The organism is Ralstonia mannitolilytica, assembly GCF_000954135.1.
GTDB classification, from domain to species: Bacteria; Pseudomonadota; Gammaproteobacteria; order Burkholderiales; family Burkholderiaceae; genus Ralstonia; species Ralstonia mannitolilytica.
This window is the reverse complement of record NZ_CP010799.1, coordinates 2,431,798-2,487,461: the sequence shown is the minus strand read 5'-3', so window position 1 is coordinate 2,487,461 and position 55,664 is coordinate 2,431,798. Positions and strand designations below refer to the sequence as shown.

Annotated in this window: 54 protein-coding genes and 1 pseudogene (2 of these 55 only partly in view); 29 read left to right on the top strand and 26 right to left on the bottom strand. The window is 66.9% G+C overall.

Annotation, left to right across the window (positions count from 1 at the left end):
- The 6 genes from TK49_RS11825 to TK49_RS11800 form a co-directional block, all read left to right on the top strand.
- Positions 1-148, top strand: partial view of a 3-(methylthio)propionyl-CoA ligase gene (locus TK49_RS11825; protein WP_045786873.1) — the 3' end only. It extends 1,481 nt beyond the left edge of the window; 148 of the gene's 1,629 nt are visible here — the last part of the coding sequence; the start codon falls outside the window, past its left edge; its stop codon occupies positions 146-148.
- Between the two features lie 231 nt (positions 149-379).
- The gene (locus tag TK49_RS11820) at positions 380-1,636 is read left to right on the top strand and encodes a branched-chain amino acid ABC transporter substrate-binding protein (RefSeq protein WP_045786872.1); all 1,257 of its coding nucleotides are present in this window, start codon (positions 380-382) and stop codon (positions 1,634-1,636) included.
- 110 nt (positions 1,637-1,746) lie between these two features.
- The gene (locus TK49_RS11815; RefSeq protein ID WP_045786871.1) at positions 1,747-2,694 is read left to right on the top strand and encodes a branched-chain amino acid ABC transporter permease; all 948 of its coding nucleotides are present in this window, start codon (positions 1,747-1,749) and stop codon (positions 2,692-2,694) included.
- Positions 2,695-4,017: a branched-chain amino acid ABC transporter permease gene (locus TK49_RS11810; RefSeq protein ID WP_045786870.1), complete on the top strand. Its 1,323-nt coding sequence runs from the start codon at positions 2,695-2,697 to the stop codon at positions 4,015-4,017.
- Entirely contained in the window at positions 4,014-4,790 is a 777-nt protein-coding gene (locus tag TK49_RS11805; protein WP_045786869.1) for an ABC transporter ATP-binding protein, read from the top strand. Before TK49_RS11810 ends, TK49_RS11805 begins: the two co-directional genes overlap by 4 nt.
- Positions 4,790-5,509, top strand: a complete 720-nt coding sequence (locus TK49_RS11800; RefSeq protein WP_045786868.1) for an ABC transporter ATP-binding protein — start codon at positions 4,790-4,792, stop codon at positions 5,507-5,509. Before TK49_RS11805 ends, TK49_RS11800 begins: the two co-directional genes overlap by 1 nt.
- A 43-nt stretch (positions 5,510-5,552) precedes the next feature.
- Here the strand turns inward: TK49_RS11800 and TK49_RS11795 are convergent, their stop codons facing one another.
- Entirely contained in the window at positions 5,553-6,059 is a 507-nt protein-coding gene (locus TK49_RS11795; protein WP_045786867.1) for a hypothetical protein, read from the bottom strand.
- A 149-nt stretch (positions 6,060-6,208) separates the two neighbouring features.
- Between TK49_RS11795 and TK49_RS11790 the strand changes: the two genes are divergently transcribed.
- On the top strand, positions 6,209-7,645 hold the full coding sequence (locus TK49_RS11790) for an aldehyde dehydrogenase family protein (protein WP_045786866.1): 1,437 nt from the start codon (positions 6,209-6,211) through the stop codon (positions 7,643-7,645).
- Between the two features lie 46 nt (positions 7,646-7,691).
- Here the strand turns inward: TK49_RS11790 and TK49_RS11785 are convergent, their stop codons facing one another.
- Together TK49_RS11785 and TK49_RS11780 are read right to left on the bottom strand one after the other, a co-directional pair.
- Entirely contained in the window at positions 7,692-7,952 is a 261-nt protein-coding gene (locus TK49_RS11785) for a DUF1289 domain-containing protein (RefSeq protein WP_045786865.1), read from the bottom strand.
- 31 nt (positions 7,953-7,983) lie between these two features.
- On the bottom strand, positions 7,984-9,843 hold the full coding sequence (locus TK49_RS11780; protein ID WP_045786864.1) for a glycoside hydrolase family 15 protein: 1,860 nt from the start codon (positions 9,841-9,843) through the stop codon (positions 7,984-7,986).
- Between the two features lie 38 nt (positions 9,844-9,881).
- On the opposite strand from TK49_RS11780, the gene TK49_RS11775 reads away from it, so the two are divergent.
- The 3 genes from TK49_RS11775 to TK49_RS11765 all read left to right on the top strand — a co-directional run bounded on the left by TK49_RS11775 (position 9,882) and on the right by TK49_RS11765 (position 13,395).
- On the top strand, positions 9,882-11,123 hold the full coding sequence (locus TK49_RS11775; RefSeq protein WP_045787863.1) for a DUF2252 family protein: 1,242 nt from the start codon (positions 9,882-9,884) through the stop codon (positions 11,121-11,123).
- Positions 11,124-11,269: 146 nt separating this feature from the next.
- Complete coding sequence (locus TK49_RS11770; protein WP_045786863.1) at positions 11,270-12,811, top strand: methyl-accepting chemotaxis protein; 1,542 nt, start codon at positions 11,270-11,272, stop codon at positions 12,809-12,811.
- Between the two features lie 116 nt (positions 12,812-12,927).
- Positions 12,928-13,395, top strand: a complete 468-nt coding sequence (locus TK49_RS11765) for a hypothetical protein (protein WP_045786862.1) — start codon at positions 12,928-12,930, stop codon at positions 13,393-13,395.
- Positions 13,396-13,399: 4 nt separating this feature from the next.
- On the opposite strand, the gene TK49_RS11760 is transcribed toward TK49_RS11765, so the two are convergent.
- The 12 genes from TK49_RS11760 to TK49_RS11710 form a co-directional block, all read right to left on the bottom strand.
- Positions 13,400-14,122 carry an MgtC/SapB family protein gene (locus TK49_RS11760; protein ID WP_082062902.1) on the bottom strand — a complete coding sequence of 241 codons (723 nt, stop codon included), beginning with the start codon at positions 14,120-14,122 and terminating at the stop codon, positions 13,400-13,402.
- Positions 14,123-14,226: 104 nt separating this feature from the next.
- Positions 14,227-15,330 carry an SDR family oxidoreductase gene (locus TK49_RS11755; protein WP_045786861.1) on the bottom strand — a complete coding sequence of 368 codons (1,104 nt, stop codon included), beginning with the start codon at positions 15,328-15,330 and terminating at the stop codon, positions 14,227-14,229.
- A 270-nt stretch (positions 15,331-15,600) separates the two neighbouring features.
- Positions 15,601-16,632 carry an XdhC family protein gene (locus TK49_RS11750; RefSeq protein ID WP_045786860.1) on the bottom strand — a complete coding sequence of 344 codons (1,032 nt, stop codon included), beginning with the start codon at positions 16,630-16,632 and terminating at the stop codon, positions 15,601-15,603.
- 58 nt (positions 16,633-16,690) lie between these two features.
- Complete coding sequence (locus TK49_RS11745) at positions 16,691-17,338, bottom strand: SRPBCC family protein (RefSeq protein WP_045786859.1); 648 nt, start codon at positions 17,336-17,338, stop codon at positions 16,691-16,693.
- Entirely contained in the window at positions 17,329-18,561 is a 1,233-nt protein-coding gene (locus TK49_RS11740; protein ID WP_045786858.1) for a vWA domain-containing protein, read from the bottom strand. Before TK49_RS11740 ends, TK49_RS11745 begins: the two co-directional genes overlap by 10 nt.
- 2 nt (positions 18,562-18,563) lie before the next feature.
- Positions 18,564-19,469 (bottom strand): AAA family ATPase, encoded by a 906-nt coding sequence (locus tag TK49_RS11735; RefSeq protein WP_045786857.1) that lies wholly within the window; start codon positions 19,467-19,469, stop codon positions 18,564-18,566.
- Positions 19,470-19,489: 20 nt separating this feature from the next.
- Positions 19,490-20,296: an FAD binding domain-containing protein gene (locus TK49_RS11730; protein ID WP_045786856.1), complete on the bottom strand. Its 807-nt coding sequence runs from the start codon at positions 20,294-20,296 to the stop codon at positions 19,490-19,492.
- Positions 20,297-20,311: 15 nt separating this feature from the next.
- Positions 20,312-22,690, bottom strand: a complete 2,379-nt coding sequence (locus tag TK49_RS11725) for a xanthine dehydrogenase family protein molybdopterin-binding subunit (protein WP_045786855.1) — start codon at positions 22,688-22,690, stop codon at positions 20,312-20,314.
- A gap of 30 nt (positions 22,691-22,720) precedes the next feature.
- Positions 22,721-23,248, bottom strand: a complete 528-nt coding sequence (locus TK49_RS11720; RefSeq protein ID WP_045786854.1) for a (2Fe-2S)-binding protein — start codon at positions 23,246-23,248, stop codon at positions 22,721-22,723.
- A gap of 368 nt (positions 23,249-23,616) precedes the next feature.
- Positions 23,617-23,793, bottom strand: a complete 177-nt coding sequence (locus TK49_RS24775) for a hypothetical protein (RefSeq protein ID WP_164491036.1) — start codon at positions 23,791-23,793, stop codon at positions 23,617-23,619.
- A 159-nt stretch (positions 23,794-23,952) separates the two neighbouring features.
- Positions 23,953-24,432, bottom strand: a complete 480-nt coding sequence (locus tag TK49_RS11715; RefSeq protein ID WP_045786853.1) for a CreA family protein — start codon at positions 24,430-24,432, stop codon at positions 23,953-23,955.
- Positions 24,433-24,462: 30 nt separating this feature from the next.
- Complete coding sequence (locus TK49_RS11710; protein ID WP_045786852.1) at positions 24,463-25,428, bottom strand: LysR family transcriptional regulator; 966 nt, start codon at positions 25,426-25,428, stop codon at positions 24,463-24,465.
- A 64-nt stretch (positions 25,429-25,492) separates the two neighbouring features.
- Here TK49_RS11710 and TK49_RS11705 point away from each other — a divergent pair, with 64 nt between their 5' ends.
- Positions 25,493-27,046, top strand: coding sequence for an MFS transporter (locus TK49_RS11705; RefSeq protein ID WP_045786851.1), 1,554 nt, complete (start codon positions 25,493-25,495; stop codon positions 27,044-27,046).
- A gap of 117 nt (positions 27,047-27,163) precedes the next feature.
- On the opposite strand, the gene TK49_RS11700 is transcribed toward TK49_RS11705, so the two are convergent.
- Together TK49_RS11700 and TK49_RS11695 are read right to left on the bottom strand one after the other, a co-directional pair.
- Positions 27,164-30,136, bottom strand: a complete 2,973-nt coding sequence (locus tag TK49_RS11700) for a transglycosylase domain-containing protein (RefSeq protein ID WP_394372228.1) — start codon at positions 30,134-30,136, stop codon at positions 27,164-27,166.
- A 161-nt stretch (positions 30,137-30,297) separates the two neighbouring features.
- Positions 30,298-31,209: a LysR family transcriptional regulator gene (locus TK49_RS11695; RefSeq protein WP_045786849.1), complete on the bottom strand. Its 912-nt coding sequence runs from the start codon at positions 31,207-31,209 to the stop codon at positions 30,298-30,300.
- Between the two features lie 111 nt (positions 31,210-31,320).
- On the opposite strand from TK49_RS11695, the gene TK49_RS11690 reads away from it, so the two are divergent.
- The 8 genes from TK49_RS11690 to TK49_RS11655 all read left to right on the top strand — a co-directional run bounded on the left by TK49_RS11690 (position 31,321) and on the right by TK49_RS11655 (position 38,858).
- A complete protein-coding gene (locus TK49_RS11690) occupies positions 31,321-32,430 on the top strand; it encodes a muconate/chloromuconate family cycloisomerase (RefSeq protein WP_045786848.1) in 1,110 nt (369 codons plus the stop codon).
- 38 nt (positions 32,431-32,468) lie between these two features.
- A complete protein-coding gene (gene catC, locus TK49_RS11685) occupies positions 32,469-32,759 on the top strand; it encodes a muconolactone Delta-isomerase (RefSeq protein WP_045786847.1) in 291 nt (96 codons plus the stop codon).
- A gap of 35 nt (positions 32,760-32,794) precedes the next feature.
- Positions 32,795-33,730: a catechol 1,2-dioxygenase gene (gene catA / locus TK49_RS11680; RefSeq protein WP_045786846.1), complete on the top strand. Its 936-nt coding sequence runs from the start codon at positions 32,795-32,797 to the stop codon at positions 33,728-33,730.
- 21 nt (positions 33,731-33,751) lie between these two features.
- The gene (locus tag TK49_RS11675; protein WP_045786845.1) at positions 33,752-35,110 is read left to right on the top strand and encodes a Rieske 2Fe-2S domain-containing protein; all 1,359 of its coding nucleotides are present in this window, start codon (positions 33,752-33,754) and stop codon (positions 35,108-35,110) included.
- On the top strand, positions 35,107-35,595 hold the full coding sequence (gene benB / locus TK49_RS11670; protein WP_045786844.1) for a benzoate 1,2-dioxygenase small subunit: 489 nt from the start codon (positions 35,107-35,109) through the stop codon (positions 35,593-35,595). The genes TK49_RS11675 and benB overlap by 4 nt, the downstream gene beginning before the upstream one ends.
- A gap of 38 nt (positions 35,596-35,633) precedes the next feature.
- Positions 35,634-36,674, top strand: a complete 1,041-nt coding sequence (gene benC, locus TK49_RS11665) for a benzoate 1,2-dioxygenase electron transfer component BenC (protein WP_045786843.1) — start codon at positions 35,634-35,636, stop codon at positions 36,672-36,674.
- The gene (locus TK49_RS11660) at positions 36,671-37,453 is read left to right on the top strand and encodes a 1,6-dihydroxycyclohexa-2,4-diene-1-carboxylate dehydrogenase (RefSeq protein WP_045786842.1); all 783 of its coding nucleotides are present in this window, start codon (positions 36,671-36,673) and stop codon (positions 37,451-37,453) included. Before benC ends, TK49_RS11660 begins: the two co-directional genes overlap by 4 nt.
- A gap of 88 nt (positions 37,454-37,541) precedes the next feature.
- Positions 37,542-38,858 (top strand): MFS transporter, encoded by a 1,317-nt coding sequence (locus tag TK49_RS11655; RefSeq protein WP_045786841.1) that lies wholly within the window; start codon positions 37,542-37,544, stop codon positions 38,856-38,858.
- Between the two features lie 87 nt (positions 38,859-38,945).
- Here TK49_RS11655 and TK49_RS24770 read toward each other — a convergent pair whose 3' ends face one another.
- Entirely contained in the window at positions 38,946-39,113 is a 168-nt protein-coding gene (locus TK49_RS24770; RefSeq protein ID WP_164491034.1) for a hypothetical protein, read from the bottom strand.
- 376 nt (positions 39,114-39,489) lie between these two features.
- Here TK49_RS24770 and bioA point away from each other — a divergent pair, with 376 nt between their 5' ends.
- The 5 genes from bioA (at position 39,490) to TK49_RS11630 (ending at position 44,083) form a co-directional block, all read left to right on the top strand.
- Positions 39,490-40,905, top strand: a complete 1,416-nt coding sequence (bioA, locus tag TK49_RS11650) for an adenosylmethionine--8-amino-7-oxononanoate transaminase (protein ID WP_045786840.1) — start codon at positions 39,490-39,492, stop codon at positions 40,903-40,905.
- A complete protein-coding gene (gene bioF / locus TK49_RS11645) occupies positions 40,892-42,139 on the top strand; it encodes an 8-amino-7-oxononanoate synthase (protein WP_045786839.1) in 1,248 nt (415 codons plus the stop codon). The genes bioA and bioF overlap by 14 nt, the downstream gene beginning before the upstream one ends.
- A 1-nt stretch (position 42,140) precedes the next feature.
- Entirely contained in the window at positions 42,141-42,830 is a 690-nt protein-coding gene (gene bioD, locus TK49_RS11640; protein ID WP_045786838.1) for a dethiobiotin synthase, read from the top strand.
- A 59-nt stretch (positions 42,831-42,889) separates the two neighbouring features.
- Complete coding sequence (locus tag TK49_RS11635) at positions 42,890-43,408, top strand: hypothetical protein (RefSeq protein ID WP_045786837.1); 519 nt, start codon at positions 42,890-42,892, stop codon at positions 43,406-43,408.
- Positions 43,409-43,558: 150 nt separating this feature from the next.
- Positions 43,559-44,083 (top strand): hypothetical protein, encoded by a 525-nt coding sequence (locus TK49_RS11630; RefSeq protein ID WP_045786836.1) that lies wholly within the window; start codon positions 43,559-43,561, stop codon positions 44,081-44,083.
- Positions 44,084-44,099: 16 nt separating this feature from the next.
- On the opposite strand, the gene TK49_RS11625 is transcribed toward TK49_RS11630, so the two are convergent.
- The 3 genes from TK49_RS11625 to TK49_RS11615 form a co-directional block, all read right to left on the bottom strand.
- A complete protein-coding gene (locus TK49_RS11625; RefSeq protein ID WP_045786835.1) occupies positions 44,100-44,309 on the bottom strand; it encodes a DUF1653 domain-containing protein in 210 nt (69 codons plus the stop codon).
- Positions 44,310-44,316: 7 nt separating this feature from the next.
- Entirely contained in the window at positions 44,317-44,664 is a 348-nt protein-coding gene (locus TK49_RS11620; protein WP_045786834.1) for a hypothetical protein, read from the bottom strand.
- A 157-nt stretch (positions 44,665-44,821) separates the two neighbouring features.
- Positions 44,822-46,033 carry an MFS transporter gene (locus TK49_RS11615; protein ID WP_045786833.1) on the bottom strand — a complete coding sequence of 404 codons (1,212 nt, stop codon included), beginning with the start codon at positions 46,031-46,033 and terminating at the stop codon, positions 44,822-44,824.
- Positions 46,034-46,112: 79 nt separating this feature from the next.
- On the opposite strand from TK49_RS11615, the gene TK49_RS11610 reads away from it, so the two are divergent.
- Positions 46,113-47,135 (top strand): AraC family transcriptional regulator, encoded by a 1,023-nt coding sequence (locus tag TK49_RS11610; RefSeq protein WP_082076312.1) that lies wholly within the window; start codon positions 46,113-46,115, stop codon positions 47,133-47,135.
- Between the two features lies 1 nt (position 47,136).
- On the opposite strand, the gene TK49_RS11605 is transcribed toward TK49_RS11610, so the two are convergent.
- Positions 47,137-48,054 (bottom strand): LysR family transcriptional regulator, encoded by a 918-nt coding sequence (locus TK49_RS11605; protein ID WP_045786832.1) that lies wholly within the window; start codon positions 48,052-48,054, stop codon positions 47,137-47,139.
- Between the two features lie 185 nt (positions 48,055-48,239).
- On the opposite strand from TK49_RS11605, the gene TK49_RS11600 reads away from it, so the two are divergent.
- The 3 genes from TK49_RS11600 to TK49_RS11590 are packed head-to-tail and all read left to right on the top strand — an operon-like array spanning position 48,240 to position 52,268.
- Entirely contained in the window at positions 48,240-49,544 is a 1,305-nt protein-coding gene (locus tag TK49_RS11600; protein WP_045786831.1) for an MFS transporter, read from the top strand.
- 24 nt (positions 49,545-49,568) lie between these two features.
- Complete coding sequence (locus TK49_RS11595; protein WP_045786830.1) at positions 49,569-50,780, top strand: M20 aminoacylase family protein; 1,212 nt, start codon at positions 49,569-49,571, stop codon at positions 50,778-50,780.
- Positions 50,781-50,795: 15 nt separating this feature from the next.
- A complete protein-coding gene (locus TK49_RS11590) occupies positions 50,796-52,268 on the top strand; it encodes an amidase (protein WP_045787860.1) in 1,473 nt (490 codons plus the stop codon).
- 7 nt (positions 52,269-52,275) lie between these two features.
- Here the strand turns inward: TK49_RS11590 and TK49_RS24955 are convergent.
- A pseudogene (locus TK49_RS24955) lies at positions 52,276-52,864 on the bottom strand (2-oxo acid dehydrogenase subunit E2); the annotation flags it as partial.
- Positions 52,865-52,875: 11 nt separating this feature from the next.
- Complete coding sequence (locus TK49_RS24950) at positions 52,876-53,796, bottom strand: LysR substrate-binding domain-containing protein (protein WP_164491023.1); 921 nt, start codon at positions 53,794-53,796, stop codon at positions 52,876-52,878.
- Between the two features lie 142 nt (positions 53,797-53,938).
- Here TK49_RS24950 and TK49_RS11575 point away from each other — a divergent pair, with 142 nt between their 5' ends.
- Positions 53,939-54,622 (top strand): FMN-dependent NADH-azoreductase, encoded by a 684-nt coding sequence (locus TK49_RS11575; protein ID WP_045786829.1) that lies wholly within the window; start codon positions 53,939-53,941, stop codon positions 54,620-54,622.
- Here the strand turns inward: TK49_RS11575 and TK49_RS11570 are convergent.
- Together TK49_RS11570 and TK49_RS11565 are read right to left on the bottom strand one after the other, a co-directional pair.
- Positions 54,619-55,467 carry a phosphodiesterase gene (locus tag TK49_RS11570; RefSeq protein ID WP_045787858.1) on the bottom strand — a complete coding sequence of 283 codons (849 nt, stop codon included), beginning with the start codon at positions 55,465-55,467 and terminating at the stop codon, positions 54,619-54,621. The genes TK49_RS11575 and TK49_RS11570 overlap by 4 nt on opposite strands.
- 5 nt (positions 55,468-55,472) lie before the next feature.
- Positions 55,473-55,664: the 3' end of an ABC transporter ATP-binding protein gene (locus TK49_RS11565; RefSeq protein ID WP_045786828.1), read on the bottom strand. It continues 870 nt past the right edge of the window; the window shows 192 of its 1,062 coding nt (coding positions 871-1,062); the start codon falls outside the window, past its right edge — the gene reads right to left on this strand; its stop codon occupies positions 55,473-55,475.

Genomic DNA, 55,664 nt, shown 5'->3' with positions numbered 1-55,664 from the left:
GTTCTTCGAGGGCAAGGTCGCGAAGTGGTGGATTCCGGACGACGTGGTGTTCGTCACCGAGATCCCGCTGACGGCCACCGGCAAGATGCAGAAACTCAAGCTGCGCGAGCAGTTCAAGGACTACCAGCTCCCGGCCGCGCAGGCGTAGGACCGACACACAACAAACAGAAACCGCCGCCCGTGCACCGGCACCCTGCCGGGCAACGAGGACGGCGGACGCAAGACAACCGGATCAGGGCCGGCCGCCGCGCGTTCGCGATGACGATGCAGCGGGATGAAGCCCGGACGCGTTGCAACCTGGAGACGCAAGCAGCCGCATGTCAGCTCTGACAGGCGGAGAGTGACTCGCCGGCGCCTCCACCACATGAAGGAGACACGCATGACGAAGTTCCGTCCGTTGGTTGTGGCTGTTGCATGTGTCGCGGCGATCGGTGGGGCGGCTGTGCCCGCTGCAGCGTCTGCCGCCGAAACCGTCAAGATCGCCTGGATCGACCCGTTGTCGGGGCTGATGGGCGCGCTGGGCCAGAACCAGCTGCGCAGCTGGCAGTACATCGCCGATATGGCCACGCAGAAGAACTGGGCCGGCGACGGCACGAAGTTCGAAGTCGTGGGCTTCGACAACAAGCTCTCGCCGCAGGAAAGCCTGACCGTGCTCAAGCAGGTGGCCGATCAGGGCATCCACTACATCGTGCAGGGCAACGGCTCGAGCGTGGGCATGGCGCTGGAAGACGCCGTGGGCAAGTACAACGAGCGCAATCCGGGCAAGGAGATCATCTACCTCAACTACGCGGCGGTGGATCCGGACATGACCAACGGCAAGTGCAACTACTGGCACTTCCGCCTGGACGCCAACTCGGACATGAAGATGGAGGCTCTGACCAGCTACCTGGCCAAGGATCCGAAGGTCAAGAAGATCTATCTGATCAACCAGAACTACTCGTTCGGCCACCAGGTCGCGCGTGCGGCCAAGGAATACCTCAAGCGCAAGCGCCCGGACATCGAGATCGTCGGTGAAGACCTGCATCCGCTGGCCCAGGTGAAGGATTTCTCGCCGTACGTGGCGAAGATCAAGTCGTCGGGGGCGGACACCGTCATCACCGGCAACTGGGGAAGCGATCTTGCGCTGCTCATCAAGGCCGGCAAGGACGCGGGCCTGAACGCCAACTTCTACACCTACTACGCCTCCACCACCGGCGTGCCGACGGCCATGGGCTCGGCCGGCGCCGATCACGTGAAGTACGTCGGCTACTGGAACGTCAACAACAACGGCTTCAAGGGCGCCGACATCGTCGAGGGCTACAAAAAGAAGTACAACGACGACTTCTACCTGATGGCCTCGTACACCGGCATCGCCCTGCTGGCCAAGGCCATCAAGGACACCAAGTCGGCCGAGCCGGCCAAGGTCGCCAAGGCCTTCGAGGGCATGAAGGTCGACAGCCTGAACGGCACGTTCGAGATGCGCGCGTCCGACCATCAGGGCCAGCAGCCGCTCTACATCGCCACCTGGAAGAAGGTCGACGGCAAGGACGTCAAGTTCGACCAGGAAAATACCGGCTATGGCTGGAAGACCGATGCCGTGCTGGATGCCTACGTGGCATCGCAGCCCACTTCCTGCCAGATGAAGCGTCCTCACTGAGCACGGCAGGTGGTGCGCCGAAGGGCCGCCCGATGCTATCGTGCGGCGGTGTTTTAAACGGGACCATGGGCCGGCGCGTCCGGTTCATGCCCCGCTGAAAGGGCTGTAGCGTGGAATTCCTAGTCATCAATCTCTTGAACGGCATCAGCTACGGGCTGCTGCTGTTCATGCTGTCTTCAGGCCTGACGCTGATCTTCAGCATGATGGGCGTTCTCAACTTTGCGCATGCCAGCTTCTACATGCTGGGCGCGTATTTCGCCTACGTCGTCAGCGGCCATCTGGGCTTCTGGGCGGCGCTCATCGTGGCGCCGCTGCTGGTGGGGGCGCTGGGTGCGGTGGTCGAGCGCTTCGGCCTGCGCACGGTGCACCGCTACGGCCACGTCGCCGAACTGCTGTTCACCTTCGGCCTGGCCTATCTGATTGAAGAAGGCGTGAAGCTGGTGTGGGGCCTGCCGGCCGTGCCGTACCGCGTGCCGGAGGCACTGGATGGGCCGCTGTTCACGCTGTTCACCTCGTCGTTTCCGAAGTACCGCGCGTTCATGATGCTGGTGTCGCTGCTGATGCTGGTCGGCATCTTCCTGCTGCTCACCCGCACGCGCATCGGCCTCGTCATCCAGGCTGCGCTCACCCATCCGGACATGGTCGAGGCGCTGGGCCACAACGTGCCGCGCGTGTTCATGCTCGTGTTTGGCGGCGGCTGTGCGCTGGCCGGCCTGGCCGGGGTCATCGGCGGCAATGCCTTCGTGACCGAGCCGTCGATGGCGGCGGCGGTCGGCTCCATCGTGTTCGTGGTGGCGGTGGTGGGCGGCATGGGCTCGCTGGTGGGCGCGTTCATCGCGTCGCTGCTCATCGGCTGCATCCAGACCTTTGCCGTCACGCTGGACATCTCGGTGACGAGCATGCTTCAGAAGATCGGCGTCACGCTCAACCCCGACGTGCCGCTGATCTCGGTCTGGAACCTCACGATTGCGCAGGTTGCACCGGTGTTGCCGTATCTGCTGCTGGTGCTGATGCTGATCTTCCGCCCACGCGGGCTGATGGGTACGCGGGAGAGCTAAATGGAACGCGCCATGCCACAACAACAAACGCTGCCGCCCAACGATCGCGCGCGCACCATGAAGTTCAAGCCGGTCAACCTCGCGCGCTGGCTGATCTGGGGCGCGACCGCACTGGTGATGATCGTGCTGCCCCTGATCTGGCCGCAGGGCTTTGCCATCACGCTGCTCTCGCAGATGGGCATCATGATCATCTTCGCGCTGTCGTACAACATGCTGCTGGGCCAGTCCGGCATGCTGTCGTTCGGGCACGCGGTGTATTCAGGCCTCGGTGCCTTCATGGCCGTGCACCTGCTCAACAAGATCGGCGCGATGCAGACGCTCGGCATCGCGGGGCCGCTTGCGGTAGCGTTGCTGCCGATCGCCGGCGGGCTGGGCGGTGCGCTCTTCGGCGTGATCTTCGGTTACGTCACCACCAAGAAGTCCGGCACCACGTTTGCCATGATCACGCTCGGCATCGGAGAGATGGTCTTCGCCAGTGCGTTGATGTTCCCGGATTTCTTTGGCGGCGAGGGCGGTGTCTCGACGAACCGCAGCATCGGCGATGCGCTGCTGGGCGTCACCTTCGGGCCGGCGCGGCAGGTGTATTACCTGATCGCCGCGTGGTGCCTGATCTCCATGGCGCTCATGTACGCCTGGACGCAGACGCCGCTGGGCCGTATTGCCAACGCCGTGCGCGACAACCCCGAACGGGTGGAGTTCATCGGCTACAACACGCAGCGCGTGCGGTACCTCGTGGTGATCCTGTCGGCGTTCTTTGCGGGCATTGCCGGCGCGCTGTCGTGCATCAACTTTGAGATCGTGACGGCGGAGAACGTGTCGGCCGTACGCTCGGGCTCGGTGCTGCTGGCGGCGTTCATCGGCGGCATGGGCAGCTTCTTCGGGCCGATCATCGGCGCGGTGCTGACGGTGTTCTTCACCGTGGCGCTGTCGGGCATCACCAAGGCGTGGCTGTTGTACCTGGGCCTGTTCTTCGTGCTGATGGTCATGTACGCGCCGGGCGGCATCGCGAGCCTGCTGATGATGCACGTGCCGATCCTGCGGCGCGGCAAGGTCAAGACACTGTTGCCGGCCTACGGCATGGCGATCGTGCCGGCGGCCATTCTCCTGGTGGCCCTGATCTCCACCGTGGAGATGATCTACGCGGTGCAGGACGACAGCTCGGGTGGTGTGGCCACGCTGTTCGGCCTGGCCGTCGAACCGACGACCTTGAAGCCGTGGGCCATCACCGCCGTGCTGTGGCTGGTGGGCGCCTTCGGTCTGCGTGCGGCAGCGGGCAGGCTGCGCACGTCCTGGGACAACGCATTGCAGGAGCCGCAACCATGAGCCAACCGACCGCAGCACTGGAGTTGCGCGACGTCCGCAAGCGCTTCGGCGCGACTGAGATCATTCGCGGCGTCAACCTGACCATCGGCAAGGGCGAGCGCCATGCGCTCATCGGGCCGAACGGCGCCGGCAAGTCGACCACGTTCAACCTGATCTCTGGCCGCTTCCCCGCCACCTCGGGCAGCGTGAAGCTCAATGGCGAAGAGATCAGCGGCCTGGCGCCGTTCGAGATCAACCGCAAGGGCCTGTCGCGCAGCTTCCAGATCACCAACATCTTCCATCGGCTCTCGGTGTTCGAGAACCTGCGCTGCGCGGTGCTCTGGTCGCTCGGCTACAAGTATTCGTTCTGGCACAAGCTCGCCGAGCTGCGGGATGCGCGCGAACGTGCCGAGGAGGTGCTCGAGCAGATCGGCATGACGCACCGGCGCGATGCCGCCGCGGGCCTGCTGACGTATGCCGAGCAGCGCGCGCTGGAGATCGGCATCACCATCGCCGGCGGCGCCGACGTGATCCTGCTCGACGAGCCGACGGCCGGCATGAGCCGCTCAGAATCCGACCACGCGGTGGACCTCATCCGCAAGGTCACCGTCGGCAAGACGCTGGTGATGGTCGAGCACGACATGAGCGTCGTCTTCGGCCTGGCGGACCGCATCTCGGTGCTGGTCTACGGCGAGGTGATCGCCACCGACACCCCCGAGGCCATTCGCAACAACCGCCGCGTGAAGGAGGCTTACCTCGGCACCACGCTGGACGAACCTGCAGGAGCGCACTGATGGCGACGAATACTCCGATGCTGGAGGTGCGCGGCCTCCACGCGTATTACGGCAAGAGCCACATCCTGCACGGCGTCGACATGCACGTCGGCGAAGGCGAGATCGTCGCGCTGCTGGGGCGCAACGGGGTGGGACGCTCGACGCTGGCCAAGTCGATCATGGGCATGGTTCGGCACGAAGGCGAGATCCTGCTGCGCGGCAAGAACGTCAGCGGCCTGCGCACGTTCGAGGTGGCGCACCAGGGCATCGGCTACGTGCCCGAGAACCGCGACATCTTTCCCACGCTCACGGTGCGGCAGAACCTGCTGCTGGGCGAGAAGCGCAACCCGAACAGCCCCAAGCCGCGCTGGCAGATCGACGACATGTACCAGATGTTCCCGCGCCTGAAGGAGCGCGAGAACACCGCCGCGGGCGTGCTCTCGGGCGGCGAGCAGCAGATGCTGACGCTGTGCCGCACGCTGATGGGCGACCCGGATTTCATCATCATCGACGAGCCCACGGAAGGCTTGGCGCCGCTGATCGTCACGCTGGTGGGCGAATACCTGAAGACGCTCAAGGAGCGGGGGATTTCCGTGCTGCTCGTCGAGCAGAAGCTGGCGATTGCGCTGGACATCTCACAGCGTGTCTATGTGATGGGGCACGGGCAGATCGTGTTTGAAGGCACGCCCGCGCAGTTGAAGGCCGACGCCAAGGTGCGGCAGGAGTGGTTGGAAGTCTGACCCGGCAAGGCGCAGGATGGGCGCGGGCGTCCGTCCTTGCGCGCTAGCCGGTGGCTTCCTCGATGAGCAGGTCGAGCTGGGCGATGACGTTGCTGGTGTCGGGCTCGCCGCGCGTCTTGGCAAGTGCCGCCTTGAGCGTTTCGCGCAGCGCGATCAGCTCGCTGATGCTGCCGGCCTTCTCGACCTTCATTTCCAGCAGATAGCCGCGCAGGCCCAGATAGCGGCTGATGGTTTCGGTATAGAAGCGGTAGAGACGCTGATAGCCTTCGACACCCTGATCGCCCGGCGCCGCTACAACTGGCGTAGGGGCCGGCGCCGCCTTCGCCGCCACTGGGCTTCCGACATGGATGCGGATGTAGCCGCCTTGTTCCAGCTCGTCGAACACCGCCTGCGTCATGCCGAGCGGCTGCAGCTGGAGGAGGATGTCGTCGCAGGTCTTTTCGCCGTTGACCATCAGCAGCACCGCGCGATGCCGCTGGTCGAGACGGTTCGCGCGCGTGCGGATCTCGTCCTGGCCCTTTTCGGTCTTTTGGTAGATCGTGGTGGTCATGCTGTCTCCCTCGGCTGGCGCGTCTGCAAGGCACGCTCTGGCTCTACAATAGATCGATCATAACCGCCCGGGCGCGGCATGCGGCTCCGTCGCAACCCGGATAGCACAACGCGCAAGATCGCGCATCCACCAGAGCGAGACAAGCAACGATGCAGCAACGCGACAAGCTTTTCATCAATGGCAAGTGGGTGGCGCCGCAAGGCAAGGGCGTCATTGAAGTGATTCATTCGGCCACCGAAGAGGTGATTGGAACGATTCCCGAAGGCAGCGCCGCCGACGCGGAGGCCGCCGTGGCCGCCGCACGCGCCGCATTCGACGCGTGGGCCGCCACGCCGGTGGCCAAGCGCGCCGAATACGTTCAGAAGATCGCTGATGGCCTCAAGGCCCGCAGCGAAGAACTCGCCCAGCTGATTGCCGGCGAAGTCGGCATGCCGATCAAGCTGGCGCGCGCGATCCAGGTGGGCGGCCCGGTCTACAACTGGGGCAATTTCGCCAAGTTGCTCGGCACGTTCGAGTTTGAAGAGCGCGTCGGCAATTCGCTGGTGGTGCGCGAGCCCGTGGGCGTGGTGGGCGCCATCACGCCGTGGAACTATCCGCTCAACCAGATCACGCTGAAGGTCGCCCCCGCGCTCGCGGCCGGCTGCACCGTGGTGCTCAAGCCGTCGGAAGTGGCGCCGCTCAACGCCTTCGTGCTTGCCGAAGTGATTGAGGAAGCGGGCCTGCCGCCCGGTGTGTTCAACCTCGTCACCGGCTATGGCCCCGTCGTGGGCGAGGTGCTGGCGAGCCACCCGGATGTCGACATGGTGTCGTTCACGGGCTCTACGCGCGCAGGCAAGCGTGTGGCCGAACTGGCCGCGCAGACGGTCAAGCGCGTCGCGCTGGAGCTTGGCGGCAAGTCGGCCTCGGTGATCCTGGATGACGCGGATCTGGCCGCGGCGGTGAAGGGCACGCTGTCGGCATGTTTCCTCAACTCGGGGCAGACGTGCTCGGCCCACACGCGCATGCTGGTGCCGCGCGCCAAGTATGAAGAAGTGAAGGCGCTGGCCGCGCAGTTCGCCGCCAGCTACATGCCGGGCGACCCCGCGCAGGAAACGACGCGCCTCGGACCGCTGATCTCCGCCGTGCAGCGCGATCGCGTGCTGGGTTACATCCGCAAGGGGCTGGAAGAGGGCGCGGAACTCATCGCCGGCGGGCCCGAGACTCCGGACGGTTTCGCCAAGGGCTTCTTCGTCAAGCCGACGATACTCGGCAACGTCAAGACCACCGACACCGTTGCGCGCGAAGAGATCTTCGGCCCCGTGCTGACCGTGATCTGCTACGACGACGAGGAAGACGCCATCCGCATCGCCAACGACAGCATCTACGGGCTGGGCGGCGGCGTGTGGTCGGGCGACGAGGCGCGGGCGATCCGCGTGGCGCGGCGCATCCGCACCGGGCAGGTCGACATCAATGGCGGGCCGTTCAACATGCAGGCGCCGTTTGGCGGCTACAAGCAGTCGGGCAACGGGCGCGAAAACGGCAAGTACGGGCTCGAGGAGTTCCTCGAGTACAAGGCGCTGCAGCTCAAACCAGTGCAGGCGTCCTGACGGCCCTGCGCCCAAACGAAAACCCGGCTTCGGCCGGGCTTTTTGCTTACTTGCGGCTGCCGTCGCGGTTGTAGCCCTGCGCGGTGCCCTCGGCCAGGATGCGCGTCCAGACCGCGTTGCGCTCTTCGTCGGTCATGAAGACCCAGTTGCTGACTTCGAGCTGGGTGCGCCCGCAGCCCTGGCAGACCTCGTCGAACAGGGTCGAGCAGATGCCGATGCACGGGCTGTCGGGGCGGCCGAGCAAGGTGCTGCCGGAAGCACGGGTTTCGTCGTCGGACATGGGAGTGAGCGCGGTCGATTCGGTCATGGGCGCGATTTTACCGGCTTCCGTCCAGCGCTCAGCCGGTGGTGCGCTGGCTGACATGGTCGGCCGCCGCCGACAGCGACAGCGCTGAATTCACCAGCGCAATATGCGAGAACGCCTGCGGAAAGTTGCCAACCAGCCGGCGCGCGCGCGGATCGTATTCTTCGGCCAGCAGGCCCACGTCGTTGCGCAGCGCGAGCAGCTTCGTGAACAGCGCGCGCCCCTCGTCGTGGCGCCCCTGCATGACGAGGTTGTCCACGTACCAGAAGCTGCAGGCGAGGAACACGCCTTCGCCCTGGGGCAGGCCATCGGCGACGGCCTCGGTGCGGTATCGGCGGACGAGCCCATCGACGAGCAGGTCTTCTTCGACTGCCTTGACCGTGCCGACGATGCGCGGGTCGGAGGCGGGCAGGAAGCCCACCAGCGGCAGCATGAGCAGGGCGGCGTCGAGCTCCTCGCTGCCGTAGCTCTGCACGAAGCAGTTGCGCCGGGTGTTGTAGCCGTGCGCGCAGACCTCGGCGTGGATGCGATCGCGCACGCCGCGCCAGCGCTCCACGGGGCCGTCCAGCTTGAATTGCTCGATGGTCTTGACGGCGCGGTCGAATGCCACCCACGCCATCACCTTGGAATGCGTGAAGTGCCGCGACGGGCCGCGGACTTCCCAGATGCCCTCGTCGGGCGTCTGCCAGATGCTCTCCAGGTGCGTCATCAGCGCAACCTGCAGGCGCCAGGACGCCTCGTCGCCATCCAGGCCGCCCTTGCGTGCGAGGTACAGCGCGTCCATCAGTTCGCCGTACACGTCCAGCTGAAGCTGCAGCGCCGCCGCGTTGCCCACGCGCACGGGCTGCGCGCCCTCGTAGCCCGGCAGCCACGGGACGACCCATTCGCCCAACCGCCGTTCGCCTGCAATCCCGTACATGATCTGCACCTGCGCGGGGCTGCCGGCAATGGCGCGCTCAAGCCATTCGCGCCAGGCGCGCGCTTCGTTGTAGTAGCCGGCGTTCATGAGGGCAAGCAGGGTGAGCGTGGCGTCGCGCAGCCAGCAGTAGCGGTAATCCCAGTTGCGCACGCCGCCGAGCTGTTCGGGCAGCGAAGTCGTGGGCGCGGCCACCACGCCGCCGGTGCGGTAGTAGGTGAGCGCCTTGAGCGTGATCAGCGAGCGCTCGACGGCTTCCGTCCACTCGCCCGCGCCCGTGCAGCGGCCGGACCACGCACGCCAGCGCGCTTCCACGTCGACCTGCGCTTCGATGGCATCGATGGAGCCCGGCAGCGGCAGGTGCGATGGCGAATGCGTCAGCACAAACGGCATCGCTTCGCCCTCGCTGACGGAGAACTCGGCTACGGTGGAGAGGTTCTCGCCGCGGATCGGCGCGGGCGTGCGCAAGGTCGTCATGTCGGGCCCGGCGATGGCTCGCAGCACGCAGTCCGGCATGTCGCACGGGCCGTCGGCCGGCACGCCGGTCGCCTCCGAGACGCGGCTGACCCACGGCACCGAGGCCCCGTAGTCGAAACGCAGCGTGAGGTCCATGCGCATGTCAACGGTGCCAGACAGGCCGCGGACGATGCGCACGAGGTCAGAGGTGTCGTCCCGCGCGCTGGTGGTGCCGGGCAGGCGGGCCGTCATGAAGTCGGTCAGGCTGACGGTGCCGGTGGCCGTTTCGAACACCGTTTCCAGCACCAGCGTGCCGGGCAGGTAGCGGCGGCGCACGGCGCGCACCTCGCCCTGCGGGGCGATGCGCCAGCGGCCGTGGTCGGGCGTGCCGAGCAGGGCGGCAAAACAGGCGCCGGAATCAAAGCGCGGCCAGCACAGCCAGTCGATCGACCCATCGCGCGAGACCAAGGCAGCGGTTTCACAGTCGCCAATCAACGCGTAATCTTCGATTTTCGAGGGCATTGCACTCCACTCCGCAGCACTTTGACGAGGCCGTGACCATGCATGACAGCACCCGCATCCTGCTTGAATACAACGCCGGGCGCGATCCTGAAAGGCTCATCCGGAAGCTGGATGCCATCGCGGCCGACCCGTTTGCCTTCTTTCGCGGCACCAACAACCTGTATGCGGCCTCGCTGGCCGACGCTGCGCTGCTGCACGAAGCGCCGCGCACGCTCGTCTGCGGCGACTTGCATCTCGACAACTTCGGCAGCTTCAAGGGCGACAACGGCCTCGTCTATTTCGACATGAACGATTTTGACGAGGCCCTGGCCGCGCCGTTCACGGTCGATCTCGTGCGCGTGCTCTCGAGCCTGCAGGTCGCGGCCTACGGCTGGAAGCTCGCCGACGAAGACGCGCACAACCTGTGCCGCCGTTTCCTGGATACGTATGCAACCACGCTGGTGGACGGCAAGGCGCGCTGGGTGGAGCGCGCCACGGCCAGCGGCATCGTGCGAGACCTGCTGCGCGGCCTGCGCAAGCGCAACCGCGCCGCCTATCTCGCCGAGCGCACGGAGCGCAGCGGCAACCGGGTCCGCCTGCGCATCGACGGCCGCCGCACCCTGCGTGCAAGCAAAGACGAGGCCCGCCGCGCGCGCCGTATCCTGCAGGCCTATGGCGAGCAGGGCAACGGCCATGGCCAGCGCTTCGTCGCCGTGGACGTGGCGCGCCGCATCGCCGGCACGGGCAGCCTCGGGCTGGAGCGCTACACGGTGCTGGCGCGCCCGGAAGACGACCCCGCCACGCTGCGTCTGATCGACATCAAGCTCGCCGTGCCAAGCGTGTGGGCCGGCGTACTCGGCAGCGCGGGCAGCGTGGCGCCGTGGCCCAGCGAGGCGGCGCGCGTGGTCGGCATCCAGCGTATCTCGCAGGCCATCTCGCCGGCGCTGCTGCGTGGCGTCGTCTATGGGGCCAAGCGGGAGGCGGCCAAGTCGTACGTGGTCAAAAGCCTGCAGCCGACGGCCGACCGCGTGGCGCTGGGCTCGGGCAAGCGCGTGGTGGCAGACCTGGACGACGCGCTCCAGACCATGGCCCGCGTGGCGGCCTGGTGCCATCTGCGCGGTTGCGGCCGGCGCGGCACCGATCTCGTCGACACGCTGCAGGACTATGCCGCCGGCACGGCGTGGCGAAAATCGGCACTGGAGCTGGCTGCGCATGGGCGCAAGGTATCGCTGCGGCAATGGGCGGACTACGCCGAGGACTACCGCGCGGCGCGCGGCACGAGCGGCCGCAAGGCGCGCTGAAAGCGGCTGGCCGGCCACGCCCATGCGCTGCAGCGCACATCAGCCCTCAAGTTCGGCCCGGCACGAACCGATAGTGCAGGTAGCCGGCCGCCCGGCGCGATGGTCGCGCCTGCGTGAAGCGCCGTGCACGCCACTCTCCCGCGCCCATGTCCGCTCGCCTGACCATCCGCACCCGACTGGTGCTTTCGGTTTCCGTCCTCTTCCTGCTTGCCTTGTTGATCGGTGTGACTGGCTTGCTGGGCCTGCGCGGTGCCAACCTGGCACACGAGGAAACCTTCACCAATCAATTCCCGTCTGCGCTTGCGCTGGGCGAATCGGATCTGAGCCTGACGCGTGCCCGCACCGCGCTCGACAAGGCGATGCTGTATCCGAATGACAAGGGCGCGATGAAGCTGCTCGATCGCACCGAAGAGCTGATCGCGCGGTCGGATGAAGCGTGGAAGACCTACCTGACGCTGCCCCGCAGCGAGGAAGAAGACCGCCTCGCCAAGGAGGTCGCCACCGCGCGCGAAGCCGCGGCGGGCAGCCTGCGTGACATCATCAAGGCACTGCGCGCGGGCGATCGCGCGACGGCTGACGACATCATGGAAAAGCGCGTGTCCAACGCCTTCCGCGATTCCAACGACAAGAGCCTGGCGCTGAGCAAGAAGCAACTGGCCTTCTCCAAGGCCAACTATGACGCGTCGCAGCAGGCGTATGCGCGCTTTCGTGTGATCGTGGCGGCGGCTATTGTCGTCGCGCTGGTGGTGGCGCTGTGGTGTGCGTGGTCGCTGCTGCGCGCGATCGTCGGGCCGCTGGATGCCGCGCTGGCACAGTTCGATCGCATTGCTGCGGGCGACTTGACCCAGCCCGTGCGCGTGGATCGCCACGACGAGATGGGCCGCCTGCTCGAAGGCCTGGCCCGCATGCAGGGCGCGCTCACCGACACCGTGCGCCGCGTGCGCTCGGGCTCCGAGTCGATCGGCGCGGCCACCAAGCAGATTGCCGCGGGCAATGCCGATCTGTCGCAGCGCACCGAAGAGCAGGCCAGCTCGCTGGAAGAGACCGCATCGAGCATGGAGGAGATGACCTCCATCGTCCGCCAGAACGCCGACAACGCACGCCAGGCCAGCCAGTTGGCCGACAGCGCTTCCGAAGTCGCCGCGCAGGGCGGGGCCGTGGTGACCGACGTGGTGGCGACCATGCGCGAGATCAGCGCGTCGTCGCGCACGGTCTCGGAGATCATCGGCGTGATCGATGGCATTGCGTTCCAGACCAACATTCTTGCGCTCAACGCCGCCGTGGAAGCGGCGCGTGCGGGCGAGCAGGGCCGCGGCTTTGCGGTGGTGGCCGGCGAGGTGCGCAACCTGGCGCAGCGCAGCGCCGCCGCTGCCAAGGAAATCAAGGAGATGATCGAGGCGTCGCTCTCCAAGGTGGAGGCCGGCAGCGCGCTGGCGGAGCGCGCGGGCAGCACGATGGAAGACATCGTGTCGTCCATCCGCCGCGTGACCGACATCATGGGCGAGATCGCGGCCGCCTCGAACGAGCAGAGCTCCGGCATCGAGCAGGTCAACAAGGCCGTCACGCTCATGGACGAAGCCACGCAGCAGAACGCCGCGCTGGTGGAGCAAGCCGCAGCGGCCGCTGAATCGCTGGAAGAGCAGGCGCAGGCGCTGAACGCCGCCATCGCGGCATTCCGGCTGGCCTGATCGCGTCGCATCGCTACGTTGCGTCGCCTGGAAGGGGACGGACGGGTACGGCAATCGCTTGCCTTGAACGCCGTTTTGGTGGATATCACCGGCTGGCTCATTCAAGGAATCGCACCATGCCGTTCATCCTTGCCGCGTTCGCGCTCGTCGGTCTGCTGGTTTATGGCGCGGCCCGCTTGTATCTCCAGGTCGCTTCAGCGTATGGGGCGGTGGTTGGGGCCGCGGCCGTGCTGCTGGCGGCTGGGTTGCTCGTGGCGCTCGCCCTGACGCTGGTTCGGCGCCATCGCGCCATCCATGGCGTCAATGTGAAGGGGCAGCGCGTCGTCTCGCTCAGCGGCAGCTGGGGCCAGGTTGCCGTCGATGCCGAACAGAAGCGCGGCACGCTGAGCCTGCATGGGCAGAACGCCCGCTTTCTCTTTGCCGATATTGCCGGCGCCGATGCGGTCGAGCGCGAAGGCGCCTGGACGTTGGCGCTGCGGCTGAAGCATCAAGCGCAGCCAGAATGGCCGATCCCGATGCGCAGTCGCCAGGAAGCGAAGCGCTGGGCGCGGATCTTCGACCTTGCGGCGGCCCAGGAGCTGTGACCGCTTATTCCGTCGTGCTCGGGTTCCAGAACGCCTGGGCCACGTGCGGCTGCGCCTGCAGCGACGCCACGATGCGGTCGAGTTCGGCCGCGTTCACCGCGGTCGACATCAGCATGGCTTCGATCTCCACGTGGTCTTCGCCAAACGGCTCGACCGACAGGTCGCTGATCGGGTAGCTGGCTTCTTCCAGCAGACGTTCCAGGTCGGCCAGCACTTCTTTCTGGCGCTCGCCGGTGGAGATGACGCACATCGTGTACGTGACTTCACTGGCCTGGTTGTCGAGTGGCGTACGGTTGATGCGGTCCACCACGGGCCGCAGCAGGATGTTCGATGCCAGCACAAATAGCGTAATGAGGATGGCCTGGCCCACCAGGTCCGACCCCGCCGCGGCACCCACCGCGGCCGAGCCCCACAGCGTGGCGGCGGTATTCAGCCCGCGCACGTTCAGCCCTTCCTTCATGATGGTGCCGGCACCCAGGAAGCCGACGCCCGACACCACGTAGGCGATCACGCGCGTGGTGTCCGATGCGGTGCCGATCTGCGCAGCCATGTCGACGAACGCCGATGCCGCGACCGCCACCAGCGCGTTGGTGCGCAGCCCCGCAGTCCGCTGCCTGACCTGCCGCTCGAAGCCGATCAACGACCCGAGCGCAAAGGCCGAGGCAAGGCTGATGAACGAATCGACCAGCGTGGCGACATTGAGATGGACGAGGGCTTGCAGCGTCATCGGCGGCTCCTTGTTCTTGGTTTTGCAGACCGGAGTCTTGGTAAAAGCGCCGATGGTTATAGCACGGCGCCATGACACGCCGTGCGGGCCGGGAGGCCGGACGGCTACTTATAGTCCCACTGCATCTGCTCGGGAATCGGCACGTCGTCCGACGTCTCGAGGCAGCGGTCGAGGTAGGCCAGCAGCGAGCGCGGCTGGAAGCCCGTCTCCTGCACCAGCCGCGTGTTGTCGAACACGTAGCTCATGCTGGCGAACTTGGCATACAGGTGGATGCAGCGCGCGACCAGGCGCACATTGCCGTCGCCGGTCATGCTCAGGAATTTGCGGGCCAGCGCCTTTTCCGCGATCTTTTCCTGGTACACGTAGCCGGCCAGCGCCTGGGCGTCTTCTTCCGCCGTCTTGCAGCGCTTGAAGCGCGGATACAGCGTCTCAATGCGCTCGGAGTTCGCATCGCCCGCGCTGATGTGATACAGGTCGTACGCCAGCGTGGGCTTGGTCGACAGTTGCACGATGGCCTCGGCGCAGTCGTCCACGGGCAGGATGTCGACGCGGTCGCTCAGGCGGCAGCTGAACGTCTCGAGCATCGCCACCATGCGCAGCATCCAGAAGATGCTGCCCGACGGCTCGCACCCCAGCGTGCTGTGGCCGACCACGATGGAGGGCCGCACCACCACCAGCGGCAGTTCGGGCACGGCCTCGCGCAGCTTCAGTTCGGCCATCCCCTTGGAGTACGTATACGGCACCGCGTGCTGCTCGATGGGCGGCACCTGCCAGCTTTCGCTGACGTGCCGATCGGCCAGCTGGCCGCACGACATGGCCGTGCCGATCTGCACGAAACGCTTCAGGCGTGAGCCCTGCGCCGCCAGCTTGCCCAGCGCCAATACGCCACCTACGTTGGTTTCCCACAACGACGGATGGTTCGAGAACGTGGCCAGCGCCGCGCAGTTGATGATGATTTCTGGATCGCCCAGCCTGGCTGCGCCAGCATCGCGCAGGTCGAACGGCACGATCTGCGATTCCGTGATGGCGTCCAGCGTGCCCGCGTCGAACTCGAACCGGCGCAGGTTGCTGCGCAGCCGCGCCAGCCCTTCGGCCGGGGTGTCACCGCGCACTGCAAAGCGTGTATCGGCCAGCAAACCTTTGGCAGCGAGGTTGGCGGCAATGGCGCCGCCCACAAAACCGGTCGCGCCGGTCAGCAAAATGCTCATGCGAGAAAACTCGAATTTCCTGAGTGCAAAGCGGGCGACCGACCCGCGTGCGAACAACGCTACCGCGCCCGCGCCGGCAAGCTCGCTGACAGCGCAGCCAGGGCCGGGGACGGACGATGGCGTCAGATGAAGGCGCGCATGCAAAACGGGCTTCGAGCCGCATGAACGGCCTGGTGCCGTACGGCCCGAAACGTGCGCAGAATCGGCGATTTATAAGAATGTAACCTTTCACGCGCCTTTCAGGCTCCCCCTCCGGCCAGAGGGTTGACTTCAGGCGGGCGGTACGGCGCAGTTCGACGCGGCATTGGCGGCGATCTCGCGCGCCGCCTTGGCGCCTTCCACCTGCAGGATCGTCGGCAGCGAGACGCCGTTCTTGGCTGCCGTCACCTCGGCCAGGATGGAGATGGCGATCTCGGGCGGCGTGCGGCTGCCGATGTAGATGCCGACCGGGCCGTGCAGGCGTGCCAGTTCCGCGTCGCTCAGGTCGAACTCCTTCAGGCGCTCGCGGCGGTTGGCGTTGTTGCGACGGCTGCCGAGCGCACCGACGTAGAACGCGGGCGTCTTGAGCGCCTCCATGAGCGCGAGGTCGTCGAGCTTCGGGTCATGCGTGAGCGCGATGACGGCGCTGCGCTCATCGAGCTTCATGGCCATCACCGTGTCGTCGGGCATGGTGCGCACCATCGTGACGCCCGGGATCGACCATTCCTCGCTGTATTCCTCGCGCGGGTCGCAGACGGTGACCTGGTAGTCGAGCCCCACGGCGATCTGGCACAGGTAGCGCGAGAGCTGCCCCGCACCGATGACGAGCATCCGGTAGCGCGGCCCATGGATCGTCACCAGGCGTCGTCCGTCGAACTGCAGGCCGTCGGTGGCGTTGGCGTGTTGCAGCACGGTGGCGCCGGTGGCCATGTCGAGCGTGCGCGCGACGAGCTGGCCGGCTTCCACGGCGTGCAGCAGCGCGTCGATGCCGCTGGCGGCGCTCAGCGGCTCCAGCACGAGTTGCAGCGTGCCGCCGCAGGGCAGCCCGAAGCGGTGGGCCTCTTCTGCGCTGATGCCGTATTTGACGGCTTCCGGCCTGGTTTGCTGCAGGCCCTCGCGGCGCACGCGGTCGATGAGGTCGTCTTCGATGCAGCCGCCCGACACCGAGCCGACGACCACGCCGTCATCGCGCAGCGCAAGCATGGCGCCCTCGGGCCGCGGCGACGACCCCCAGGTCTTGACAACGGTGACGAGCAGCACCCGGCGCCCTTGTTCCAGCCAGCGCGCGCTGGTTTTCAAGACTTCAAGATCGACGCTGTCCATGATGCGTTGGCTGCGCTTTCGCGCGCTTGAGTAATGTGTTGCGGGGGAAGGGCTCCGATTATGCCCCGTGATGCAGAAACAGGTAGGCCGCCGCCACGGCCACCACCGCAACGATGATCCACGGCCACGGGTTGCGCGTCTGCAGCGCCGGGCTGACCGCAGGCGCGGCCTCCCGCGCACCGTGCGCGCGCAGCTCGCCGCCGGCAAGATCAGGGATGGCCTGCTCCGCCGGCATGCCGTCGAGAGCGGGTGTCGCGCCGGCAGTGGAGCCGAACTCCGCCGAGAAACGCTGGAAGAACTCGTCGGCCAGCTTGCGCGCTGCCCCGTCGACCAAGCGCGAACCGATCTGCGCAAGCTTGCCGCCCACCTGCGCCGTGGCGGTGTAGGACAGCCGGGTGACGGTCGGGCCCTCGGGCGTGAGCTCGACTTTCGCCGTGCCCTTGCCGAAACCCGCTGCGCCGCCCTGGCCGTCGAAGTGCAGCGTGTAGCTGCGCGGCGGCGTGATGTCGGCCAGCTGCATGCGCCCCTTGAAGCGCGCCTTGACCGGGCCGACGGCGGCCTGCATGGCGATCTCGTAGGCGTGTTCGCCGGCGGCGGTCAGGCTCTCGCAGCCGGGAATGCAGCGCTGCAGCACGGCCGGATCGTTCAGGGCATCCCAGGCGGTCTGCAGGGGCACGGGCAGGAGGTGGGTCTGGGTCAGTTCCATGGTGCGAGAGCTGTGGCGTGGGCGGGGTGAGGGCGTGGTACGCGGCTGCGGCGGGCATGCGCCAGTTCCTGCTCCAGCGCGGCGAGGCTGTCGAAATGGTGCGCCGGCACCATCGCATCGACATGCGGCAGGATGGCTCGCACGCCGCGTGCCCGTGGCTCGAAGCCGGCGAAGCGCAGCAGCGGGTTGAGCCAGACGATGCGGTGGGCGAAGCGGGCCAGGCGGGCCATCTCTGCGTCGAGCACGTCGATGTGTTCGTGGTCGAGGCCGTCCGTCACCAGCAGCACGGTGGCGCGGCACGAGAGCGTGCGGCGGGCCCAGCGGCGGTTGAACTCGGCCAGCGCCGCGCCGATGCGCGTGCCGCCCGACCAGTCCGGCACGAGTTGCGCGATGGCCTGCACGGCGACATCCGGATCGCGCTCGCGCAGTTGCCGCGAGACGTTGGTCAGCCGCGTCCCGAACAGGAACGCCTGGATGCGCTCGCGCGACTGCACCAGGGCGTGGCAGTAGTACAGCACCGCGCGCGAGTAGCGGCTCATCGATCCGGAAATGTCCAGCAGCAGGACGAGTGGCGGCGTGCGGTCGACGGGCTGGCGGTACTTCCACCCGACCCATTCGCCGCCCGCGCGTACGGCCTGGGCGGCCGTGGCGCGCAGGTCCGGATGGCGGCCACGCGAGGCCGCCTTCAGCCGGCGCGTGCGTTCCTGCGCCAGATGCACGCGGCGCTGGCGGATCATGTGCTGCAGCGTGCGCCACTCGGCGGCGTCGAGCGTGTCGAAGTCACGCGTGCGCAGCGCCTCGTTGGCGGAAAACGCCAGCGGCGCGACGATGCCGTGGCGCTCGCCGTCGGGCGCGACAGCAGGCGGCAGGCTGCCCGAGGGCTGTGCCCGCAGGGCGTCGGCCAGGCGGTTGTTGCGCGGGGGCGGGATGCCGCCGCGCACCTTGGGCAGCAGCAGCGCGCGCAGCTTGCCTTCCCAGTCGGGGTCGCGCCAGAACACGTTGAAGGCCGCGTCAAACAGCATGCGCTCATCCGGGTGCGAGACGAGCAGGGCAGCGAGAGCCGCCTTCACGTCGCCGCGGCGGCCGATATCGACATGGCCCAACGCTTCAATGGCGTCCACCGCGCGCGACGGCGCCAGCGGCATGCCGGCGTTGCGCAGCAGGCGCACGAAGTGCGTCACGTTGCGGGCCAGCATCGGTAACGGCGTCGACACGGCGTCCATGGCTACTCCGGCAACGCAGGTGCGGCCAGCAGTTGCTCGATGGTCGGCGCATCCACGCGGCTCAGGTCATCCTGGTACTTGAGCAGTACGCCGAGCGTGTCATGCACCGATTGCGGATCGAGCTCCGTGACATTCAGGGCGGCCAGCGCGCGGCACCAGTCGATGGCCTCCGCAATGCCCGGAGCCTTGAAGAGGTCGATGCCGCGCAGACGGTGGACAAAATCCACGGCGCGGTGCTGCAGGCGGGCGGCGGTTTCGGGCGCGCGTTGCGCCACGATCTGCAGCTCGCGCGCCTTGTCGGGGTAGCCGATCCATTGATACAGGCAGCGCCGCTTGAGCGCGTCGTGCACCTCGCGCGTGCGGTTGGACGTCATGATGACCAGCGGCACCACCTGAGCCCGCACGATGCCGAACTCCGGAATCGACACCTGGAAATCCGACAGCAGTTCCAGCAGGAAGGCCTCGAACGGCTCGTCGGCGCGGTCGATTTCGTCGATCAGCAGAACGCGCGGCGTATCGGGGCGGCCGGGGTTGACGGCATCAGGCAGCAGCGCCTGCAGCAGCGGGCGCTTGAGCAGGAATTCGTCGCGGTACAGCGTGTCGGCGCGCGGCGTCTGGCCGGCGGCTTCAGCCAGGCGCAGCGCCATGATCTGCCGCGGGTAATCCCACTCGTAGAGCGCACTGGCCGTGTCGAGCCCCTCATAGCACTGCAGCCGCAGCAGCGACGTGCCGAGCAGCCCGGCCGCCGCCTTCGCGAGTTCGGTCTTGCCGACGCCGGGCTCGCCCTCCAGGAACAGCGGCCGCTGCATGCGCAACGCGAGGAACAGGGCCGTCGCCAGCTCGCGGCTGGCGAAGTAGCCCTGGCCCTGCAACTGCGCGAGGCAGTCGTCGATGGAGTCAACCGGCATGCAGTTCCCCGCAGATGCGGCTAGTGATGCCGCGCCAATGCCTGCTCCACCGCGCGCGCCGCCAGCACCGGAATCAGGTGCGCCCGATACTCCGGCGACGCATGCAGATCGCCGAGCAGATCATCGGCCGGCACCACGACCTTGCGCGCCGCCTCGGAGGTGAAGCTGGCGGCCAGCGCCTGCTCCAGCGGCGTGCAACGGAACACGCACGGCGCCGCGCCCGTCACCGCCACGCGCACGTTGTTGCCCTTGCGGCTGATGAATACACCCACCAGCGCAAAGCGCGACGCGGGGTTGCGGAATTTCAAGTAGGCCGCCTGGTCCGGCACGGGAAACTGCACCTCGGTGATGAGTTCATCCGCAGCCAGCGCCGTCTCGTACATGCCGAGGAAGAAATCGTCCGCCGCAATATCGCGCCGCTCGGTGACGATGGTGGCGTTCAGGCCGAGCACGGCCGCCGGATAGCACGCGGCCGGGTCGTTGTTGGCAAGCGATCCGCCGAGCGTGCCCATGGCGCGCACCTGCCTGTCGCCGATGCCGCCGGCCAGCTCGGCCAGCGCGGGGAGCATGCGCCGCACCTCGTCGCTCTCGGCTACATCGGCGTGGCGCGTGGCGGCGCCCACGGTGATCACACCCGGCTGCGAGCGGATGCCCGTCATGCCCGGAATCTGCGTGACATCCACCAGGGCAGACGGCTGCGCGAGCCGGAGCTTCATCGCCGCGAGCAGGCTCTGGCCGCCTCCGAGGTATTTGGCGTCCGCATGCGTCTTCAATGCCGTGACGGCGGTCTGGGCGTCGGTGGCTTTCTGGTACTCGAAGTCGTACATGGTGGGCTCCTCTGCCTAGGCCTTGGCCGCTTGAATGGCTTGCCAGACGCGGTGCGGCGTCGCGGGCATCTGGATGTCCTTCACGCCCAGTGGTGCAAGCGCGTCGACGATGGCGTTGATGAGCGCCGGCGGGGAGCCGATGGCGCCGGCTTCCCCGCAGCCCTTCACGCCGAGCGGATTGTGCGTGCACGGCGTGCCCTTGGCGGTTTCCACCGTGAAGCTGGGCAGGTCGTTGGCGCGCGGCATGGCGTAGTCCATGTACGAGCCGGTCAGCAGCTGGCCGTTTTCGTCGTACACGCACGCTTCGAGCAACGCCTGGCCGATCCCCTGACCAAGCCCGCCATGCACCTGGCCCTCGACGATCATCGGATTGATGATGTTGCCGAAGTCGTCCACCGCAACGAAGCGGTCGATGTGCACCTCGCCGGTGTCGGGGTCGACTTCCACCTCGCAGATGTACGCGCCGGCCGGGTAGGTGAAGTTGGTCGGATCGTAAAAAGCGTTTTCGTCCAGCCCGGGTTCGAGTTTGTCGAGCGGATAGTTGTGCGGCACGTAGGCGGTGAGCGCAACTTCGCCAAAGGTCTTGGTGCGGTCGGTGCCGGCCACGCGGAAGACGCCATCCTTGAACTCGATGTCTTCCGCCGATGCCTCCAGCAGATGCGCGGCAATCTTCTTGGCCTTGGCCTCGATCTTGTCGAGCGCCTTCATGATGGCCGAGCCGCCCACGGCAATCGAGCGCGAGCCGTACGTGCCCATGCCGAACGGGATGCGGCCGGTGTCGCCGTGCACGATCTCGATGTTGTCGATGGGCACGCCCAGGCGATCGGCCACCACTTGCGCGAACGTCGTCTCGTGGCCCTGGCCGTGGCTGTGCGAGCCGGTGAAGACGGTGACGGAGCCGGTCGGGTGCACGCGAATTTCGCCGGCTTCGAACAGGCCGGCCCGCGCGCCTAATGCCCCCGCGATGTTCGACGGCGCGAGCCCACACGCCTCGATGTAGCAGGAATAGCCCATGCCACGCAGCCGGCCCTTGGCGCGGGAGGCATCGCGTCGGGCGGCAAAGCCTTTCACGTCAGCCAATTCGATGGCGCGGTCCAGGCACGGCTCGTAGTCGCCCGTGTCATACGTCAGGCCCACCGGCGTGGCATACGGGAACGTGCGGATGAAGTTGCGGCGGCGCAGTTCAGCCGGGTCGATCTGCAATTCGCGCGCAGCCGTTTCCACGAGGCGTTCGACCACATACGTTGCTTCCGGCCGCCCGGCGCCACGATACGCATCGACGGGCGCGGTGTTCGTGAAGACCGCTTTCACCTCGGCATAGATGGCTGGCGTCTTGTACTGGCCCGCCAGCAACGTCGCATACAGGATGGTCGGCACGCTGCTGGCAAACGTCGACAGATACGCGCCCATGTTGGCCGTCGTATGCACGCGCATGGCGAGGAAATTGCCCTGCGCATCGAGCGCCAGTTCCGCATGCGTGACGTGGTCGCGGCCATGCGCATCGGTCAGGAAGGATTCGGAGCGCTCGGCCGTCCACTTGATCGGTCGGCCGACCTTTTTCGATGCCCACGTGAGCGCCACGTCTTCCGGGTACAGGAAGATCTTCGAGCCGAACCCGCCGCCCACATCCGGCGCAATCACGCGCACCTTGGCTTCGGTCAGGCCCAGCACGAATGCCGACATCAGCAGGCGTTCGACGTGCGGGTTCTGGTTGGCGACGTAGAGCGTGTAGCTGTCGTCCTGGCGCGAATAGCTGGCGTTGACGGCGCGCGGCTCGATCGCATTCGGGATCAGCCGGTTATTGACGATGTCGAGCTGCGTCACGTGCGCGGCTTTGGCAAATGCCGCGTCGGTGGCCGCCTTGTCGCCGTGGCCCCAGGTGTAACAGGTGTTGTTCGGCACGTCGTCGTGGACGGCGGTGCCGGCGGTATCCGCAGTGGCGGTGTCCACCACGGCGGGCAGTTCGTCGTATTCGACGTCGATCATCTCGACGGCGTCCTTGGCGATCTTCACCGATTCAGCCACCACCAGCGCGACCTGGTCGCCCACGTGGCGCACCTTGCCTTGCGCGAGCACAGGGTGGGGCGGCTCCTTCATCGGCGTGCCGTCGATGCTGTGGATGAGCCAGCCGCACGGCAGGCCGTTCACCTTGTCGGCGGCCAGATCGTCGCCCGTGAGCACGGCCAGCACGCCCGGATGATTGCGTGCCGCATCCGCATTGATGTGCTTGATGCGGGCATGCGCATACGGCGAGCGCAGGAATGCCGCATACGACTGGTGCGCCTGGACGACGTCGTCCGTGTACTGCCCGGCGCCGGTCAGGAAGCGGAAGTCTTCCTTGCGCTTGACGGCCGCGCCGATCAGCTGGTGGTTCGGTTCTGCGGGAGCGTTCATGGTGGTGTCCTCGCCTCGTCGGTCGCCTGATCAGGCAGCATGCGCGCGCGCGGCGGCCAGGCTCTGCACGGAGACGTCGTCGCCTTCGGCCTCGGCCATGGCTTCGGCGCCTTTCATGACGGCGCGCACGATGTTGTGATAGCCGGTGCAGCGACACAGGTTGCCGTCGAGCTGCTGCCGCACCTGCTGTTCGTCGGGATGCGGGATGCGTTCCACGAGGGCCGTCGCCGCCATCACCATGCCCGGCGTGCAGAAGCCGCATTGCAGGCCGTGGCATTGGCGAAAGGCTTCCTGCATCGGGTGCAGCTTGCCGTCCTTCGACAAGCCTTCGATCGTCGTCACCTCGGTGCCTTCGGCCTGCACGGCGAGGATGTTGCAAGACTTCACCGCGCGCCCATTCATATGGACCGTGCACGCGCCGCATTGCGCGGTATCGCAGCCGACGTGCGTGCCGGTCAGGCGCAAATGCTCGCGCAGCAGTTGGACCAGCAGGGTGTAGGGTTCGACGTTGACGGTGACGGGCGCACCGTTGACCGACAGCTTGAGGCTGATCGCCATGGGAGTCTCCTTTGGGGGATGGTCGCCGGGGGCCACGTTGTGCGCCTGTGTTGCAGCGGAAATGCGCGCGTGGTCTCGGTATCGGTGTCGCGGCTCTACTCAGTAAAGCACAGGCCCGAGAGAAGACAACCGGCAGGCGGTTGAGGCAGAACGGAGGAGAAGGGCGATGCCGCAGCGCGCAAAAACACGCGCCGCAGACATGACAAAGGGCCGGAATCCGGCCCTCGATTGGCACCAGGCGGTCATGACCTGGCGGGTGTGGCGGCTGCTGTGCTGAGACACGGCCGGCGCACGGGTATTACGGTGTTGCGGTACTACCTACGGCTCGCATGGGCACACGCCCATCGACAATCGACAATGACGGCCTATCAGGCCTTGGCGGTGCGCTGCGGGCTGAACAGGTTCGCGATTGCCGAGAAGAACTGGGCAAACGAGAACGATTGGCCGTTCGGACGGCGGTAGTAGTAGATACCTTCGGACATTTCGCGTTCGATCAGTTCGCGTTCGAGTTGATCGGTCAGCTTCAGGTCGTTCGTGTTTTGCATGATTGGCCTCTTAGGGATTTCCCGGTTAGGGAATACCCTAATCATACACCGGATGATGCAATGCACCATACGTAGGCTTACGTATGCACCATCCCGTGTTGTGTGGCCACCACGGCAGCGTTGCAACGCACCAATGTGGTGCGCGCGGTACTGCGCTGCCTATCTGACGGGGATCGGCTGGCCCGCCGGAACCGGGACCGCCGTCACGCTGTTCTTGGGGCTGCCCGAGATGACCTTGTCGGAATACGTCAGGTACACCAGCACATTGCGCTTGCGGTCGACCACGCGCACTACGTGCAGCGTCTTGAAGACCAGCGAGAGCCGCTGCGTGAACATGTCGTCCTGCTGCGGAAGCGGCTTGGCGAAGCTGATGTCCCCGACCTGGCGGCAGGCGACGGCGGCTTCGCTCACGTCTTCGGCCACGCCCAGCGTGCCCTTGATGCCACCCGTGCGGGCGCGCGACACGTAGCAGGTGACGCCCTGCACGAGCGGATCGTCAAAGGCCTCGACGACGATCTTGTCGGAGCCGGTGATGCGGAAATTGGTGCTGACGCTGCCGATGTCCTCCGCGCGCGAGCACGCGGTGGCGCATAAGGCGAGGGCGGCAACAACAAGCGGAAAGCGGGTCAAGGGGCGCATGGGTTCGCGGCAATCCAGAAGGTTGGAGGGTCAGAGCAGGGATTCGGGCGGCCACGGCGCCGTCGCTTCGTCCAGGAAGGTGGACCGCACATCGGCGTGCTGCCGGGAACGTTCGATGCGGCGGTGCAGGGCGTCCATGAAGACCTTGACCTTGGCGGGCATCAGCCGGCGCCCGGGGAACACCGCGTACACGCGCATCGGCGGCGATTGGAAATCGGTCAGCACCTCCTGCAGCGCGCCCGAGGCCACCAGATCGGTGGCAAACACGGACGTGATCCGCGCGACGCCAAAGCCGGCGATGGCCGCCTGCATGCGCAGCTCACTGTTGGAGGTGCGCATGCGGAAGTCCAGCGGCAGGTTGAGGGTTTCGCCGCCGGGCGTGCGGAACTGCCATTCCGATTCGTTCGAGGTGCCGAGGCACGGCCAGTCGGCAAGCTGGTCGGGGTGGGTCAGGGGGCCGAGGCGTTCCACCAGTTGCGGCGCGACCACCACCGCCCGCCGCAGGTCGAACACGCGCTGGGCGACGAGGCCGGAGTCGGGCAGCGGGCCGCGCGGCACGGTCAGCATGATGTCGTAGCCCTGGGCGAGCGGATCGATCTGGCGCGGGGCGACGTCCACCTCGATGCGCAGGCCGGTGTGCTCGCGCATGACTTCCAGCACGACCTCGGCAAACTGCCGCGCCGCAAACTCATACGGCATGGCAATGCGCAGCGTGCCCGCGGGTGACTGAAACGTCGCGGCGGCGTCTTCCGAGACTTCGCGCAGCCGCTGGAACAATGGGCCGGCGTCGCGCAGCAGGGCTTCGCCGGCATCGGTCAGGCGCAGGCGGCGCGTGCTGCGCTCGAACAGCCGGACGCCGAGCTTGCCCTCCAGCCGCGATACCGCTGTACTGACCGAAGACTTGGGCAGCCCCAGCCGGTCGGCCGCGCGCGTGAAGCTGCCGAGCGTGGCTACGGTGCAGAAGGTGTCCCAATCGTTCCAGTCTGTCGTTCGCATGATTGAACAATGAATTTGTCGGAAGGCGATTTCCGCCGCTTTCTGGGCAAATTACCATCCCTGCATGAACACGCCAAGCCCAGACCACACGGTTTTGCCGCCCCCAGCCCCACGCCGCCAGCCCGCCCCGTCGACGGTGGGCAGCCGGATGGAGCTGCGCATGGTGGGCATGGTGATCGGCCTGGCGACGGGCGTGGATTACATGTCCAACCTGATGTTCTCGATTGCCGGGCCGCACATCGAAGGCGGCGTGCTGGCGTCGCAGGACGTCTACCTGTGGGCGGTGGCGGCGTATGCGGCGGCGGCCAGCCTGGCCATCCTCGTGATGGGCCGGCTCGCCGACCACATGACGTATCGCCGCCATACGCTGCTGTCGTTGCTGGTGTTCATCGTCGGCACGCTGATGTGCGCGGCGGCCGAGGGCGGCACCATGCTGATCGTCGGCCGGGCGGTGCAGGGCTTTGGCGGCGGGCCCATGCTTTCGACCTCGCGCATCTTTGTCCAGCATAGCCCCGCGCACGAACGGCGCACGATGATGAAGGGCATGATCTACGGCATCTTCGGGCTCAGTTGCGTGTCGCCGATGCTGTCGGCGGCGCTGACGGAGCAATTCGGCTGGCGCGCCATCTTTGTCGCGCAGCTGCTCGTGGCGGTGGTGGTGGCCGCGCTCGTCGCGGCGTTCTATCCGCACCCCCAAATGCATGAGCGCAAGGGCGATTTCGCCTCGCTCGACTGGCCCTCGGCCATTGCCTTCGGGGTCGCGGCGCTCATTGCGCTGCATGGTTTTCAGCAGGCGCGGTTCGTTCACCCGGATGGCTCGCCGGCGCAGGTGTTGCCCATCATCGCCGTGGCGGCGCTCATTGCCTGGGTCGGCATCCGCCAGACCGGCCACCCGCTGCCGTGGGTCGACTTGCGCGCCACGCTGCAGCGGCGCTTCCTGATGGGCATGGTCTTCTATGCCATCTATTACGTATTTGCGAGTGCGTGGAGCTTTCTCTCGTCGAGCCTGCTGCAGAACGGCCTGGGCTTTCGCTATGAGACCACGGCGCAACTCATGAGCCTGGGCGGGCTGGTGACGGTGGTGCTGGGCATCCTCAACTTCCAGTTGACGAACGTACTGCCCACCAAGCGCGTGCTGGTCTCCATCGGCTTCGTCCTGATGGCGGCGGCCCTGCTGTGGATGTCGCATGCGGCGATGCCGGGGGCCTCGGTGGCGGCGGTGGCGCCGGGATTCATGATCGAAGGCATGGTGGGGATGTTCGTGGTGATCCAGGTGGCCGGGCTGACGTACGTCGACCTGCCGGCCCGGGATTTCGGCCACGCCTATCAGTTCAAGGGGATCATGCGGGCCTGGGCGCAAGCTTTCGGGACGATGGGCGCCACGCTGCTGCTGCAGCACGGGCAGGCGCAGCACCGGACGGATCTTGTCGGACGTGTGAGCGCGTTTACGCCTGACTGGCAGTGGCCGCATGCGCTGCAGGGCGCTGAACTGATCCGGATTTCCGCGGAGATCGATCGGCAGGCGACGTTGCTGGCGGTGAAGGATCTGTTTGCCTGGGGGGCGATGGTGGCGGTGGGATGTGCTTTGGGGATTTGGTTGCAGCGGGCTTTGCGGTGAGGTTTTTGTTTGACCCTCGGTTTCGTTCCCTGGCGAGGACGCCCCCTTCTAGGGCAGGAACGGCAACGACCACACCGGCGGGGCGCTCGTGTTGTCGCCGTTTTTCGTGCGTGGCAGTCAATCCAGCTTTTGTTCGGGGGCGGTGGCCTGGGGGAGCTTGCAGTTGAAGGCGGGGGCCTCGTCCTTCAGATCCAGGTGATTCATCAGCGTGGGGGCCAGGACCTTCAGGACCTGCACGGTCAGTGCGCTGGTGAATTTGTACTTGGCGGCGTCGGCGCCGGCGACGTAGGCGACGACGGTACCGAAGTAGCGGTCACCTAGATAGAACACGAAGGCGCCGGAGCGGCTGACGACGCGCTCGGAGATCAGCCCGCCGCCGCGGCTGAAGGTCTTGAAGCGGTTGTCGCCGGTGCCGGTCTTGCCACCGAGCGTGATGGGCCTGCCGTCTTTCCGGACGAAGGTGCCCGATATCCGCTTGGCGGTGCCGCCTTCGACGACGGCAGCGAGAGCGGATTTCACCAGCGGCGGGATCTCGGGCGGCAGCACGCGTTCGCCGGCGTGCGGGTCGCGGCACAGCATCACTTCGTATGGGGTGTTGGCGGCAAAGCGCAGGCGGTCGATGCGCACGGTGGGCAGGCGGATGCCGTCGTTCTCAAGGATGCCCATAAGCTCCGCCAGCGATGCCGGACGGTCTGCCGACGCGCCAATGGCCGTGCCGTACGACGGCACGAGCGATTCGAACGGATACCCAAGCCGCTTCCACATGGCGTGGATCTGCTGGAAGGCCTCGATTTCCAGCATCTGCTTGATGCGCTTGTCCTGCGCCCCCTTGCGCCTGGACTGCAGCAGCCACTTGTAGACGGCCAGCCGTTCCGTGGCGCTGGCTTCGTTCACCTGGGACAGCGTCGCCTGCGGATGCTCGCGCAGATAGGCCACCAGCCACAGCTCCAGCGGGTGCAGCCGCGCGATGTAGCCGCGGTCGGCCAGGTCGAAACGCTGCACCGAATAGGTGTTGTACAGCTTGGTGATGGCCGCGTCGTCGAGCTTCGTGCCCGGCAGGTAGGTGCGGAGGAAGGCGGCCAGCTTGTCGGGTCCTGCCTGCGGATCGATGCTGCGGAAGATGGTGGCGAGCCGCACCGGCGTGGCGTGGGTGCTCTGCACGAGGATCGCTTCACGCTCCTGGTCGGTCTTGCCCTTGTACTTGGCATAGAAGCGGCCCATGAAGAGCTTGCCTTCGCGGTCGGCAAAGCGCCGCAGGTAGATCTGGCGCTGCGGCGAGTCTGGATCGGTCAGCGCCTCGGCGCCGGCGCTTGGCAACTGATGCTGAAAGTAGCGCGAGATGTCGCGCATGATGCGCACGAAAACGAGGTTGACGGAGTGCTTGAGGCCCTCGCGCACCGTGAAGTTCTGCGTGCCTTCCCACTTCTCGAAGTTCTCGAAGCTCTGCATGCCGCCGCCGGTGGCAAACCATTCGCCGGCGTTGCCCGAGTATTTGCGCTCCATCGAGGCATCGAGCATGGCCGTGAGCGAGCGGTCCTGCGTGTGCGCAAGGTAATCGACGGCCCAGCGCTCGATCGGGTTCTGCACCGGAATGTTCAGCTTGCGCAATGCCGCCGCAGGCTGGCCGGCATAGCGCTCATGCAGCTCGGCCACGAGCTGCAGATACGTCACCAGCGTGCGCAGCTTGGCGGTGGAGCCCAGGTCGAGCTTCACGCCCTCGTTGATGTCGAACGGCTTGTCGAAGGTGTCGGCCTGCACGAGCACACGGTTGCCGCCGGGGGCGCGTTCGTACAGCGTGAAGCTGTAGGTCACGCCGCGCGGGTCGCCGTGTTCGAGCATCTTGTCGCCGACGAGGCCGGCGGCCTTGGCGCGCTCGGGGTCGCGCAGTTTGCGCAACTCGGTGGTGATATCGCGCTGCAGCGGCGCGTCGAGCGTACTGCTGGCCATCAGGTCGAGCCGGTCGAGCGCATACATGCGCGAGACGCCCAGCATGCCCGCCAGGTTGACGCGCACGGCGTTGGTGCCTTTGTGCTCGAGGGGAGGCGCCGGCACGCGCGTGTTCAGCGCCTGCTGCTTGAGCGACTGCGCAATCGCGGCATCCCGCAGGGCTGGCGCAATCACGCCCGATGCGGCGAGCACCCGCAGGTAGGCGTTGGTCAACGTTTCCAGCTCGTCGAGATTCTCGAGGTAGTACGACGGCCGCCGCTGTGACACCAGGAGGCTCAGCGCTTCCTTGTATGCCAGCGCGCGGTCGGCCAGCGGCGCCTCCGATGTGGGCGACAGCAGGGCGTTCACCTGCGCGAAGTCGCGCCCGTACCAGACCCACAGCGCATCGCCGATCCCCTGGATTTCGCCAAACCCGGCGCGGGCGCCGAGCGGCACGGTGTTCAGGTAGGCGACCACGAGCTGGTGCCGCGTGGCCGTGGTGTCTTCTCCGTTGAGATACGCGCGTGCGGAGGCCGAAGCCATCTGGCGCAGCTTCTCAGCCGGCGAATCGGTGCGGCCTTCGGGCGAATGGCGGTACTTCTCAATCTGCGTGGCGAGCGTGCTGCCGCCGGGCGACTCGTGTGCGGCGTTGACGGTATGCAGGGCGCGGTCCCATACCGCGCGGGCCAGGCGCGTCCACTCCACGGCCGGATTGCGCTTCGGGTATTCCGTCTGCAGCAGCGTGCGGTTCTCGATGGCCAGCAGCGAGCTGACCAGCAGCGGCGGTACGGCGTCGAAGCGGTCGTACACGCGCTCGGGATGGCGCGCGCGGTAGATCGGGCGCCCCTCGACGTCCAGCAGTTCGAGGCCGGTCTGGTCCTTCTCGTGATACGGCGCGTTCATGCCGCGGTCCATCCACGCAACCATGTCGTTGGACGGCACGGCCTGCTGCGCGACGATGTAGCCGCGTGCGCGCAGGCGGTCAAGAAAGACGGGCAGATCGTGATAGCCCAGCCGTTCGTCGTAGGGGCCGGAATTCGGAAAGCGCGCCGAGGTGTTGGGGCCCGGCTTGACAGGAAAGGTCTGCGACTGCGCGAGCTGTGCGAAGTAATGCGCCTGCCACGAAGACGTGCGGAACTCGCGGGCGACCAGCCATGCGGCCATTGCAAGGACCAGCGCCGCAAACACGGCCAACTTGATGACGCGGCGGCGTTTTCTTGTCACTCGCTACGCTCCAATCGCAGGCGGATCAACGCCTCACTTCAATCTAGCCCATGCGCATGCCGTGTCCAGCGGCGTGTAACTTTGGGCTGCCGTTGCAAGCCTTACGAAGGGGCGTAATACGGAATCTGCTGCTCGTCGTACAGCCGGTAGATCAGCGCCAGCATGGCCCGGATGTCTTCCGACTCATCCAGCAGGCGTGTGCTGAAGATGATGGGCGACACCAGTTGCGGGTCATCGAGCTCCAGGTAGCAGACGTCCTCGCGCTTGAGGCCCGCCACGCTGCGCGGTACGACAGACACCCCTTCGCCGGCCGCCACCAGTCCCAGGGCGATTTGCAATTCCCGTGCCTCGTAGATCTTGCTCGGCTCGAGCGCGCGGTCGTGAAACAGGGCCAGAACCTGGTCCGCGTAGCTTGGGCGTGGCGCGCGCGGGTAGATGATGAGCGTCTCGCCCACGAGGTCGCGCAGCGATGCGGCCGGCTTGGCGCCCAGCAGCGGGTGGCCCGAGGGCAGGGCGACGATCAGGCGCTCGTCGCGCAGCAGGATGCGGCGCACGTTCGGGTCTTCATAGCGGATGCGGCCGAAGCCGACGTCGATGCGGCCGTTCTTGAGCGCCTGGATCTGGTCCATGGTCGTCATCTCGTGCATGGTCAGATCGACCATCGGGTACTCGGCCCGGAAGCGCCGGATGACCTTCGGCAGCATGCCGTACAGCGTTGAGGCAACGAAGCCAATCGACAGGCGCCGCTCGATCTGTCCCACGCGCTGCGTCATCGAGGCGAGCTCGGCCGTCTGCGCCAGCAACTGGCGTGCGTGGGCGTGGAAGAACCGCCCGGCTTCGGTCAGCCGCAGCGGCCGGCTGCCGCGCTCGAACAGCACGACGCCGATTTCCTCTTCGAGCTGTTGAATCTGTCGCGAGAGCGGCGGCTGCGCGATGTGCAGGCGCTCGGCCGCACGCGTGAAGTTCAGCTCCTCGGCAACGGCGACGAAGTAGCGCAGGTGGCGCAGTTCCATATCCAACCTTTTAGGTATGAAGCCGATACTAAATCAGTGTTGGACGCAATAAATTGCGCTGCGTAATCTGATTTCCACGTTGATCGCCGTCCATTCTGATACCTGGAAAACATGATTCGCTCGATCGAGGCCATTCTAGTGGATGTGCCCACCATCCGTCCGCACAAGCTGTCTGTCGCCACCATGCACACGCAGACGCTCGTCCTCGTGCACGTGTGCTGCGAAGACGGCATCGAAGGCTGGGGCGAGGCCACCACCATCGGCGGCCTGAACTACGGCGAAGAGAGCCCCGAGAGCATCAAGGTCAACATCGACACGCACATCGCGCCGCTGCTGATCGGCATGGACGCGCGCAACGTGGCAGCTGCCATGGCACGCGTGCGCAAGACCATCCAGGGCAACCGCTTTGCCAAGTGCGCGCTGGAGACGGCGCTGCTCGATGCGCAGGCGCGCCGGCTGGGCGTGCCGCTGTCCGAGCTGCTCGGCGGCCGCCTGCGTGATGCACTGCCGGTTGCCTGGACGCTCGCCAGCGGCGACACCGCAAAAGACATTGCCGAGGCAGAAGCGATGCTGGCCGAGCGCCGTCACCGCATCTTCAAGCTGAAGATCGGCCTGCGCCCCGTGGCCGAAGACGTGGCGCACGTGCTCGCCATCAAGCGCGCGCTGGGCGATGCCGTGAGCGTGCGGGTGGACGTCAACCAGGCCTGGAGCGAGCTGGACGCCGCCAATGGCATCGCCGCGCTGCAGGCCGGCGGCATCGACCTGATCGAGCAACCGGTGCGCGCAGAAAACCGCGCCGCGCTGGAGCGCCTGGCGCGCCAGTTCGCCGTGCCGATGATGGCTGACGAGGCGCTGCACGGTCCACTTGATGCGTTTGAACTTGCGTGCTCGGCCGGCGCCGATGTCTTCGCCGTGAAGATCGCGCAATCGGGCGGCCTGGTTCCCGCCATGCAGGTCGCGGCGATCGCGCAGCTTGCGGGCATCAGCCTGTACGGCGGAACGATGCTGGAGGGCGCGGTCGGCACTGCCGCCTCCGCGCACGTCTTTTCGACCTTCAGCGATCTGCAGTTCGGCACGGAGCTGTTCGGGCCCTTGCTGCTCACACAGGAACTGCTGACCGAGCCGTTGCGGTACCGCGATTTCACGCTGCAGGTGCCCACCGGCCCCGGCCTCGGCATCGAGATCGACCGCGACAAGCTTGCACGCCTGCGCCGCCAATAACGACAACCAGACCCAGACAACCCACCAAGGAGACCACGATGCTCTTCCATGTCCGCATGGATGTCCGCCTGCCTGCCGACATGCCGGCCGATGTCGCCGACGAGATCAAGGCCCGCGAGAAGGCCTATTCGCAGGATCTGCAGCGCAGCGGCAAGTGGCGCCACATCTGGCGCCTGGTCGGCGAGTACGCGAACGTCAGCATCTTCGACGTGCAGAGCAATGCCGAGCTGCACGAGATCCTGACGGCGCTGCCGCTATTCCCGTACATGCAGATCGCCGTGACGCCGCTGTGCCGTCACCCGTCCTCGGTTCACAGCGACGACGCCTGAGACATTCCCCCAGAAAACCCGAGGAGACATCCATCATGAACGTGCGCGTATTCCAGACACAAGAAGTACAGGAGCTGCTGAAGGCCGCTGCCAACCTGGAAGGCAAGGACGGCAATGTCCGCTTGAAGCAGATCACTCACCGCCTGCTTGCCGACCTGTTCAAGGCCATCGACGATCTCGACATCACGCCGGACGAGGTCTGGGCTGGCATCAATTACCTGAACAAACTCGGGCAGGACGGCGAGGCTGCGCTGCTGGCGGCGGGGCTGGGCCTCGAGAAGTACCTCGACATCCGCATGGATGCCGCAGACGCGGCGCTCGGCATCCACGGCGGGACGCCACGCACCATCGAAGGCCCGCTGTACGTGGCGGGCGCCCCGGTGCGCGACGGCGTGTCGCGCATCGACATCGATCCGGACCCGGCGGCCGGACCGCTGGTCATCCACGGCACGGTGATGGGCACCGATGGCAAGCCGGTGGCGGGCGCCGTGGTCGAGTGCTGGCATGCGAACTCGAACGGGTTCTACTCGCACTTCGACCCGACCGGCGGGCAGAGCGCGTTCAACCTCCGCGGCGCCGTGCGCACGGGCGCGGATGGCCGATACGAATTCCGCACCCTCATGCCAGTCGGGTACGGGTGCCCGCCGCACGGCGCGACGCAGCAGTTGCTCAACGGGCTGGCCCGCCATGGCAATCGTCCGGCGCACGTGCACTTCTTCGTGAGCAGCGAGGGGCATCGCAAGCTGACGACGCAATTCAACATCGAAGGCGATCCGCTCATCTGGGATGACTTCGCCTACGCCACCCGCGAAGAGCTGATTCCGCCCGTCGCGGAAAAAACCGGCGGTGCCGTCCTGGGCCTCAAGGCCGATGCGTACAAGGACATCGAGTTCAACTTTGTCCTCACGCCGCTGGTGCAGGGCAAGGACAACCAGCGCGTGAACCGCCTGCGCGCTTCGGCCCAGGCATGAGGTTGCAACGTGGAGACGACCATGTCCGCCCTGATCGACAAAGCCGGCGAACTCGAACAACTGCTCTCAACGGCGGTGGTGGATGACGAAGAGGCCGGCATCTTCCGCTGCCGCCGCGACATCTTCACCCACCCCGACCTGTTCGCGCTGGAGATGAAGCACATCTTCGAGAACAACTGGGTGTATCTCGCACACGAAAGCCAGATTCCGAACAACAACGATTACTACACGACCTGGATCGGGCGTCAGCCCATCGTCATCACCCGGGACAAGACCGGCGAGCTGCATGCCGTCATCAACGCCTGCGCGCACAAGGGCGCCATGCTGTGCCGCCGCAAGCACGGCAACAAGGGCAGCTTCACGTGTCCGTTCCACGGCTGGACGTTCTCCAACACCGGCAAGCTGCTCAAGGTGAAGGACGAAAAGACGACCCAGTACCCGGTGCAGTTCAACACGCACGGCTCGCACGACCTGAAGAAGGTGGCGCGCCTGCAGAACTATCGCGGCTTCCTGTTCGGCAGCCTCAATGCGGACGTGCAGCCGCTCGAGTCGTACCTCGGTGAAGCGCGCGTGATCATCGACCAGATCGTCGACCAGGCGCCGGACGGGCTCGAAGTCCTGCGCGGCAGCTCGTCCTATATCTACGAAGGCAACTGGAAGATGCAGATGGAGAATGGCTGCGACGGCTACCACGTCAGCACCGTGCACTGGAACTACGCCGCAACGATGGGGCGGCGCAAGGAGGGCGGCACGCAGGCGGTGGACGCGAACAGCTGGAGCAGATCGGTGGCGGGCGTTTATGGCTTCGAGCACGGCCATATCCTGCTGTGGACGAAGACGATGAACCCGCAGGTGCGGCCCGTCTATGCGCACCGTGACGAAATCGCGGCTCGCGTGGGCGACACCCAGGCCGACTTCATCGTCAACCAGACCCGCAACCTGTGCCTGTATCCGAACGTGTTCCTGATGGATCAGTTCAGCACGCAGATCCGCGTGGTGCGCCCCATCAGCGTCGACCGGACGGAGGTGTCGATCTTCTGCTTTGCGCCAAAAGGCGAGAGCGCGGCCGACCGCGCGACGCGCATCCGCCAGTACGAGGATTTCTTCAACGTCACCGGCATGGGCACGGCGGACGACCTGGAAGAGTTCCGCGCGTGCCAGAACGGTTATGCCGGCACCACGGCCCTGTGGAACGACCTGTCGCGCGGCGCGCCGCTGTGGGTGCGCGGCCCCGACGAGAACGCCGCCAGGATGGGCCTGAAGCCCCTCATCTCGGGCGAGCGCAGTGAAGACGAAGGCCTGTTCGTGTGCCAGCACGCGTACTGGGTGCAGGTCATGCGCGAGGCCCTGAAGAAGGAATGCGCAGGGGTGCCGGCATGAGCTTCGATTACCAAACCATCTGCGCCGCCCTGTACCGCGAGGCGCGCCTGCTCGACGACCGCCAGTGGGATGCGTGGCTCGACTGCTACGCCGAAGATGTCACGTACTGGATGCCTGCCTGGGATGACGACGACCAGTTGACTGATGACCCGCAGAGCCAGATCTCGCTGATGTACTACGCGAACCGCTGCGGACTCGAAGACCGCGTCTTCCGCATCAAGACCGAGCGCAGCGGTGCGTCAACGCCGGAGCCGAGAACCAGCCACAGCATTGCCAACGTGGAAGTGCTGGCCGAGCGCGACAGTGAAGTCGACGTGCGCTACAACTTCCACACGCTCAGCCACCGCTACAAGACCACCGACCAGTTCTTCGGGACGATGTTCGTCACGTTGCGCCGCGCCGGCGACGGCTACCTGATTGCATCCAAGAAGATCGTCCTGAAGAACGACTACATCCGGCAGGTGCTCGACGTCTACCACGTCTGACCGTGTCCACGTACCCAAGCGAGGCAGCGGAGGCTTCCATGTCCAGTTTCAACGTTGCACTGAATTTCGAGGACGGCGTCACGCGGTTCATCGAATGCAAAGCCGGCGAGAAGGTGCTCGATGCCGCCTTCCGCGCCAAGATCAACCTGCCGATGGATTGCTCCGACGGCGTGTGCGGAACGTGCAAGTGCCGCGCCGAAAGCGGCAGCTACGACCTCGGCGACGACTACATCGACGACGCGCTGACCGAAGACGAGAAGAACGCCGGCCTCGTCCTCACGTGCCAGATGGTGCCGCACAGCGATTGCGTGATCGCCGTGCCGACCTCATCGACCACGTGCAAGACAGGGCAGAGCCGCTTCGTCGCCACGCTGTCGAAAATCGAGCTGCACAACGATGCCGCCGTCGTGCTCGAACTGGACGTCGACGCCACCGCGCCCGTGTTCCTGCCCGGCCAATACGTCAACATCGACGTGCCGGGCAGCGGGCAGCACCGCTCGTATTCGTTCTCTTCGGCGCCCGGCGAATCCAGGGTGAGCTTCCTCATCAAGAAGATTCCGGGCGGGGTGATGAGCACCTGGCTCGAAGCCGCCCGGCCCGGCGACAGGCTCGAGCTGCACGGGCCGCTCGGCAGCTTCTACCTGCGCGACGTGCAGCGGCCGCTGCTGTTCCTTGCCGGCGGCACGGGGCTGGCGCCGTTCCTGTCGATGCTGGAGGTGCTGGCGCGCAGCCATTCGCAGCAGAAGGTGCACCTCGTGTATGGCGTGACGCGTGATCTCGACCTGGTGCAGGTCGAAGCGATCGAAGCCTACATGACGAGGTTGCCGAATTTCAGCTACGCCACCGTCGTCGCCGACGCTGCTTCGCGTCATCCGCGCAAGGGCTGGGTGACCCAGCACATTCCGGCCGACGCGCTCAAAGATGGCGATGTGGACGTCTATCTGTGCGGTCCGCCGCCGATGGTCGATGCCGTGCGCCAGTACTTTGCCGATGCAGGCGTGAAGCCCCACAGCTTCCACTACGAGAAGTTCACGCCCAACGGGACTGCCATCACCCACGCGACGGCAAAGGCGGCATGACCATGCAACGATTCTCAGGCAAAACCGTCATCGTAACGGGGGCGGCGCAGGGCATCGGCCGCGGCGTTGCCATGGCGGCGGCGGAAGAGGGCGCCCAGGTGCTGCTGGTGGACCGCGCGGCGCTGGTCGACGAAGTGCAGGCGGAGATTGCCGCCGCGGGCGGCCAAGCCCGAGCCGCCACGGCGGATCTCGAAACCTACGCCGGCGCGCTGCATGCCGTGCAGGCCGCGCTCGACGCATTCGGCCGCATCGACGTGCTGGTCAACAACGTCGGCGGCACGATCTGGGCCAAACCGTATCAGCACTATGAAGAAGCGCAGATCGAGGCGGAGATTCGCCGCTCGCTGTTTCCGACGCTGTGGTGCTGCCGGGCGGTGCTGCCACACATGGTGGAGCGCAGGCATGGCGTGATCGTCAACGTGTCGTCGATCGCGACGCGCGGCATCTATCGGATCCCGTATTCGGCGGCCAAGGGCGGGGTCAATGCGCTCACCGCCAGCCTGGCCTTTGAGCACGCCGCCGACAACATCCGCGTCAATGCCGTCGCCACGGGCGGCACGGAAGCGCCGCCGCGCCGGATCCCGCGCAACATGGCGCCCATGTCCGACCAGGAAGCCGCCTGGTACCAGGGCATCGTCGAGCAGACGCTCGCCAGCAGCCTGATGCACCGCTACGGCACGATCGACGAGCAGGTGCGGGCGATCCTGTTCCTGGCTTCGGACGAGGCTTCGTACATCACCGGGACGGTACTGCCGGTTGGAGGCGGAGACCTGGGCTGACACGCCGGCGCGCGCCATCGGTTGAAGAAACCCACCCAGCAAAAGAGAGAGGCGCCCACGCCTTCGCGGACCCCAGAGGAGACCATCCATGCGTCAGATCGACCTGCACGCCGTAGCAGACCACGCCCGCTTCGGCCGTTTTCACGCCACTACGCTGTTCTGGTGCGCGCTCATCATCATCTTTGACGGCTACGACCTGGCCATCGCCGGCATTGCATTGCCATCCATCATGAAGGAGATGGGCGTCACACCCACCAGCGCCGGCTTCATGGTCAGTGCGGCGCTGTTCGGGATGATGTTCGGTGCGATCGTGCTCGGCACGATTGCAGACCGCATCGGCCGCCGCTGGGCGATTGCCGTGTGCATCGTACTGTTCAGCGTCTTTACGGCAGCAGCGGGTTTTGCGACCGACCCCATTGCGTTCAGCGTGACGCGTTTTCTCGCAGGCCTCGGCATCGGCGGCGTGATGCCGAACGTCGTGGCGCAGATGACGGAGTACGCGCCGCGCCGGCTGCGCAGCACGCTCGTCACCCTGATGTTCAGCGGCTATTCGGTCGGCGGCATGCTGGCCGCATTGATCGGCAAAGGGCTGCTGGAGCGCTACGGGTGGCAATCGGTGTTCGTTGCCGCGGGCCTGCCTGTGCTGCTGGTCCCGGCGATTCTGCGGTGGCTCCCCGAGTCGATGCCCTTCCTGTTGCGCACGGGCAGGATCGATGCGGTGCGCGATATCGTGCGTCGGCTCAGCGGCAGCGCTGCACGACCGGAGGGCACCTTCGTCCTGCCAGAGGCGGACCGCGGTGACGACGCCCCGCTGGCCAAACTGTTCCAGGACGGGCGCGGGTTGAGCACGGCCATGTTCTGGATCGCCTTTTTCATGTGCCTGTTCATGGTGTACGCGCTCAGTTCATGGCTGACCAAGCTGATGGCATCGGCCGGCTACAGCCTCGGTTCCGCACTTACCTTTGTGCTGGTGCTGAACTTCGGGGCGATGCTCGGTGCGATTGGCGGCGGCTGGTTGGCAGATCGTTTCAACATCAAGTACGTGCTCATGGCGATGTACGCCCTTGCGGCAGTGTCGATCGCACTTCTGGGCATCAAGACGTCGACCGAGACGCTGTACCTGCTGGTGGCCGTGGCCGGCGGCTGCACCATCGGCACGCAGATCGTGACCTATGCGTACGCCGGCCAGTTCTACCCGATGAGCATCCGCTCCACGGGTATCGGGTGGGCGTCCGGGGTGGGACGCAGCGGGGCGATTCTTGCGCCGATCGTCATCGGCATGCTGGTGGGGATGGCGCTGCCTCTGCACCACAACTTCTTCGCCATGGCCGTGCCGGCCGTCATTGCGACGATTGCGGTGGCGTTCATCAACCATCGGCGATCCGCCTGCGCCGTCGCAAGCTGATGGGCGAGCCGGCGCGGCTGCGCAAAACAAAAACGGCGCCAAGGCGCCGTTTTGTCGTTGCGGTTCGCTGTGGCAGCGATCGCTGGCTCAGCCCAGGTACGAGCCGGATTTGCCCACCACCTCTGCGTACGGCAGGTTGTCGTCCCAGCCCTTACGGAAATAGTTGAGGATGGCGCGCAGCAGCGACGTACGGGGAGCGGCCTGCACCTGGACCTGGCCGGCGAACTTCGGGGTGTAATAGGCTTGCTGAATCATGATGTCGTTCTCGATCTAGGGTTTTCCCGAGTATAGGGTTATCCCTAGGATGGAGCAACGGCGCATCCCGTACTGCGGGTACATTCTCAGTATCACGGGAGGCTGATACGCCCCTGGCGCCGGTCGCTTGCTTCTCAAAGCGGCTTTCTCTTCACAAAATTTGCGCAGAGCAAAAATTTTTTCGGCACAAGATCACCGCAGGACGGGGCATGTCCGTAGGAAAAGACGCGAACATCGCGCTTCGGATGGGATTGTGCCGGCAAAAAGCAATGATCTGCTCGCTTGTCGTTTGATCGGCAAGCCACCTACCATACGCCGCCATGTGCCGGCTCGCCTTGCTGCATGCTGCGGGCCGGTTTGTTGACTGGAGGTTCGTATGGCGTATCCCCCCATCCCGGTGCCGGCTGACGGCGCGTGCGGTGCCCGATCGGCCAACAGTGCGTGGCAGGCGCGCAGCCGGGCGGCCGTGTGGCACCCGTGCACCCAGAATGCCCGGCTCGATGCCATGCCGCCGCTGCCGATCGCTCGCGGGCAGGGCCCGTGGCTGATCGACTTTGACGGCAAGCGCTACCTCGACGGCACCAGCTCCTGGTGGGTCAACCTGTTCGGCCACGCCAATCCGCATATCAACGCTGCGCTCAAGACGCAGCTGGACTCGCTGGAGCACGTGATGCTGGCCGGCGCCACGCACCGCCCGGCCGTGGAGCTTGCCGAACGTCTGATCGACCTGACGGCCGGTGTGCTGGGCCACAGCTTCTTCGGCTCCGATGGCGCATCGGCCGTCGAAATCGCGCTCAAGATGAGCTTCCACGCGCATCGCAACGCAGGGCAGGGCGCACGCAACCGCTTCGTCTGCCTGGAGCACGGCTACCACGGGGAAACGCTCGGCGCCCTTGGCGTGACCGATGTGGCGATCTTCCGCGATGCGTACGACCCCCTGATCCTGCAATCGCACCGCGTGGCATCGCCCGATGCCCGCCTGGCCGCCCCCGGCGAGACCGCCGCCGACGTCGCCGACCGGGCGCTGGCTGCCTTGCGCGCCTGCCTTGCCGCCAACGCCGGCACCATTGCCGCCGTCATCATCGAGCCGCTGGTCCAGTGTGCGGCCGGCATGGCCATGCATGATGTGAGCTACCTGCGCGGCGTGCGGGCGCTGTGCGACGAGTTTGGCGTGCACTGGATCGCCGATGAAATTGCCGTCGGCTGCGGGCGTACGGGCACCTTCTTCGCATGCGAGCAGGCCGGCGTGTGGCCGGACCTGCTGTGCCTCTCCAAGGGCATCAGCGGCGGCTACCTGCCGCTGTCGATCGTGCTTTCGCGCGATGCCATCTACGAGGCCTTCAACGACGATGCGCCGGTGCGCAGCTTCCTGCATTCCCATTCGTACACCGGCAACCCGCTGGCGTGCCGCGCCGCGCTGGCCACACTCGATCTGTTTGCCGAGCACGACGTCTTGGCACGCAACCGCGTCACCGCCGCGCGCATTGCGCAGGGCCTCGCGCCGCTGTCGCACGATGCCCGCGTCGCACACCTGCGCCAGACCGGCATGATCACCGCCTTCGACGTGCACCCCGACGTGGCCGGCGCACGCTTTGCCGAGCGTTTTGCGCTCACGGCGCGCACGCATGGGCTGCTGCTGCGCCCGATCGGCCACACCGTCTATCTGCTGCCGCCCTACGTGCTGAGCGACGAAGAGACCGACACGCTGGTCGAACGCACGCTCCAGACGCTGGAAGACACCCTCGCCCAGACCACGGGCGAAACCGAAGGACACACCTATGCGATTGCTTGACGACCTGCAGGCCGGCCTGGATGCCATCGATGCCGCGCACCTGCGCCGCGTGCGCCGCACCGCCTACACCCCGACCGACCGCAGCCAGCGCATCAGCGTGCCCGGCGGAGAGCCACGCGACGTCCTGGGCTTCTGCGGCAACGACTACCTCGGCCTGGCCGCGCATCCCGCCCTCGCCGAGGCCGTGGTGCACGGCGCGCGGCAGTACGGCTTCGGCAGCGGCGCATCGCACCTGGTGAGCGGCCATTCGGTCGCGCACGCGCGGTTGGAGGCCCGTATGGCGGCGCTGCAGGCCGCTCATATTCCCGATGCGGATGCGCTGTTCTTCTGCACGGGATACATGGCCAACCTGGCCGTGGTGAGCGCCATGGCGCAGGCGGGCGGCATTCGCCCGGCCGAGGATTGCACGATCTTTTCAGATGCGCTGAACCACGCCTCGCTCATCGATGGCGCCCGGCTGTCGCGGGCGCCCGTGAAGGTGTATCCGCACGTCGACATGGCGGCACTGGAGGCGCTGCTTGCCGCCAGCACGAGCCGCAACAAGCTGATCGTCACCGATGGCGTGTTCAGCATGGATGGCGATATCGCGCCGCTGCCGGCGCTGCTCGCACTGGCCGAGCGCTACGACGCGTGGCTCATCGTGGACGACGCGCATGGCCTGGGCGTGCTGGGCGAAGACGGTGCCGGCGTGTTGTCGCACTTCGGGCTGCGCTCCGAGCGCATCGTCTACGTGGGCACCTTCGGCAAGGCCGCGGGCGGGTCCGGGGCGGCCATCGTCGCGCATCGGCTGGCGATCGACTGGCTGGTGCAGCGCGCCCGCACGTACATCTTCACCACGGCCACACCGCCGGGCATCGCGTGCGCGGTGGAGGCGGCGCTCGACCTGATCGCGAGCGAGGAGGGGGCGGCACGGCGCGCGGTCCTGAACCGGCACATCGCCGCGTGGAGCGCGCATGCCCAGCGCCTGGCCGCGCGCTTTGGCTGGCGGTGGATGCCCTCGCAGACGGCCATACAGCCCATCGTGATCGGCGAGAACGCGCCGGCACTGGCCCTCGCGGCCGCGCTGGAGCGCGAAGGCATCCGCATCGCCGCCATCCGCCCGCCGACGGTGCCGGTGGGCACGGCGCGCCTGCGCATTACGCTCTCCGCCGCGCACACCGACGCCGATATCGAGCGCCTCGCCCTCGCGCTCGAAGCGGCCGGCCAATCGCTCCAACCCGCCGAGGCTGCCTGACATGCCCCCGCGTTTTGATTGCTTCATCACGGGCACCGATACGGAGATCGGCAAGACGCTCGTCAGCGCCGCCTTGCTGACCAAGCTAGCAGATGCCGGCTACCGTGCCGCCGGTCTCAAGCCCATTGCGGCCGGCACCCTGGCCGGCACCCCTGCGCGCACCAACGAAGACGTCGAACAACTGCGCGCCGCTGCGTCGATCAGCCTGCCGCTTGCCACGGTCTGCCCGTGGCTGCTCGATGCACCGATGTCTCCGCACCTGGCCGCCGCGCGCGAAGGCGTGACGATCACGCTGCCGCCCATTCTCGACGCGCTCGCGCAGGCAAAAGCGTGCGCCGACGCCGTGGTGGTGGAGGGCGTGGGCGGCTTTCGCGTGCCGCTGTCGGATGACTTCGACACCGCGCAGATGACCGTCGCGCTGGGCCTGCCTGTCGTGCTGGTGGTCGGCCTGCGGCTGGGGTGCCTGAACCATGCCGCGCTCACGGCGGAAGCCATCGCCGCGCGCGGGCTGCACCTCGTCGGCTGGGTCGGCAACGTGGTCGATCCGGCCATGGCCGGGCTGGACGAGAACGTCGCCACGCTGCGCCGCTGGATCAGCGCGCCGCACCTGGGCACGATTCCCCGATTGCCGTGTGCGCAAGCGCGCCTTGCGGCAACGTATCTCGACATCGCACCGCTGCTGACGCGTTGATGCTTCCCAGCCGGCGCTACACTGTTCCGATCTCAACAGCGTCGATGGAGAGGGCTGTCATGCGCGCGATGCGTTGGCTGGCGACGGCAATGGTGGTCGCGGCCATGTCGGGATGTGCGGTATTGGAATCCCCGGTGACGAAGGGGCAGCGGCTGGTGGGCGCAGACGAGTCCGCCGTGCAGGCGCGGTTCGGCCCGCCGCGCGAGACGTACCCGCTGGACGGCGGCACGCGGTGGCTGTATCCGACCAAACCGTACGGCCAGTTCACCTATGCGGCCGACTTCGATGCCCATGGCAGGCTCGTCGCGTTCAAGCAGGTGCTGAGCAGTCTCGAGTTTGCGCAGGCAAGGGTGGGCACCTGGACGCAAGACGACGTGCTGCGGCACTTCGGCCAGCCGGTCGAGACGTCGTACTTCCCGCGCATGGACCGGCTGGTCTGGTCATACCGGTTCAAGGCCGACGACGTCTGGCCGTCCTTGATGCATTTCTACTTCGACCGGGCTGGCGTCCTGCAGCTCACCCAGGTCACGCCCGACCCGTTGTACGACCCAGACCGGCCGCGCTTCTTCCGGCACTGAGACGTCATGCCCAATCGGCTTGTGCGCTCAGGGTTCCTCCTGCATTGCCACCTTCGCGCGGCGACCTAAGCTAGAAGCAGGGGAGGCAGACGCCGCCCGGCGCCTGCCGGAGCAACCCGTCATCAGAACGGGCGCGCACGGGGGTGCATCATGCTCACGCATCACTGGGTCGACATCGACCCGATTGCGGCGGAACATCATCGGCTATACGGCATCGCCGGATGGTTGCCTTGGGTCTTGGCCATGGCCATTGCCGGGCCGACGTGGGTGTTCTGGCACGGCCTGTCCATCGACGCAGTGAAGCTCGCCGGCGCCGACCTCTTCAACGCCACCACGCCGGGCAGCGGGGCGATCAACCTGACTATGCTGGTGTACCTGATCTCGTGCGCGACAGTGCTGGTGCTGGCCACCACGCACGACAGCGCGTTCCGGCGTGCCACGCTGGTTCACATGGCGGTGCTGCCGCCGATGATCGGCTTCATCCTCATGGCCGGCGACCTGCCCGGCGCACGCTCGACTTTCATCGAGGGCGTGGCCGTTGCCGCTGCGCTGCTGTTGACGTGCGGCGTCTATCTGCAGGTGTCGCGCCGTGTGCGCGTCACCTTCGAGTTGCGCGACTGGGCGCCCGGTGAGCATGCGTGGTTCAAGCGCCGCCACGGCGCCGCACCGAGCTGAGCGCTGTCAGGATCGTTCAGTCGATCCGCGCAAAGCGTGGAACCTGGCGACCGTCGACTTCGACCATCTCGTGGAACATCGTCGATGGGCGCGTCCAGATTGTGCCGTTGGCCGCGCGGTAGACCGTCATCTTGATGGTCGGATCGGGTTCGTACGTGGCTTCGCACAGCCACTCGTATTCGCCGCCCTTGTAGTGGCGGTAGCGGCGGGCAGGGGTGTTCTGCATGGCTGGCTCAGTGCTGCGTGGGCTTGTCTTCGTCGTCGACGTACGGCGTGTGCTTGCCTTCCTGTGTCTGTGCGCCGAGCTTCGCGTCCTCCATGGCGTCCTGATACGCCAGCATGGCCGCGGCCACGGCCTCGGGCTCGCCGTTGAACGAAATCACGCTCTCGCCGCAATTCGGGCATTCGCCGCCAAAGATCGCGCGGATGCCGGGCATGTCGCGCGGCTCCATGCCTTCGAACTCCGTAAAGGCGGTCTGGCATGCGCCGCAGACCAGCTTTTCCGGTCGCAGGGCATCGAGCCGGGCGTGCGCCTGGGAAATGCGGTCGGCCTGCGAGCCGCGTCGTTTGGCTTCGCCCATGGTGTGCTTCCTCTTCAGATGATTGGAGGGTGGATCATACCGAAGGCGCGGGCCGGCGTTCCTGAATCGGGCCGGGGGTGTTCGGGGCTGGTGGATGTCTTATTTAACATAATGCAAATTATGCGTAAAACAACCGGCGCATCCGCACACCCACATTTCATTCAGCAAGCCCAGGCACCGGCTCCAGCCGCTTCGGCACGCCGGCCACGATGGTCGCGACCGCAATGGCCAGCACCACGGCCGCGCAGACGAACACGCCCGCCGCGCCGTTGGCGTCGAACACGATGCCGCCCGCCGCCGCACCCGTGGCGATGGCAAGCTGCACGGCCGCGACGATCAGCCCGCCAGCGCTTTCGGCTTCGTCGGGCACCGTTCGCGTGACCCACGTCGACCAGGCCACCGGTACGCCGCCGAACGCCATGCCCCACAGGGCGACCAGCACCGCGTCCACCATCGGCGCACGCCCGATGGCGACAAGCGCGATGCCAAGCACGACCATCAGCGCGGGCATGGCGATCAGCATCGGACGCAGCCGGTGTTCGAGCACGCGGCCGGCAAGCGACGTACCGATGAAGTTGGCGATGCCGTAGCCCAGCAGGATGCCCGACAGCCCGTTCACCCCAACGCCTGCCACCTGCTCGAGGAACGGCCGCAGATACGTGAAGAACGCGAAATGCCCCGTAAAGACGAGGATCGTGGCAAACATCCCGAGGCCCACGGTCGGACGGCGCAGGACGTCGATGAGCGTGCGCAGGCGCGTCGTGCCGCTCGGGGGCATCGAAGGCAGCGTGATCCACTGGGATACGAACGCGGCGCCGCCCAGCGCGGCCGCGATCAGGAACACGTTGCGCCAGCCGATCAGGTGCCCGAAGTAGCTGCCCATGGGCGCCGCGGCGATGGTCGCGACGGCAACGCCGCTGAAGATGATCGACAGGGCGCGCGGCACCATCTCTGTCGGCACGAGGCGCATGGCGGTGGCCGTCGCCATGGTCCAGAAGCCGCCCAGCGCAATGCCGAGCACCACGCGGCCGATGAGGATCATCGGCAGGTTCGTCGCCAACGCGACGGTCAGGTTCGACGCCATCAGCAAGGCCGAGAACGCGAGCAGCACACGCCGCCGGTCGATCGTCCGGGTCGCGGCGGCCGTCAGCAGGCTGGTGACGAGCGCGACCGTTGCGGTGGCCGTCACGGCCTGCCCTGCCACGCCTTCGGTCACGTTGAGGCTTTCGGCCATGGGGGTGAGCAGGCTCGCCGGCAGGAATTCGGCCGTGACGAGCCCAAAGACGCCAAGCGCCATCGCGAAGACGGCGCCCCAGGCCGGTTCGCGGGGCGTCGCCATCGATGCGGCGGTAGAGATTCCGGGATTCATGCGTCGTTCCGTATTAGAAAAAAGGATGCAAAGGATTGCCAGTAGCGGCGTATCGTACGGAACGGCGGCAGGACGGTCTATGACATACAATCCGTTATTGTTGATCAATCGTCCGAAGCCGATGTCCAAGCCCCTCCCTCCTCCCACGCCCGACACGCACGACCTCGTCAGCGAGCTGCTGCTCGGCATGCGGCTGAGCGGCGTCCAGTACCGGCGCATCCAGGTGGCGCGGCCGTTTGGACTCAGCTTCGGCCACGCGCCGGGGCGTGCGCAGTTCCACTTCGTCGGGCGCGGGCCGGTGCTGCTGCGTGACGCGGCAGGCACGATGGTGCAGCTCGAAGCAGGCGACGCGATCCTGCTGCCGCACGGCAACACGCACGCGCTGCTGTCCGACCCCGACGCACCGTGCCGTGAGATCGCGGCCTTCGAGGCAGCGAAGATCTGCGACTCGGTGGCGGCGGTCGAAGCTGCCGCCCCGTGCGCCTCGGCAGAGCCCGGTGCGGGCGACGCACTGATCTTCAGCGCCTGCATGGAACTCGACCTGGGCGGCATGCAACCGCTCGTGGGGACGATGCCGGAGTTCATGCACGTCGGCACCCTGCTCGCGCGCTACCCGGAAATCCGCCCGATGCTCGATGCGATGGAACGTGAGTCGTGCTCCGAGCGCGCGGGCTTTGCGGGCATTCTCGCGCGGCTCGCGGACGTGGTGGCCGCGTTCATCGTGCGCGGCTGGGTCGAATGCGGATGCGGCGATGCCACGGGCTGGGTGCAGGCGCTGCGCGAGCCCAAGCTCGGCCGCGCGATCGTCGCGCTGCATCGCGACCCGGGCCGCAACTGGAGCGTTGCAGAGTTGGCCGCCGAAGCCGGGGTGTCGCGCTCGGTGTTCGCCGAGCGTTTCCTGGCGGCCACGGGCATGACGCCCGTCCGCTACCTCACCGAGCTGCGGATGCGGCTCGCCGCGCAGTGGATCGCGCGCGATCGCGAGGCGATCGAATCGGTGGCATACCGGCTCGGCTATGGCTCGCTGGCCGCGTTCAGCCGTGCATTCAAGCGCGTCGTCGGGCGCCCGCCCGGCGCGGTGCGGGCCGAGGCCGCCGCGTAGGTCAGCGGGGCCGATAGCGCTGCGCGAAGTGCCGAATCTCCTTGCAGAACTCGGCGCAGACGTGCGTCATCAGGTCAGCCGATCGATAGACCAGGTAGACGTTGAAGTCGGGCAGCTCATCTTCCATCGGCAGCACCTCGAGTGAGCCAGGAGTCGTGCGCAGCGGCCCCAGTGCGCTGGCGAAGACGAACTCCGACCACATGCTGATCAGGTCCGTCTTGGTGGCCAGCTGCAGCCCGAGCAGGTTGGACCCGCTCTGCACCACACTGCGCGGCATCTCGAGCCGATGCAGCCGCATCAGGCTCGCCAGCGGGCTGCCCGGATCCTCGAGGGGGTCGAGCACCAGCCAGTCCGCATCGAGCAGCGAGCGCACCCGGCGCGTACGTCGCAGCGGATGGCCGGGGCGCACGGCCAGGCGCATCGGCACCGAAAACAGCGGCTCCCACTGAAAGCTGCTCGTGCCCGGCCCGCTGTTGGTCGAGATCAGCCCAAGGTCGAGCCTGCCTTCGCGCAGGCCCTCCTGAATCTGCTGCGAGCGCTGCTCGAAACCACGCAGCGCCACATTCGGGAAACGCGTACGCAACGCGGCCATGGCATCGGGTAGCGGGCCGCTCGACGCCACGGCGGTAAACCCGATGTTCAGCTCGGCTTCGGCATGGCCGCGGATCGCTTCGATGTCTTCCAGCGCGTGACGCAGTTCCTGCTCGACCACGCTCGCGCGCTTGACCAGCGCCGTGCCGTAGGCAGTCAGGCTCACGCCGCGCACCGAGCGCGACAGCAGCGTCACGCCCAACTCGCGTTCGAGTTCCGCAATCGCCTTGGACAGCGCCGGCTGTGAGACATGCAGCCCGCGCGATGCCTCGTGGATGCTGCCGTGCTGCGCCACGGCGAGCAGCATGCGCAATTGATGCAGCTTCACTTGCCCTGCCTCCTCTTAGGCTCTTTTCGGGCTTTCCCCGATGGCGGATGTGAGCCGGTTATGACGGCGATTCTATTTGGTTATCGGGATGAATATTTGCGATTTTTTCGTCGTGCGCGTTCCCGGAATACTCCGTTGCGAAGGGCTCGCAGAAGCTCCCACCCGACCTCTGGATGGAGAACCCCATGAACGACGTCACCCTGCAGCCGGCCCTGTCCGCTTCGGTCTCCGCTGCATCCAGGCCCGCCACGAGCCAGGCCCGCCTGATTGCCGCGTGCTCGATCGGCAATGCGCTGGAGATGTACGACTTCACGGTCTACAGCTTCTTTGCGCTGATGATCGGCAAACTGTTCTTTCCGACGGACACCGCCTATGGCTCGTTGCTGCTGGCGGTGGCGACGTTCGGTATCGGCTTTGTGATGCGGCCGCTGGGCGGCTTCGTGATCGGCAACTACGCCGACCGCCACGGCCGCAAGGCCGCCATGACGCTGACGATCGGCCTGATGGTGGCAGGCACGCTGTGCCTGGCGATTGCGCCGACGTACGCCACCGCAGGCCTGCTCGGGCCGCTCGTCGTTCTGGCGGGACGCCTGCTGCAAGGCTTTTCGCTCGGCGGGGAGATCGGCGCATCGACCGCCATGCTGATGGAATCCGGCGGCATCAAGGGACGCGGCTTTCGCGTCAGTTGGCAGCTGGGCAGCCAGGGCATTGCTGCCCTGTGCGGCGCGCTGACGGCGGCCATCCTGTACGGCAGCCTCTCGCCGGAAGCGCTGCAGAGCTGGGGATGGCGTGTGCCGTTCTTCCTCGGTTTGCTGATCGCGCCCGTCGGCTTCTACATCCGCTCGCATCTGGACGAAACCCACACCGCCGAGTCGCATGCGCCGAGCCCGCTCGGCACGCTCTTCCGCGAGCACGGGGGCCTGGTCGTCAAGGGCGTGCTGACCATCATCGGCGGCACGGTCGGCACGTACCTGGTGATCTATTTCATGCCGACGTACATGATCCGGGAACTGCATCTGCCGGCCTCGCTGTCGCTGCTGGCGGGCTGCGTGACGGGGTTCACCAGCTTTGCCGCGTCGCTCGTGTCGGGTTGCCTGGCCGACCGGCTCGCACGCCGCAAGCCGCTGGTGGTGGGCGCCATCCTGTTTACCGTGGCGGTGCTCTATCCGGCCTTCTGGCTGATGACGCACTACCCGAGCGTGCCGCTGGTGCTGGCGCTCTCGGCGCTGCTCACCGCCAGCCTCTACCTCGGCACCACGCCGCTGCTGCTCATGATGATGGAGCTGCTGCCCATCAAGGTGCGCGCCAGTGGCCTGTCGGTCATCTACGCGATCGGTGTGACGGTGTTTGGCGGCTCGTGCCAGTTTGTCGTGACGTGGCTGCTCGCCCGCACCGGCAATCCGCTCTCCCCCGCGTTCTACATGATGGCGTGCAGCGCCGTGACGCTGCTGACCGTGCTCAGCGTGCGCGAAGTGCGCGAAGCCCATTGACCCCTTCCAGCAAGGAGCCCCACCATGACCCAAGCCCCCGCGCTCGTCCCCTTCCAGTTGCTGCCGCATCTGCTGCCCCCCGTGCCTATCGACGCAGAAACGTTCGTCAACATCCGCCGCCAGATCCACGCGCAGCCGGAGCTCGGCTTCGACGTGGGAGCCACGGGCACGCTGGTGGCCGATCTGCTCAAGCGTTGGGGCTATGAAGTGCACACCGGCATCGGCAAGAGCGGCGTAGTCGGCCAGTTGAAGCTGGGCAACGGCAAGCGCCGGCTCGGCATTCGCGCCGACATGGACGCCCTGCCCATCGTCGAGGCCACCGGCCTGCCCTACGCCAGCCGCAACCACGGCAAGATGCACGCGTGCGGCCACGACGGCCACACCGCCATCCTCCTTGCCGCGGCCAAGGCGCTGGCCGACAGCCGCGACTTTGACGGCACGCTCAACCTGATCTTCCAGCCCGATGAGGAAAACCTCTGCGGCGCGCGCGCCATGATCGAGGACGGCCTCTTCGAGCGCTTTCCGTGCGACGCCGTCTTTGCCCTGCACAACATGCCCGGCGTGCCGGCCGGCAGTTTCCGCGTGCTCCCGGGCCCGGTGAGCCTGTCTTCCGACGTGGCCGACGTCACCATCAAGGGCATGGGCGGACACGGCGCCATGCCGCACCGCGCGCGCGACCCGATCGCCGCATCCGCCGCCATCATCACGGCGCTGCAGACGGTGGTGGCACGCAACGTGGCGCCGGACGACACGGCGGTCGTCTCGGTCGGGTTCATTCGCGGCGGCGCCACGCACAACGTGATTCCCGAATCGGTGACGATTGGCATCAACGTGCGCGCCGCGCGGCCGGAAACACGCGCGCTGGTGGAGCAGCGCATCCGCGAGATCGTCAGCCTGACCGCGCAGGCGCATGGCGTCGAGGCCCACATCGACTACCGGCACCTGACGCCGCCGATGGTCAACACCGAGGCCGAGACGCAGCTCATGCAGCAGGTCTGCACCGAGCTGGTGGGCGCCGAGAACGTCGTCACGCAGGCGCCCAAGGGGCTCAACGGCAGCGAAGACTTTGCGTGGATGCTCAACGAGGTGCCTGGCTGCTACCTGATCCTCGGCAATGGCGAGGGGGAGTTCGGCGGCTGCATGGTCCATAACCCCGGCTACGACTTCAACGACCAGGTATTGCCGCTGGGCGCCGCGTGCTGGGTGCGCCTGGCGCAAACTTACCTGACCGCCTGAACGCGGATGCCGGGCATGGAAGCGAACCGTCCTACGGCTGCCGCCGCCGACACTGCGCACGAGATCGTGCAATGGAGCGCGATCGAGCTGTCACGGCGCATCCACACGCGCGATGTGTCGTGCGTGGAAGTCATGCAAGCCTTTCTCGCGCAGATCGACCGCCTCAATCCGACGGTCAATGCCGTGGTGGCGCGCATCGATGCCGAATCGGCCCTCGACCAGGCGCGGGAGCGCGATGTGCTGCTGTCGCGGGGGCTGTCCGGCGGCTGGATGCACGGCTTTCCGCAGGCGCCGAAGGACCTGGCGGCCACCGCGGGCATCGCAACGACGATGGGCAGCCTCGCCATGGCGCGCCACGTGCCGGCGCACGACAGCATCGTCGTCGAGCGCATCCGCCGCCAGGGCACCGTGCTGATCGGCAAGACCAACACGCCGGAATTCGGCCTCGGGTCGCACACGTACAACCGCGTGTATGGCATCACGCGCAATGCCTGGAACGCCGGGCGTTCGGCCGGCGGCAGCAGCGGCGGCACGGCTGTCGCGCTGGCGCTGCACATGCTGCCGGTGGCCGATGGCAGCGACATGATGGGCTCTCTGCGCAACCCGGCGGCCTGGAACAACGTCTACGGCCTGCGCCCCAGCCTCGGGCGCGTCCCCTACGGCCCCACCGGCGACGTCTTCTTCCAGCAGCTCGGCACCGAAGGGCCGATGGCGCGCAATCCGCAGGATCTCGCCTGGGTGCTTGCCACGCAGGCCGGTTACGACCCGCGCGCCCCGCTATCGTTGAGCGACGATCCGTCATGCTTCACGCAGCCGCTGCACCGTGATTTCCGGCAGGCGCGCATCGGCTGGCTTGGCGACTTCGGCGGCTACCTCGCCGTGGAGCCGGAGGTCCTGGCCGTCAACGAGAACGCGCTCGAGACCTTCCTTGACCTCGGCTGCCACGTCGAACCCGTGCAGCCCTTCTTCCCGATGGATGCGCTGTGGGACTGCTGGTGCACGCTGCGCTCGCACATCGTCTCGGGCAACCTCGGGCCGCTGTACGCCAACGCGGCGACGCGCGATCTGCTCAAGCCCGAAGCCATCTGGGAAATCGAGCAGGGCCAGCGGCGCAGCGTGGCCGACCTTCACCGCGCCACCGCCACGCGGTCGAGCTGGTACCAGGCGCTGCTCGCCCAGTTTGCCAACTACGACTTCCTGGTGCTGCCGTGCAGCCAGATCGCGCCATTCGCCGCAGAAACGCATTGGCCCACGACGGTGGCCGGCCGGGCGATGGACTCGTATCACCGTTGGATGGAAGTGGCGATCGGCGCCACGCTGGCAGGCGTGCCGGCCGCGAGCCTGCCGTCGGGCTTCACCGCCGACGGCTTGCCGCTGGGCCTGCAGGTGATGGCCCCGCCGCGCTCGGAGTTCGGCCTGCTGCAACTCGCGGCGGCATGGCACGATGCCTTTGCGCCGGCGCACCGCTGTTCACCGCTGTTGGGCTGAACGACTCGGCTGCCTGAAGATTGCCGATGACGGCGGCCAGCAAGCGCGCCGCCTCGACGCCGGTCGCCACGCGGTGGTCGAGCGTCAGGCGCAACGGCAGCACACGGTGGATGGCCGGCGCGCCGCTGGCCGCCACGACTGTTCGTGAATGCGCCGGGCACCCAGGATCGCCACGGTGGGCGGCACGACAATCGGTGCCGCGTACTTGCCAGCGACCATGCCGCAGTTCGGCAGCGTGATCGTGTTGCCGCGCAACTCTTCAGGCGGGATCCTGCGGGCCTTGTTGCCGGCGCGCATGTGCTCGAAGCCCGCGCGCAGGTCTGGGGCATCGCGATGGGCGACGTCGCGCAGCACAGGCACGAACAGGCCGTCCGGCAGGTCCACCGCAATGCCCACGTCGATCTTGGCCATGACGTGACGGCGCCCCGCATTGCCATCGAACCAGCCATTGAGCCCGGGCTCCGCGCGGCAGCCGGCGACGAGCGCGCGAATCAGCCGGATCTTCACATCGGTACCGGGCGACCAGGGGGGCTGTCGGCGTCCTCGATGACGGTGGCGGCGGCGGCATCGTTCTGCGGGCGTGCCATGTTCTGCGATGGCCCCGCGTTCAGGTTTTGCGATGCGGCGAATCGCCGCGCGATGCGCGCAGCCAATCCCACACGCTGCGCACCGCGGCCTCCTCCAGGCGTGCAGCGGGCGCGATCGCCCAGAACGCATAGCGGCGGAGGACGGGCGCATCGAACGGCTGCACGAGCGCGCCCGAGTCCAACGCATCGCGCACCAGCGGCAGGTTCGCCAGGATCACGCCCTGCCCTGCCAGCGCCGCAGAGATGGCGTGCCCGTCGTCGGAGAGCACGATGCCCGCGTCGGTCTTCAGCGCGCCTTCGATGCCGGCCGCACGGGCCCACATCGGCCAGCCGATCGGTTGCGGCAGGGTGCGCTGCCATTCGGAGTGGATGAGCGGCACGCGCGCGAGATCGGCATGCGAACGGATGTTCAAACCCGGATGGCAGACGGGCGCGTAGGCGTCGTCAAACAGGTGCTCGGCGACGAGCGCGCCACCGAGGACGGGCGTATCGCCATATCGCACGGCCAGGTCGGCGCTGCCGCCATGCAGGTCGACCACCGTGTCGGACGCGTGGATGCGCAAGTCGACCTGCGGATGCCGCGTGGCGAATTCCCCCAGCCGGGGCACCAGGCAGCGTGCGGCCAGCCCCAGCGGCGCCGTGAGCGTTACGCGCTGGCGCAGCGGCTGTGCCTCGGGCGTGCGGATGGCGTCGATGGCCTGCGCAAACGCGTCGAAGCCTGTATTGAGCACCGGATACAGCCGCTCGCCGGCCTCCGACAGCCGCAGCGCGCGCACCTGCCTCTCGAACAGCGCCACGCCCAGCGCATCTTCGAGCCGCCGGATCTGGTGGCTGATGGCCGTGGGCGTGACCGACAGCTCGTCGGCCGCACGCTTCATGCTGAGGTGGCGCGCCGTGGCTTCAAACGCCCGCAGCGCGCTCAGGGGTGGCAGTTTTCGCATGCGCGGGATTGTGTCATGGGCGCATTTCCCGCGTGGGCGGCATGGATGAATCCATGTCAGCCATCGCGCGTAAAACATGTCGTTTGTCGCAGTGCAGCGCGGTTCGTAGAGTGGGCACACCTCCACTCATCAACGATTCAACATGACTCGTCTGCTACACCTCGATTCCAGCGCCCGGCCGGGCAGCTCCGAGACTTCGCGCCACGGCTCGCACACGCGCCGGCTCTCCGCGCGCTTCGTGCAGCGCTGGCTTGAGCATGAGCCCGACGCGCAGGTCGTCTATCGCGACATCGGGGCCGAACCGCCAGCCCCCGTGGATGGCCGCTGGGTCCATGCCGCGTTCACGCCGCCCGCGCAGCGCGAACCGTGGATGCACGACCGGCTTGCGCAAAGCGATGCACTGATCGACGAATTGCTGGCCGCCGACGTGATCGTGGCCGGCGTGCCGATGTACAACTTCGGCATGCCCGCGCAATTCAAGGCGTACATCGACAACATCGTGCGCGTGGGCCGCACATTCGGTTTCGACCGCAGCCGCCCCGGCGAGCCCTATTGGCCGCTGCTCGCCGGCATGAACAAGCGCCTCGTCATCCTCAGCGCGCGCGGCGATTTCGGTTACGGCCCCGGCCAGCGCATTGCGCACCTGAACCACGTCGAGGCCGGCGTCGCCACGGCATTCGGCTACATCGGCATCACTGATGTGGCGTCCGTCGCCGTCGAATACGACGAGTTTGCCGACGAGCGGTTACGCGCGTCCATCGCATCGGCGGAAAACGACGTCGATGCACTGGTCGCGCGGATGGCGGCCGCCGTGGAGGCGGCTTAGTCGATCAGCCGCCCGTCCGGCTCGAAGAACGGATGCGGGCCATCGAATTGCCCCACGTAGGCGAGGTGGCTCACCAGGCCCTGCCCCGGCACCCACGCGTGCACCTTGTAGGCGGGCGGCTCCATGACGAAGCCGGGCTCGCCGTCCGGGTCGAGATCCAGCGCCACCTGATGCGCCGGCGACGGGCATGTCGACGCCACCGTCCCGGCAAACCGCACGTCAATGGAGCGATGCAGATGGCCGCAGATGATGCGCTCGACGTTGCCGGCGGCACGCACGATCTGCGCGAAAGCCGGGATGTCTTCGGGGGCGAGCGATTGCACGTCCATGTGGCCGATGCCCGTGGCAAACGGCGGATGATGCATCGCGATAACGGTCGGGCGTTGCGTTTCATGCGCCAGCGCTTCGGCCAGCCAATCCAGGCGCTGCACGCCCAGGCGACCGCCCGGATGGCCGGTGTCGAGCGTGTCGATCACGATCAGGCGAACGTCGCCAATGTCGGTCCAGTACTGGAAGGCGTGCGTGTCTTGCGCATCAGCCGGAATGGGCGCGAGCCAATCGGCAAAGGCTTCGCGCGCGGCGTCACGGCCATCGTGGTTGCCGAGCACCGGCAGCATGCGGATACCAGCCGCATCGAGCGGCGCCAGCACCGCGCGCAGGTGCGCATATTCCTCGGGCGCGCCGGCGTCGACCAGGTCGCCGGTCAGGACGATGGCGTCCGGTTTCTCCGGCTGCGCCAGGATATGGGCCACGCAGCGCGCCACATACGCCGCCGAATCCACGCGCCGATAAGCCAGTCGCCCCGGGCGCTTGATATGAAGATCAGTCAGTTGCAGGAAGTGCATCGGCATCAGGCTTGCAAGGTCAGGAGGCGGTCTGCCGGGATATCGAAGCCGACCGCATGGCCCGGCGCAAAGTGCTGGCGGCCGGGCACATCGATAAAGAGCGGCGTGGCAGAGACGCCCGCCACGCGCACGCGGGTGCGAAAGCCCAGAAACACCGCCGATTCGACCGTGCCCTTGAGCCCGGCCTGTGCCGGGTC

Excerpts from the sequence above, each read along its gene's own strand:
- TK49_RS11820 (WP_045786872.1), top strand. The coding sequence starts at position 380 with ATGACGAAGTTCCGTCCGTTGGTTGTGGCTGTTGCATGTGTCGCGGCG.
- TK49_RS11810 (WP_045786870.1), top strand. The coding sequence starts at position 2,695 with ATGGAACGCGCCATGCCACAACAACAAACGCTGCCGCCCAACGATCGC.
- TK49_RS11805 (WP_045786869.1), top strand. The coding sequence starts at position 4,014 with ATGAGCCAACCGACCGCAGCACTGGAGTTGCGCGACGTCCGCAAGCGC.
- TK49_RS11800 (WP_045786868.1), top strand. The coding sequence starts at position 4,790 with ATGGCGACGAATACTCCGATGCTGGAGGTGCGCGGCCTCCACGCGTAT.
- TK49_RS11795 (WP_045786867.1), bottom strand. The coding sequence starts at position 6,059 with ATGACCACCACGATCTACCAAAAGACCGAAAAGGGCCAGGACGAGATC.
- TK49_RS11790 (WP_045786866.1), top strand. The coding sequence starts at position 6,209 with ATGCAGCAACGCGACAAGCTTTTCATCAATGGCAAGTGGGTGGCGCCG.
- TK49_RS11785 (WP_045786865.1), bottom strand. The coding sequence starts at position 7,952 with ATGACCGAATCGACCGCGCTCACTCCCATGTCCGACGACGAAACCCGT.
- TK49_RS11780 (WP_045786864.1), bottom strand. The coding sequence starts at position 9,843 with ATGCCCTCGAAAATCGAAGATTACGCGTTGATTGGCGACTGTGAAACC.
- TK49_RS11775 (WP_045787863.1), top strand. The coding sequence starts at position 9,882 with ATGCATGACAGCACCCGCATCCTGCTTGAATACAACGCCGGGCGCGAT.
- TK49_RS11770 (WP_045786863.1), top strand. The coding sequence starts at position 11,270 with ATGTCCGCTCGCCTGACCATCCGCACCCGACTGGTGCTTTCGGTTTCC.
- TK49_RS11765 (WP_045786862.1), top strand. The coding sequence starts at position 12,928 with ATGCCGTTCATCCTTGCCGCGTTCGCGCTCGTCGGTCTGCTGGTTTAT.
- TK49_RS11760 (WP_082062902.1), bottom strand. The coding sequence starts at position 14,122 with ATGACGCTGCAAGCCCTCGTCCATCTCAATGTCGCCACGCTGGTCGAT.
- TK49_RS11755 (WP_045786861.1), bottom strand. The coding sequence starts at position 15,330 with ATGAGCATTTTGCTGACCGGCGCGACCGGTTTTGTGGGCGGCGCCATT.
- TK49_RS11750 (WP_045786860.1), bottom strand. The coding sequence starts at position 16,632 with ATGGACAGCGTCGATCTTGAAGTCTTGAAAACCAGCGCGCGCTGGCTG.
- TK49_RS11745 (WP_045786859.1), bottom strand. The coding sequence starts at position 17,338 with ATGGAACTGACCCAGACCCACCTCCTGCCCGTGCCCCTGCAGACCGCC.
- TK49_RS11740 (WP_045786858.1), bottom strand. The coding sequence starts at position 18,561 with ATGGACGCCGTGTCGACGCCGTTACCGATGCTGGCCCGCAACGTGACG.
- TK49_RS11735 (WP_045786857.1), bottom strand. The coding sequence starts at position 19,469 with ATGCCGGTTGACTCCATCGACGACTGCCTCGCGCAGTTGCAGGGCCAG.
- TK49_RS11730 (WP_045786856.1), bottom strand. The coding sequence starts at position 20,296 with ATGTACGACTTCGAGTACCAGAAAGCCACCGACGCCCAGACCGCCGTC.
- TK49_RS11725 (WP_045786855.1), bottom strand. The coding sequence starts at position 22,690 with ATGAACGCTCCCGCAGAACCGAACCACCAGCTGATCGGCGCGGCCGTC.
- TK49_RS11720 (WP_045786854.1), bottom strand. The coding sequence starts at position 23,248 with ATGGCGATCAGCCTCAAGCTGTCGGTCAACGGTGCGCCCGTCACCGTC.
- TK49_RS24775 (WP_164491036.1), bottom strand. The coding sequence starts at position 23,793 with ATGCAAAACACGAACGACCTGAAGCTGACCGATCAACTCGAACGCGAA.
- TK49_RS11715 (WP_045786853.1), bottom strand. The coding sequence starts at position 24,432 with ATGCGCCCCTTGACCCGCTTTCCGCTTGTTGTTGCCGCCCTCGCCTTA.
- TK49_RS11710 (WP_045786852.1), bottom strand. The coding sequence starts at position 25,428 with ATGCGAACGACAGACTGGAACGATTGGGACACCTTCTGCACCGTAGCC.
- TK49_RS11705 (WP_045786851.1), top strand. The coding sequence starts at position 25,493 with ATGAACACGCCAAGCCCAGACCACACGGTTTTGCCGCCCCCAGCCCCA.
- TK49_RS11700 (WP_394372228.1), bottom strand. The coding sequence starts at position 30,136 with ATGGCCGCATGGCTGGTCGCCCGCGAGTTCCGCACGTCTTCGTGGCAG.
- TK49_RS11695 (WP_045786849.1), bottom strand. The coding sequence starts at position 31,209 with ATGGAACTGCGCCACCTGCGCTACTTCGTCGCCGTTGCCGAGGAGCTG.
- TK49_RS11690 (WP_045786848.1), top strand. The coding sequence starts at position 31,321 with ATGATTCGCTCGATCGAGGCCATTCTAGTGGATGTGCCCACCATCCGT.
- catC (WP_045786847.1), top strand. The coding sequence starts at position 32,469 with ATGCTCTTCCATGTCCGCATGGATGTCCGCCTGCCTGCCGACATGCCG.
- catA (WP_045786846.1), top strand. The coding sequence starts at position 32,795 with ATGAACGTGCGCGTATTCCAGACACAAGAAGTACAGGAGCTGCTGAAG.
- TK49_RS11675 (WP_045786845.1), top strand. The coding sequence starts at position 33,752 with ATGTCCGCCCTGATCGACAAAGCCGGCGAACTCGAACAACTGCTCTCA.
- benB (WP_045786844.1), top strand. The coding sequence starts at position 35,107 with ATGAGCTTCGATTACCAAACCATCTGCGCCGCCCTGTACCGCGAGGCG.
- benC (WP_045786843.1), top strand. The coding sequence starts at position 35,634 with ATGTCCAGTTTCAACGTTGCACTGAATTTCGAGGACGGCGTCACGCGG.
- TK49_RS11660 (WP_045786842.1), top strand. The coding sequence starts at position 36,671 with ATGACCATGCAACGATTCTCAGGCAAAACCGTCATCGTAACGGGGGCG.
- TK49_RS11655 (WP_045786841.1), top strand. The coding sequence starts at position 37,542 with ATGCGTCAGATCGACCTGCACGCCGTAGCAGACCACGCCCGCTTCGGC.
- TK49_RS24770 (WP_164491034.1), bottom strand. The coding sequence starts at position 39,113 with ATGATTCAGCAAGCCTATTACACCCCGAAGTTCGCCGGCCAGGTCCAG.
- bioA (WP_045786840.1), top strand. The coding sequence starts at position 39,490 with ATGGCGTATCCCCCCATCCCGGTGCCGGCTGACGGCGCGTGCGGTGCC.
- bioF (WP_045786839.1), top strand. The coding sequence starts at position 40,892 with ATGCGATTGCTTGACGACCTGCAGGCCGGCCTGGATGCCATCGATGCC.
- bioD (WP_045786838.1), top strand. The coding sequence starts at position 42,141 with ATGCCCCCGCGTTTTGATTGCTTCATCACGGGCACCGATACGGAGATC.
- TK49_RS11635 (WP_045786837.1), top strand. The coding sequence starts at position 42,890 with ATGCGCGCGATGCGTTGGCTGGCGACGGCAATGGTGGTCGCGGCCATG.
- TK49_RS11630 (WP_045786836.1), top strand. The coding sequence starts at position 43,559 with ATGCTCACGCATCACTGGGTCGACATCGACCCGATTGCGGCGGAACAT.
- TK49_RS11625 (WP_045786835.1), bottom strand. The coding sequence starts at position 44,309 with ATGCAGAACACCCCTGCCCGCCGCTACCGCCACTACAAGGGCGGCGAA.
- TK49_RS11620 (WP_045786834.1), bottom strand. The coding sequence starts at position 44,664 with ATGGGCGAAGCCAAACGACGCGGCTCGCAGGCCGACCGCATTTCCCAG.
- TK49_RS11615 (WP_045786833.1), bottom strand. The coding sequence starts at position 46,033 with ATGAATCCCGGAATCTCTACCGCCGCATCGATGGCGACGCCCCGCGAA.
- TK49_RS11610 (WP_082076312.1), top strand. The coding sequence starts at position 46,113 with ATGACATACAATCCGTTATTGTTGATCAATCGTCCGAAGCCGATGTCC.
- TK49_RS11600 (WP_045786831.1), top strand. The coding sequence starts at position 48,240 with ATGAACGACGTCACCCTGCAGCCGGCCCTGTCCGCTTCGGTCTCCGCT.
- TK49_RS11595 (WP_045786830.1), top strand. The coding sequence starts at position 49,569 with ATGACCCAAGCCCCCGCGCTCGTCCCCTTCCAGTTGCTGCCGCATCTG.
- TK49_RS11590 (WP_045787860.1), top strand. The coding sequence starts at position 50,796 with ATGGAAGCGAACCGTCCTACGGCTGCCGCCGCCGACACTGCGCACGAG.
- TK49_RS24950 (WP_164491023.1), bottom strand. The coding sequence starts at position 53,796 with ATGCGAAAACTGCCACCCCTGAGCGCGCTGCGGGCGTTTGAAGCCACG.
- TK49_RS11575 (WP_045786829.1), top strand. The coding sequence starts at position 53,939 with ATGACTCGTCTGCTACACCTCGATTCCAGCGCCCGGCCGGGCAGCTCC.
- TK49_RS11570 (WP_045787858.1), bottom strand. The coding sequence starts at position 55,467 with ATGCACTTCCTGCAACTGACTGATCTTCATATCAAGCGCCCGGGGCGA.